Raw genomic sequence first — 55849 nt, 5'->3', positions numbered from 1 at the left:
ACGTCGGGCTTGGGGTCCGGCGTCTCAAAGGTATCCCGGAGCACTACCTGGGTGCTGTCCTCGCCCACCACATGATCAATCTTAAGCCTGGCCATGGTGGCCTCAACGCCGCTGATCCCTGTAATAACGTTAATCTGCTTTGGTTCGGTAACATAGGCCGTCAGCATCAGAACCACGTCAGCCCGCAGGCGTTCGCCGTCCAGGATATCCACATCGGCATTTTCCACCTTAACATCTACCCGGACATCCATGTCCTGTTCGGCCCCATCTACCTCCACAAAATCGCTGAAGCGGAAAGACCTGTGGAGCTGGTGAACGGGCTGGTCGGGCTCTGCGGCAACGTATAACACCTGGATGGTTACCCTGCCCTCAATGATGACCTTGTTTTTAATAAGCTTTTTATCGGTAACTTCAGCGGTGGCGTCCACCTCCAGGATTTTTTCCACCGGCGGTTTATCGCCCGGCACGCGAAAGTCCTCGCTGACAATAACCTGCCTGGTTCCGCTGCCCACCACATTGGCCACCTTAATGGTTTCCATCTCGCAGGTGGCCCCGGAAGGACATTCGGTTACAACATCCACATCCTGCATTTCAGTAACTTTGACAAAAACACTCAGGATGGCGGTTACATCAAACCGGCGGGGGTCATTCGGGTCAGGTTCAATGCTGACATCTTCCACCGTTACCCTGGCCGTAGCATCCATACCCGGCATAGCCCCGGGAAGATCTACATAGGTGGTAAAGGGAAGCTGCTGGTGCATGTGGTGCACTGACTGGGAGGGCTCAAAGGCCACATAAACAATCTGCAGGGTCAGGGTCCCTTCCACGATGGCCTTATCCGGAACCAGCTCAACTTTCTTAATCCTGGCCGATTTGTCCGTGGACAGGATTTTTTGCACGTCTGGTTTGGGGTCGGGTACGGTGATCTTGCCGCGAACCACGACCTGGTGCGTGTCTTCGCTAACCACCTGGTTGACCCGCAACCGTTCCGTGGCCGGTGCGGCGTTTCCAACCATGGATATATCCTCCTTTCAAGAGTGGTCTATAATATATATATGAGCCGTGTCAATTAATGTGCGGATTTTTGGTAATCTCCCAGAAAAAGAAAAAATCTCCCGGCTTAATCGGGAGATTCAGGCAATTGACAAACTCTTTATGTGCCCTGGTTTTAAAGGAGGAGCGACCTGGAGCCACGGCGACGGGATTAAGTGAACATTTAACCGGTAAACATCTGCACAAAAATTTTACCGTAAAGGGGGCTGGAAACCACCCCGATGCCGATTTCTTTATAATTGGCGTTCAAGATATTGGCCCGGTGCCCCGGCGAATTCATCAGATTATTATGGGCCATTTCCACCGTCGGTGCTCCCGCCAGGTTCTCACCGGCATAGCGGTAGGTAATGCCGAACTGGCTCATCATTTCAAAGGGGCTGCCGTAGGTAGGCGAATTATGGCTGAAGTAACCCTTTTCCACCATATCCCGGGCTTTAAGCCGGGCCACCTTCACCAGCTCCATATTTACTTTCAACGGCGCCAGCCCGTAGCGTGCCCGTTCCTGGTTGATAAGCTGGATCATCTGCTGCTCGTCCACCGTAAGGCCACTTACTGACCCGGCCGGTGGTTCCGGCTGGGGAGCGGGCTGGGGTGCCGGCGGATTGGGCACAGGTTGAGGCGCAGGCTGAGGCGCAGGCTGCCCGCTGAGGGACTTGCCCTCTCCACCCACCAGAAGCTGTACAATGTACAACCAGCTGCCACTTCTGGCCACGCCCACGCCTATGCGATCGTACCTGGTACCCAGCACATCTTTTTGATAGGCCGGGGACTTCAGCAAGGCCTGGCAGGCACTGTCCACGGAGGTGGCCCGAACCAGGGTCTGGGCCGCGTAGGTGTAGCTGATACCTTTATCTTTTAACAGCTGGGACAGGGAGCCCTGGTAGCCGCTCAATCCCCTGTCCACTATCTGGCCAGCCCTCTTCCGGGCCAGCTCAACCAGCCGGGGATCAATTTTTAAAGGAGGTAAGCCCTTACTGCTCCTCTGCTGGTTGATCAGGGACATCATGCGTTGTTCTTCAGCTGTGGGGTTTAACACATAAGCGGGAACTTTTTGCCCGCTGCCGCTGTCTAAATAACTGGAATAAGATGATGCAGCGGCCAGGGCAGGAAAGGTAAACAGCCCGCCTAACAGCACTACACTTACAACCACAGCAACCAGGGATTTGAGTTTTTTGTTCATAATCACACTCCTTTTTCTTTTTTTGCCCGTTATCGCGGGCTTTTTCTCTAACTTATCAAAAATCACCACTAAAAGGCAAAAGCGCTATTTCGACGTAATATGCCATAAAATTAGCAATAGATCCAGGCAACTCCCTGTGCTGGCTGATTATACTACCTGGGTATCTAATGGATATATTTGTTATTTCCTTAACCGGGGGTGAAGATAATTGCTCCCAGCCCCTCGGTAACGGCCAGGCATTCCATCCCCTCTTCCCCCTTAAAAAACACGGTAAGGATAAACAATCCCCGGCGGAAGGCCTTGCGGAAGCGCCGGAACAGCAATTCATCCACGTTACACAGCACCTTCATAACCGTCCCTCCCCCCTGCAGAAAAATGGAATAACGGCCGTCACCCTGCCGTGCAGTCACCATTTGAAACGACTGGGAGCGGCCGGACAGATCATCAATTATTTTCATATAATGGCGGGCCAGGCTTAACGCCTCCCGCCGGCTGTCTATTAACGGCCCGATGGCCGGAATTTTTCCGCCCAGCATCACCAGGGCAACTTCCGTACCTTCAGGCAGGAAATCCTCAATCACTGCCACCTCACCTCTACCGCACCCATTGCCCGGCACCACGATGTTTAAAACTCCACCTCCAGCCGGGAGAGCACCCGGTCAATACGGTTGAAGATGGTGTACCTGTCAGAACCGGCAAACAAAAGGCCTACGGCCCGTTTCTCGCGATCCAAAACCAGGGAGCCGCTGTCCCCGGGCCGGGAGCTCATATCGGTAACTACCTGGTCGATAAACCAGCCCTTTTCATCATTACCCAGCTCCACTTCCAGGGACACCCCGATGGCGGTAACGATTCCCCGGGAAACTCCAGTGGTACGTCCGCTTTTCATTACCTCCTGACCGGGGGCCACCCCGGTCACACCTTCCACTTTCCCGATTTCCAGGATTTCATCGCTGATTAAGTCAGGACGGTCCGGACGGGCTACGGCAGCATCGATAACGTTGCCCCCCTGGTAAAGCCGGTACATTTTCAAGCGGTACTGGGGTCTGACCATCCTGACCAGCAGGTTACCCGCCCTGACCATGGCCCCGGCCACCGGGCAATCGGCCTCCTGAAGGCTCCGCAGCAGCGGAGAAAAACGCAGCAGTGTGCCGATACGGTCCTTCTCCAGACCACCGTCATAGGGACCGGGCTGCAGGATGGGGTCCCCGACGGCCGCCCGCCCATCCCTCCCGTCCGTAGCATTGGCCAGGATATGATTGTTGCTCAAAATCAGCGGCTCTCCGGTAACCCGGTCTTTCACCACGGCACCAAAGGTACCGGCGCTGATCTTGTAGTGCCCGATGCTCATCCCCGGCTGAGCCGGGCGCTCCTTCCCTGTGCGCAGGGAAAGCAACCTGACTTCACCAATTTCTATAACATCGGTGGGCAGCCCGTCAATGAAGGTCGGCACCTGCTGTACGCGGGCCAGGCTGCCAGCTGGAACTTTTTTCTTCACAAAGATAATGAGGGCGGGGCGTCCGGTAAGTTCACCGGATACCTGTTTATGACCGACCCCAACGCCGATAACGTTGGGCAGTTGCAGGAGCTGTGCCCGGGATTTTTTGAGGACGCGAAAAAACCTATCCATAAAAATACCCCTCCTCAAGGTCCTTGTGCATCATATGCATAAAGACTGGAAGGGGTGACGGGAGACACCGGACACCGGCAACGGAACGGATGCAGTTTTAAAACCTTAATAGGGGGACTTGGGCAGCCCCAGGCGGTATTTCCCCCTGGTTTCTATCCCACCAATTCCCGGAAAACCGGTAATGGTACCGGCAATGATTTCCTTCAGGGAAATGTAATCGTAAATGGAAGTATAGGCAATCTTCTCCACCACAAAAACGGGGTCAAAGGTGTGAATGAGGACCCTGTGGGGGGAGCTGGCAAAATTGGCGCCCGCCTCCAGGATGGCTTCATAGTGGGACTGGCAGGCCCCGGCAAAGATAACCAGATCATCCCGGCTTTTTTCATATAAACGGGCCTTCTTAACCGCTTCCACAAAAAACCGGGAATGGTGGTAATTATTTAAATCGGCAAAGTTGCTCGTATTCTTTTCAATACCATCGTGACCGGTGAGCACAAGGATATCGGGACGATGTTTCTGCAGCAATTCGGTAATCACCCCGGGCTGCTTCTCTTCATCGATATGGTAACCAAAAGCCGGTATACCCAGCTGGCGATAGGTGGTGAGGCACAGATCCAGGTAGTCACCATCGCCATCTATATGCAGTACCGAACCCGGAACGTCAAAAGTACCCAGCCGGGAAACTTCGTCGTTACCCCGAACCAGGCGCTGCCGGTCCAGTTCCCGGCGTTTGAAAATGCGCTTCATGTGCTCGTGATTTCTGGTCATGAAAGAATGCCAGAAGGCAGCTACCTCGGCGGGTTGAAACTTGCGCAGATCCTCCACCGGTGCGGTCGCGCATAACCGTTTATCCAGTCCTTTCAGGCGGGCATTTTTTCTGCCATCTTTACTTACCGTCAATTCCACCACTTTAAAGAAAATATCACACCCGTATGAAATCCGCCCCACTATATCCCCGACCTTGATTCCCTCCACAGCGGCCTTCCTCCTTATCCTTTTTCCTATTTTATGTAGATGTACCATTTAGAGGTGATCTAACTGGTAACGCTCACCAGCAGGATGACATAAATTTAAAACCAGCTAGAAAATTAAGGGGGATCGCTATGCTGGTAGCTGTGGTTCCGGCAAAAAATGAAGCCCCGCGCCTGGAAAAGGTATTGAGGAACTTGCTGGCCGTACCCGTGGATATGGTGTTAACCGTGCTCAATGGATGCCGTGATTGTTCGGAACAAATTGTCCGGAGCTTCCCTTCCCGAAGGGTAAAAGCGCTGGTTTTTCCCGAACCTCTGGGCATCGACGTACCCCGGGCGGTGGGAGCGCTCCAGGTCAGAAAGCTGGGTGCCCGGGCCGTATTATTTGTGGACGGGGATATGGACGGGGACATCGTTGATGTACTGCGGGATCTGGCCGGGGCGGTTACCGCCGGGGGAATGGACCTGGCCCTGACCAACTGCTATCCCGTCGATGAACTGGCCCGGCTTTCCGACCTGGCCAGCTACCTGCTGGCCATACGCCTGGCTTTAAACCGGGAACTGGGCCTGGCCCAAACCATAGGGCCGGCCTCCCCATCCCACGGACCCCATGCTGTTTCCCGCAGGTTTCTCTGCAGCATACCCGTAAGGGAGATAGCCGTACCCCCGGTGGCCCTGGCCCTGGCAGCCCGCCAGGGTTTGAAGATTGGTGTGGGAGCCACCATTGCCCACCGGCACCTGGGTTCCCCGTTCCGCAGCCCCGTGCACGCCAGGTGCATTGCCGAAACCATCATTGGTGACAGCCTGGAGGCCATCAATATGGCCCGCGGCTTGCCCCGGAAACGCAGCCTCAACGGTGTCACCTACCTGGGCTACCACCCGGAGCGGAGGTTTGATCTGCTGGAAGCTTTCAGCTTGCGGGAAGGCCTGACATAATTAAGGGCGCGCTCAAAAAAAAGCCTTCCGGGTGATCACTGCCCCGGAAGGCCCTCTTTTAGAATATCTACTTAGTAATTTTCACACGCCACCTCGAAAAAGGCCTGGGGATGGTTACATACCGGGCATACCTTCGGCGCCTCATCGCCCTCATGGATGTGCCCGCAGTTGCGGCACCGCCAGCGCACCGGCCCTTCCTTCTTAAACACCTTTCCTTCTTTCAAATTCTGCAAAAGGGCCCGGAAACGCTTTTCATGCTCCTCTTCCACCCGGGCCACCCCTTCAAAAAAGGCCGCAATTTCGTCAAAGCCCTCCTCCCTGGCCACGGCGGCAAATTCCCTGTACATGCTGGTCCATTCATAATTCTCCCCTTGAGCGGCAGCCTCCAGGTTGGCCTCCGTATCGCCAATGCCGCCCAGGAACTTCAGGATGCGCTTGGCGTGCTCCTTTTCATTGTCAGCCGTTTCCAGAAAAATGGCCGCGATCTGTTCGTAACCGGCCTTTTTGGCCACGGACGCAAAATAGGTATACTTGTTGCGGGCCTGGGATTCCCCCGCAAAGGCAGCCCATAAATTCTTTTCCGTACGGGTACCGGCAAGTGATTTCATACAATCATCCTCCTGTTTTTTCTATTTTTGGAGCCAGGTATAAATTAACCCCATTTACCTTTGGAAATGTGCGTCTGAATTTCAGCCCTGGCCATCCGGGCCAGAATACGGGCCTGGTTTTTGGCCGCCCGGAACACGGTGAGACAGCCGGGATCCAGGTTATCCTTAATACCTTCATCGGCCAGGAGCTCCACCTTCTGCATAAGGGCTATCAGTCTGGCGTGGAGATCATTGGAAAAACGGGAACGCTCGATAAGCCCGGCTTCTTCTTCCGTCAACTGGATAAACTTTTCCCGCGGAGCACCGCATTTGGGACATTTTTCCGGCGGCTGGTCCCCGTCGTGGATGTAACCGCAAACACCGCAACGCCATTTCATGCTTCTTTCACCTCCAGAGATTACGGAAAAAACCTGCCTGTTCTTTCCTGATAATATTATAATAGTAGTTACTGCTATTATCAAGAGTTAATTTTACTCTTAACATAATTTTTTTCAGGACACGGTAAAACCCTTGATGTGCCCTGTTTTACCGCAGGAGCAACCTGCAGGAATTTATTTAGTATGCTTGTCAGCCACGCTGAAGGCCCCGTAAGCTTCAGGCTTGATTTTGGCCTGGAAACCGCTGCCCGTTACCATCCCCACCACTTCACGGATCAGCTCCCTGGTCTCACCGTGGGTGCCCACATCGATATGAATTTCCACCTGCAGATCATCCAGGCCGCATTCGGCCAGGTGCCTGGCCACCAGGCCGCCCAGTTCCAGGCTTAAAGCCGTTTCGTAGAAAATTTTCTGACGCAGACTTTTAATTTTGCGCTGAATCTTTTTACGGTAGTAATAACGGGCTCCCTTGCCCAAGCGATGCACGATGACAGCCGTGATGAAACAGGTTTCCTGTTTCACCTGGGAGTCGGAGCCAATAATAATCTTGTAGTTCGAACTGGGCAGGCCGGTGATAAAACCCATGATATCGGCCATCATTTGTTCAAAAGTCAGCCTTCCTTTAGTGGGACTGGTAAAATACATCTTAACCTCCCTGACTTTCCTTCAGCATTCCCCCGGGAACTGACGGCAGGCCCGGACCAGGGCGGCAAACTCTTCCAGGCCCAGGATTTCACCCCGGCAGCGGGGATCGATACCGGCCCGTTTTAAAACCTCTTCCCACGTTGACCGGGTCCAGCCGGGAAAAATTTTTGCCCCGGCCAGGGCGTTGGCCAGCGTTTTACGCCTCTGACCAAAAGCCCCGCGCACCAGGGTAAAAAAAAGCTCCTCATCATCAACCCTTACCTCCGGTTCCTGACGTTTAACCAGCCGTACCACCGCCGAATCCACATCGGGCTGCGGGAAAAAAACCGTCCGGGGCACACGAAATAAAACCTCCGGGCGGCAGTAATACTGTACCGCTACAGAAAAGGCCCCGTAATCCCTGCTTCCCGGGCGGGCAACAAGCCGGCTGGCGACCTCCAGCTGAACCATGAGCACCATTCCGGTAACACCCGACTGGCGCAAGAGGTGCATGATCAGGGGCGAGGTTATGTAATAGGGCAGGTTGGCCACCACTTTATAGTCTTTTGCTCCGGTAATTTCCTCCACCAGCCCGTCAAAGTTAACTTTCAGCGCATCCTTAAACACCAGGGTAATATTTTGCAGGCCTGCCAGAACCTCTTCCAGCACGGGCAAAAGCCTTCTGTCCAGCTCCACAGCCACCACATGATTACAGGCGGCAGCCAGGGCCGCCGTGAGAATACCGGCGCCGGGACCTATTTCCACCGCGGTATCTCCCGGCAGTGACCGGCTGGCCGCTATTATTTTGCGGACTATATTCCCATCCATCAAAAAATTTTGACCGAGCGATTTACGCAAGCGCAAGGAGTGTTTTTCCAGGATGCCCTTTATCTTACCGGGAGAAAGCTGCTCGGACACGCACCAACCCTCACTCACCAGTTATTAACATACATATTATACCCCATTTAATTTCCCCAATAAAACAGGGAAAGGGGAATTTTCCCTCTTTCCCTGCAAAGTTTTTCCCTGCCCCGGAAGCCCAGCCATTTGGGAAATCAGCCGGCCAGCACATTACCCCAGAACATAAACCATTACCCGGCGGACACCCCAGCGCCTGGCCTCGGCAGCACTTTCCATGAATAGATCGATCCGGTTACCCCTAATGCTGGAGCCCATATCCAGGGCAGTGGCGTAACCATAACCCTCCACATAAAGGCGGGTACCCAGGGGAATAACCCGGGGGTCCACGGCCACCACGCCGTAACGGGGGTATACGCCGGAGGCAGTGTTGTTTCCGGTATGAGTGTATGCCGTGGCCACCATTTCAATCGCCCGGCTGTAAGTGATATTCCGGCCGCCCCGGGAAACCTGCTGCAGTGTGCCCACCCGGACAACCCGGTCCACGGGCCGGAGAACCAGGTGGCTGGCTTCCAGAACCCTTTTAACTTCCCGCCCATCATGATAGATCAGCACCCAGCGTTGCTCTTCCTTGCCCTGCCGGCCGGCCTGGACTATTTTCACCTGCCCGGACGGCAGGCGGGGGTCAGCTTCCCGGCGAACCCTGTACGGAACGGGAACCATTATCTCTCTGGTTACCTGCTCTACGTTCGTTACACGGATGGACATGGAAGAATGGACTTTTTCTTCCCGGCCGGGCTTCACAATATCATCCTTATCAGTTGTAATCCCTGCTTCCTTAAGCGCTTCTCCCACGGTGTCCGCTGTGGTAAGCAATTCTACGGTTTTTCCACCGGCTGTTATCGAAACCGGCACTGCCCGCTTAATTACCACTCTCGCACCTTCAGTTAAAGGTTCAGCCAGACCCGGTTCCACCCGGTCCCGGGGGCCAAGCTGGATCCCCTGCATCTTTAAAAGATCTTCCACCCGGTCAGCCCGGGTTTCCAGGGCAATTTCCTTCCCGTCCACCACCAGGGTAACATCTTTTTTCGCCCAGGCATATCCGGCAAAGACCAGGCTCCCTACTACCACCGCAAGCAAAAGGCACAGGGACAGCAAAATGAAACGGAAATTACGGGGATGGGTGCCTCCGCAAAAGGACTTATGCGGGCGACCCAGGGTAGACCATTCCACATTACCCCTCCTTTTACATTTGCTGTTACCTGACCGGCTAAATGCTGGGTATAATTCTCGAACCAGGAACCATTTTCCTGCTGTGGAGAAGGAAAAGTTATGTCGATATACAGGACCAGGTTGTTGGCATATTATATACTTCTACAAGGTTGCCGGTTTTACCTTTTTCTTGATAGTTTATGAACGATGATTTTAAAAATAGAACTGTCCCGGCGCAAATGGTAAGAACGGCATGTATAACGCCCCGCAAAGGGCATAAAAAAGTCCTGCCCGGATGGGCAGGACCCGTTTTAGCCGGGGAGCCCGGCACCTTATCTTGTTTTTTAACCGTAGGCGTCAATTTTTATAACCACATCCCGGGGAACGGCACCCCCCAGTTCCACCTGAATGGTCTTGAGGATGGCGCATGGTACCGGGCAATCGGGATGCTTGAGCCTTTTGCTGGCCGTTTGATAGATAATCGAATCAACCATCTTGCCGAAAACATTGCGGCTGCAATCCACCTCGGCCAGGTCCTCATTCATGCTGCGCAGATCCTGGCAGGCGCTGATAATCTGCACACGCACCTTCATCTTGCCTATCTTTGTAACTTTTATCACACTGGTAAACCCACAGGCGCCAGCCATAACTTTGGCTTTGGCCATGTTGCCTACCCCTTTTCCCGAAAAGAGCGGAATTTGCTAATTTATTATAAAATAATTACCCTGGTATGGCAACGGGTGAGAACTCTAAGTTATCCCCACTTTCCAACTACCCTGTTTTGGCTCTCGCTCGCTCCGGTGAGTCTCGCGGGCCAAATTATTGCTCGGTTCAAGTCGCTCGCTACCGGGCCAAACAGGGGCTTTAAAAAACCGGGGATACTTCAGGTAAGAAGTTTTGCAGGCGATTTGACCGGCGCCCGGGCAAATATTTCAACCGGTTACCCTGATGAACCCGTCCCGGGGAAGGGCAAGCCCGGCGGCCACCTCAACGGCCTTCATAATCCCGGCCGGTACCAGGCAGGCCGGGTGAGGGATAAAAGGAGAACTGAGACGGTACACCTCGCCCTCATGCAACTTACCGAACAATTCCTTATATGCATCGACCCGTTTCAATTGCCCCTGCACCTTCTGCCAGTTGGGGCACTCACTTTCCACCTCCAGCTGCACCATCCGCTTTTGTTCCAGCGACGCCCGGATAATGGTTGTGAAACCGCATACACCGCCAAATATTTCTACCCTGGCCACCGGACATCCCCCTTCCTTTTAATCGTACCTGCCTGATCGTACATGCCCCGGGGGCAGGCCAGGATGCAGAGACCGCAGATATCTTCCCCCACCAGCAGCCGGTTCCTTTCCAGCTGGCGGCGGCAGGCCTCCACATCGATATGGGGCACCAGCCCTTCATCCTGCACCCACTCCCGGTCGGCAATGGCTCCGGCCGGGCAGGCCTCCACACAACGGCGGCACCTGCCGCAGCGCCCGGAGACATAAGGTGTGGTACAAACCTCCAGGGGAGCATTGGTCAGCACCGTGGCCCAGCTCAAACGGGGACCCCAGGTTTCGTTTACCAGAAGACCGTTCTTGCCGATCCAGCCCAGGCCGGCGCAGGTGGCCGCCGTTTTGTGCGGAAAGAGAGGATAGAGGCGGGCCACAAACCTGGTGTCGTGCCGGTGAGAATCGGGAGGGATGGCCAGGCACCTATATCCCCGGCTTTTCAGCAGGGACACCAGGCGCTTCTGCATTTGTTCCAGCTTTGAATCGACCTGCTGGTAGCGGTTGGAATAAACGGGGCCCCGGGGGGTATGGATCAGGTTTCGCCCGGGAGAAGGGTGGCGAATGGCCAGGGAAATGGCCACCGGCAGGTGCCGCAATTCCCCGGCCAGGCCCTGGCTGACATCCCCAAAGCCCACCAGGGTGGCCCCCCATTCCAGTAAAAATTTTTTTATTTCCCGGGAATTCAAGGCATATTTAAGGGCTCCTTCCATGGCCATCCCGCTATCCCCCTTCCAAATTTCGCCGCACCAATGCCTGTTTACAAAAAGCGGGGGAACCCTCAGGTTTCCCCCGCCGGGATAGGAGGTGCGCTTTTACCTGTTTTTGCGGGCCCATTTTTCCGCCCCGTATTTCCTGACGGTTTCCACCATGGCGCGCAGGTTTTCCAGGGGAGCCGTGGGCCAGATATCGCAGGAGGGCCAGACGGCGTCCACTCCTCCTTCCATGCTGGCCAGGACAGCCTTTTCCACGTCCTCCGGGGTCCCATTGCAGAGCACATTGTAGCCGTCCACATGGCCGAAGAGCAGGGGTTCCGTCCCTATGGTTTCCCGGCTCTTAACCAGGTCGTTTTTCGTTTCCACACTGATGGCATCGGCACCGCACTCATTCATGAGGCCAATAATCATATTGGTATCCCCGCAGATGTGCAGGATTTTAGGCGACGGGATATTTTTAAAAATCTTTTCCAGGTGTGGTTTGATGACCTGGCGGAAGCTGCGCGGGCTGAGAACATCGGTGGGAGCCCCCATTTCCCGGATGGTAATGTAGTCCGCCCCGGCCTCCCGGTATTTGGCGGCCATGGTGATGATCAGGTCGGCCAGCCTGTCCAGGAGAATGTTTACTTCATTGGGCTTTTTGAAGACCAGCTTGAACAGGTCGTTCAGGTCCATCAGCTGACCGGCCAGGGTAAATGGACCCAGAAACCAGGAACCGATGGCTACCTCATCGCCTATGTCTTTTTTGAGCAGGGAAATGGCCTCCATCACCAGGGGAAACCGGCCCCGCTCAGCTATATCATCCGGTATGGTCACCCCGGTCATTTCATCGGGGGAATGGATCAGCTTTTCCTTGATGGTCGGGTACAAAAGATGCGCCACATCCTCATAGGCATTCATGACGCAGCCCAGGGCCTCGGCTTCCACGCACATATCATAGGGAACGACAGCGCACTCATAACCAAACAGTTTATAGGATGTGGCCGCCGAATTGGCCATCTTTACCGGATCCGTATGCACTTCGGCAAATTTATAGCCCAGCTGTTCCAGGCCCGCCGTGGTCACATTGCCCATTCCACTGTAACAAGCCATGCGGTCCACTTTTTTCCCCTCAAAAAGACCCAGAACCCTATCCCGCGGTTTCATGGACATGGGGCAACCTCCTTAACCAATTTTTTCACCCGGGTTACGTACAGATAAATCGTAAATTTCTTCCACGGTAATTCTGACCGCTGCCTTCGGCCGGGGCAGGCCCATTTGAGCAAACCTTTCGGCAAAACAGTCATAAAGCGGCCCCTCGGTGAGCAGCTCGGCCCGGCCCGTGAACCGGTAGCCTTTGAGCGCCTGGCGGTCGGTAACCACCACCGCCACCCTGGGATTTTCCAGCAGGTTCTGGTAGGTCTTTTTACCCACCAGTTCCCCGTAAGCCAGGGTTTGCTCGTCGAGCACCAGCATGGAGCCCTTGGGGGCAGCGGAAGGCTGTCCCGTTTTATCGGCCGTAACGACAAAACATTGCTCCCTATCTACCATTTTCTTCATTTCTTCACTAATCTGGGGCATACCGGCAACCTCCCTTGTAAACCCCGGACTCACTGCAGCTGCTTCGCAAAGTCGGCAAAGAATTTGTACAGGGGGTGTTCCTGGTTGGACGGCAGTTTACCTGTTTCATCGTAAACCAGTGTTGACAGCATCAGGCTGGCAGTGGTGACTGCGGGGATGATCTTCGGAATGTTGACAATAGGTCCGCTGAACAGCAGGTCGCTCCACAGCAGGGCAGCTATAGCCTGCCCGGCGGCGTTCATGGCGTTGAAGCCATCGCTGCCCCACATTTCCCGGGCCGCCTTCCACATGTAGGTGCCGTTGGAGGAGGCTACCCCGGCGGGCCAGCCAAACTCCTCCTTGACCAGCCGGCAGGCAATACAGGAAAAAGAGGTGGAGGGCAGGTTCATTACGGCAGTATCCACCAGGATGGTTTCAAAAGTGTCCTCGCCAATTATGTCCAGCATCTTCTTCAGCCCGGTTACCCGCCCCCTGGGGGTCTGGTCTTCCTGGTTAAAGGCCTGGACCACCACGTGCTTGATGCCCAGTTCCTTCAAGCGGGCCACCTGGCCGGGTATGTCCTTATCCCAGGGAGTGATGCTGTTGTACAGCACCCGGTCCTGGATGCCCAGCCGGGCAATGTATTCGGCCACTTCCAGGCGGGTTTTTTCCACCCACATGTCAATACCAAAGGGCTGATCGCTGATGCTCAGGAAAAAGTCAATGTAGGTCTTCATCTCGTCCAGCGAAGTGGCCACCATGGCCACCAGGGCCGGCACGCCCGTCTGGGCGGAAAGTTCCTCCTGCCTCTTAACGTATTCCCTGGCCTTTTCCCGGTCAAATTTCCTTTCCTTTCGCGATTCGAGGATTTTATCGCCATTGTGGAACATGGAGGAAATCAACAGGGGCGGGTTTTCCCCGGGCTGCCCGCCGATGTTCCACCGTCCGATGCGGCACACCCGCTGGGGACGGCTCAGTTTAAACATGCAAAACTCCTCCTTTTACTTTCTTTTAGGAATGGCATCCAGGATGTGCTGAATATGCGGGAATTTATCCGTTGAGTGCGGCAGGGCCATAGCGGCGGCAAAACGGTTCTGGAAGTCCGGCTCAATGGCCGTTTCCACAAATTCCACCTGCCGGGCAACCCGGGCTGCTTCTTCTCGCTTGCCCACGTCCAGCAGGGCCAGCCTGGCGCCGTCCCCGGCAGCGTTACCCACGGCCTGCACGTTTTCCAGGGCACAGTCCGGGAACATACCGATGACCATGGCACTTTCCCGGTCGATGTAGCTGCCGAAGGCGCCGGCCAGGGTAACGCTGTCCACCTTATCCACGCCCAGCTTCTCCATCAAATACCTGGCCCCCACGTACAGCGCCGCCTTGGCCAGCTGTACGGCCCGCACGTCGGCCTGGGTGAAGGTAATATCCTTGCCGATAGCCGTTTCTTCAGCCCAGGCCACCACAAACTCCGGTTTACCGTCGGCACCGCGGCGGACCCGGGGATGATTGATCTTCATGTTAAACCGCCCGCTGCGGTCGATGACACCGGAACGGAACAACTGCGCCACCATGTCGATAATCCCGGAACCGCAGATACCTTTGGCATCTGTTTTCTGGATTTCCGGATACCACTTTTCCTGTCCGATAACCTTGTAGGAAACTTCCAGGGTTTCCGGGTTGATGCGGATCTTTTCAATGGCCCCCGGAGCGGCACGCATGCCGAACTTGATCTGGGCCCCTTCCAGAGCCGGACCGGTGGCACAGGATGTACAGAGCAGGCGCTTTTCATTGCCCAGATCGATTTCCCCGTTGGTACCGATGTCGATGATCAGCCGGATTTTTTCCGGCTCCCGGTAGGGTTCCTCGGCAATGAGTACGGCCACGTTATCCGGCCCCACAAAACCCGATTCCACGGGAAGGGTATGGATGATGGCGCCGCGGCAGATATTCACGCCCAGATCCCGGGCCTTGATGTTCCTCGATTGTTTGGTCCCCGGGGCAAAGGGCGAGCGGCCGAGGAATTTGGGATCAATACAGAGGGCAATATGCTGCATGGCGGTATTGAAGACCAGGGTCATATCCACGATGTCGGCGGGCAAAAGGCCAATTTTTTCGGTCATGCGCCGGGCCAGGGTGTTCAGCCCTTCGATAATGGCCTGGTGCATCTTTTCCAGACCGTCTTCATTCATCATGGAGTAGGTAATCCGGGAGAGCACATCCTCGCCGTAGCGCACCTGGGGGTTCATCATGGAGTCCACCACCAGCACCTGGCCGGTGCGCAGGTCGCAGAGGTAGGCGGCCACCGTGGTGGTGCCGATGTCCACCGCCAGGCCCACCAGGGTATCCTTTAAGCCCGGTTCCACCCGGATGATTTCCCGGTCACACCAGACGGTCGCCGTGACCTTCCACTGCCCCTCCCGGACCGCATTGGGCAGGTCCCGCAGGACAAAATAGTCGATTTCCAGGTCTAGTGGCAGGCCGTGCTGCTCGTGGAGGGCTTCCCGCAGGCGCTCAAAATCCCCCCGGTGATCTTCCAGGGTGGCCGGCGGCATTTCCACATAATACTTGCGCACGGCGGGGTTCAAATTGAACTTCCGTTCCTTACCGGTTTCCAGCACCACCTGCTTGGCTCCCCGGCTCTCCTCAGGCACGAAGACCAGCACATCCCCCAGCACTTCGCAGCAGCAGGCCAGACGGTAGTTATCCGCCATTTCCGCTTCGGTAAGGCAATCCCTTTCTTCCTCCTGGAGCGGGGAAAGATGTTCCATCCGGGATTCAATGCCAAATTTCTCAAAAAAGCCCTCTTCGATTTTCACCTTGCATTTGCCGCAGACCTTGGCGCCACCGCAGAGGTTTTCTATGTCCACACCCAGCTCCCTGGCCGCTTCCAGCAGGGTAATGCCGTGCTCCACCATCCCCCGCCGGCCGGAAGGCTGAAAGATTACCTGGTGTTGCACTTTGACTTCATCCTCCCTTTATAACTCTCTCAAAGAAGCGATCATGTTGATGGCTTCCTTCAGGGCGTTGCTGGCATCCTTGGCATAGCCGTCCGCGCCAAAACGATCGGCAATCTCATCGGTAACCGGGGCGCCGCCGATCATAATCTTGGCTTTGGGGTTTTTCTCCTTAATGGCTTTAATAATATCCTTCATGCCTACCATGGTGGTGGTCATCATGGCCGAGAGGGCCACAATCTCCGAGTCGGTCCTCAACTGCTCCTCCACAAACTTTTCCAGGGGCACGTCTTTGCCCAGGTCGTGCACCTCGAAGCCGGCTGCTTCGAACATGATCTTCACCAGGTTTTTGCCGATGTCGTGCACATCCCCCTGCACTACTCCCATGACCACCTGGCCTTTGACCCCGCCGTCTTCCTTCGTTGACTTCATATGCGGACGGAGTATTTCCAGGCCGGCGTATAAAGCATCGGCGCACATTAAAAGCTCCGGGACAAAGTATTCCTGCTGCTCATACAGGTCGCCGGCTTTTTTCATTCCTTCCACCAGTCCTTCGAAGACCGCCTTGTTGGCATCTATACCTTCATCCAGCGCCTCCTGAGCCGCCTGGCGCACCATTTCTTCATCATAATTGAGAACACCATCGGCCAGCCTTCCCAGAATGTCCTTTTCCCTTTCAGGTGTCATTACCCATTCCCCTTTCCAATCATTTACATTTTAATCAGATGGCTAAAAAATACATTCGGGTTGCACGTTTTTAACATATCGAAGATCTTGAAGTACAATGGGCAATTTCTCCTATTGGTCTGACTACCCCCCTTTCCACGGTGATTATCATGTTGATATACATTGCACTACTACTAAACTCCGGACCACAAACACCTTCTAAATCTTTTGAAAAATTGTAAAATACCAACCGCTTCAGCACAAGATTCTTTTCTTTAACGGGCAAAACAATCCTGTGAACGGTTATTTTTGGCTTTTTAGTGGTTGTAAAATACTATTTAACAATTTACTCCGGCAAGCTTTATGCAACTACTTTTTTTGGAATAATTCCTGCCGGTTGATTTCCCCCGTCTTTACAAAATTGAAGTCGCCCATGATTTTTTCCACTGCCGACATGACTTGCGGCGGAGCAATAAAAACCAGCACATTCACCTGATTTTCCTTCACCGGCACGTCCTGTACCTCAAGGCTGTACTGGCCCATCACATAGTTGTAGAGGTGCAGCCGCCCCTCCACCTGCACAAATCCCTTTGCCCGGAGCACCTCCCGGGGCAGCCGGGCCGTCATTTCCCAGAGATCGGATGGCGAGCCGCCTTTCCAGAAGAAGGATGCTGACATAAGCAGGTCGGGGGGCGTAAGGGACTCATGCAAATCGGAAAGCAAATCCTCCACGTACCGCTCCAGTTCCTCTGCGCTCATTGGCTGGCCCGGTTCATATCCCGCCCCTGCGGGCGTTTGCCCCAGAGATAAAAGCCCGGCCACGTTTATATCGGCATATGTCGTCTCATAAAAGCGGGGATCGGGGTGATACCTTTTGACAAGGCTTTTTATTTCTTCAACCTGATCCCGGGTAGCCAGATCGATCTTGTTGATAATAAATGTCGAGGAGGAAGAGATTTGCTTTTCCACCGAGGCATAGACCTGGAAAGCATCCAGAAAGTTGGCCGCATCAATAATGCAAAACTGTTCTCTAAACCGAAAACGGCCCTTGAATATGGGCAGATTCAGGTCTTTCTTGAGGTCAGCGGGATTGGCCACACCGGTAGATTCAATTAAGAGAACATCCGGCCTGATCTTTTGGGCTATTTCGTAAAGGCCCTTGATAAAGTCCGTCTTTACGCAGACGCAAAAAATGGACCCCTTGCTGATTTCCAGGATATCCAGGTCTTCTCCGCTTACCAGCGTGCCGTCAACGCCGATTTCTCCAAACTCATTCATCAAGATCATCAATTTCCGGTCGGCGGGAAACTGGCGGATAAGACGGTTCAAAAAAGTGGTTTTGCCGCTGCCCAAAAAGCCGGTAATGAGATAAACGTCCGTGAAGCCGGCCATAGTCCTCACCCCCTGCTACCATTCGCCTAAAGGTTCCGCTCTTCTCGCCCCGGCCTGAACCTGTAAAATGTTACGGCAGAACCTGCAAACAGCCAGGCTATTATCCGGATGTAATTCACGCCACACCCTTGCGTAAAGAGCCATCTCCTGCTGTCCCAGCTCCTCACTTAATTCCTCCGGAGGCTCCAGCGGCCTGATGCGATCATTCTTGCCGCAGTAGGGACAAGTGACCCCGAACAGCACCACATCCGTTCCGGGCAACTCCTTATCCAGAACCAGCTTCCTGAATTGTTCCACAAGCTCCAGCTCCACGCCAATCGCCTCCTCAACAGCAGCACTGGTAAGCTCTTAAAATCCGCTCGTCCATATCAAAATAAAACTTGGCGTAGGAGGTGCCGTCCCTGCGGGCACGAATCCCGTGCAGGGTATCCGCCAGCTCGATGGTACTGCGCAGGTGGGTGATCATGATCAGCTGCCTGTGTTGGGCCAGCCTTCTGAACAGCTGCTGCATATGGTGGTGATATATCCAGTCCAGAGCCGGTTCCACTTCATCCAGCAGGTAAATGGGGCTGTGCAATTCTTCAAAAAGGGCCAGGCTGGCGGCCAGCGAACAGATGGCTTTTTCGCCGCCGGAAAAAAGGAGCGGGTTCTTTTTTCCTTTTCCAGGTAAAAAGACTTCTATGGCCAGGCCGGGCTCACCACCGGCATCCACCGGGAACAGCTCGCCCCCGCCCTCCGGGACAAGTATGCCCAGGAAACTTTGAAAATGGGCGTTGATCCTACCGATAAGATCGCCATCCACCTTTTCGTTAAACAGTGCTTTTACATACTTGAACCGCTCTGCGGGCCCCATTTGCAGAAAACTATCCACCTGGCCCTGCCGGATTACTGTTTTTGTAACATTTTCCAGGCCCATTGTGATTAATTTTTGAAAATAGCCGGCAGCTGTCAGCTTAACACCATCACAGAAGAACTCTTCCGTTCCCCGGCCAAGGCTCTGGCGGGTTAACTTCACCTGCGGAGCCTTTTTCCCCTCACCCAGCTTAATGGTCAGCGTCACCCGGGCTGATTCCGCCGGAGGGTATTCCTGCGACCCGCTGAAGAACAGCTCCCCGTAGTGCTGGCAGCGCAGGCGCTGCAGATCGCTCTCCCCCAGAGCCCAGGCAATGGCGTCCAGGATATTGGTTTTGCCCACACCATTATTGCCAATGATCACTCCAATGCCGGACTTAAAATTAACCACCGTCTCCGTGGCGTAGGATTTAAAACCGCTCAGGACAACTTCCTGCAGATACACCGGGCCTCTCCCCCTTGCATCTTTGCCTTTGCTTTTAAAATGGCGGCAATCAATTCATCCCGGGGAGGAATGGTAGACTCAAAAACCATTTCCCCGTTCAGCGCAAGGGCAGGTATAACCCTGGCTCCCAGTTCCTGCTTGCGCATGATTCCCTCCAGGGTTTTCACATTCCAGATAAACAGCTCGATTCCGTCCAGTATTTCCCGTGGTAAGGACCTTACCGCTTCGGCCATATACGGCCCGGACGCTCACTGGTCGGTGAGCAATAGTTCCACTGTAACCTTTGACATGATCCTCCCACACCCCCACGCCAGAACTAACCGGTATATCTTGCTTTAATGGCCGCGATCAGATCTTCCTGCGGCGGGATAACGGCTTCAAAGACCAGTTCGTTGTCCAGGGCAATGCTGGGCAGGGATTTCGCCTTTAACTCCAGAAAACGTTTTATTCCCTCCCGCGTCCTCATGTCCCACTCGTGAACCTCGATTATGTCCCTGATTTCCTGCGGTAAAGCCTTTACCGCTTCCGCCATGTAGACGCAGGCCGCTCATTGCCGGAAATCGGTGAGAAGCACATCCACCAGCACCCGGCGCATGTCCCTTCCCTCCCCTATGCTTTCACCACTTCAAATGAAACGCATAATTCTTCCCCCGCCCACTCTATCAAGGCGTACTTAAAGTAGCTTTCCGCTTTAAGAGGGCCCACGTTAATGAAGTCCACTTTACCCAGGCGCACATGTTTCCACTCATTAGTGGAAGCAAAAAGGACTACATCGACGGAAAACTGCCCGGTCATGGCTTCCAGGGCGGGATAAACGCTTTCATTGCGCAGGTAGTCGGATAAATTGCTCACCATGAGCAATTCCAGGGAATAGGGGGCATAATCGGAAAAGCCGTCTAATTCCTGGATAAAACCGCCGTAAAAACCCAGAACGCGGCACCGCCCCAGTTGAAACCGCAGATAGAGGGGTGCCCGCCGGAGAAATTCCCGATTCTCCGGTCTGGTACAGGGAAGGGTACGGTCAAACGGTCCCTGGACAAAAATCAACTTCTTCCTCCGCGCCAGTTCAACCACCCCGTCGTTATCCCCTGCCGGACCGGTAAGGTTACCCAGGCAGAAAACGGCTTCCACAGGCTGACGTAACGCTAACCGCAATGCTTCAGCATTTCCGTTTACCTCGGCTAATACCGCTACCCTCCGGTAGGGTACCGGAACCTCATAAACAGCGATGGGTTCCTCTTCCCTGAGCTTTCCCTCCCGGGCTAACTGAATGGCTTGAAATAGCTGGTCGGGGCAGGAGGTGTTGTTCCGGCACTGGATGCCCTTCAGGAGGGGGAGAACTTCATCTATCTCCCGGCCTTCCAGCAGGCGGCTGATGAGCTGGGCATTACCCCGGCAGCCCCCACCTACAAACCGTACTCCGGTTAGAGTATTTCCCGTCAGTTGAAAGTGGATTTCGGGCGGACAAATCCCCCTGGTCTTGTATATATACATGGCCTATTCACCCGCCTGTAAAAGCCCCTGCAGGGTCTGTCTCAGTTCTTCCACTGACGGCGTGGTGCTGAAATACAATTTTCCGTTAATGAAAATGGACGGAATGGGAGCCGGCCCACCCAGCCCTTCCGACAGCTCCCTGTAACGGCGGCCGCCCGTTTCCTGCCGGAGGTAGACCAGTTCCAGCTTCACCCTGTCCCCCATGTCGCCTATGGCCTCTTCCACGGTTTCAAGCATGTAAACGCAGGGAATACAGTGGTCGCCTTCATAGATGATCTCGATAATGATGGACATCAATTTTCCCAACTCCCCCGATCCCCTATTTGCGTTACAGGCAACAAGCCACTACAGGGATACAATAACCCCGCATTTCCGTAAAGCCAGGGCCAGGGTTTCCCGGTCCGGCACCACACCTATAAAACGGATCAGTCCACCAATAACCAAGGCGGGCATAGCGGAAAACTGCTGCTCTTCCAATGCCGGTGTCACACCTCTATGAATAACTACCTCCACCCTGTCGGGGTATCTTTCGTTGATCTCATCCAACATGCGGTTTAAAAAAACCATACCGGTACAGGGTGGAACAGAAACATATGCCTCGATTCTTACTTTAGACATAACCCACCCACCCCCAGAGCGCTGAGCAGGGTATACCGGCTGGGCGTAACCCCTTCAATTTTAACCATACCGTTAATCACTACTGCCGGTACACAAACCAGATGATATTCGTTAAACCTTTCTAACCCCGCTTCACCAGAGTATCTAATTAGTTCTATTTCACCTTTATACTCTTCCGCTACTGACAGACACAAATCAATAGTTTCCAGACAACTGGGACATGGGGGCTCTCCAGTAAAAACCTCCAATTTTACCGTCATGGCGATACCCCCATTTCTTTACGGATAGCCTCCACCAGTTCCTGCTGGCTGAGCAGTTTGCCAGCCGCCACCTTCCGCCCGTTAATTACAATAGTGGGTGTGATGTTTACACCGTAACGCTGTCCATATTCTGAGAGGGCATCGTGTTTTTCCACGACTACCACGCCAGCGGGGAACTGCTCCGCCGCCTGCCGGGCTTCCCTTTCGGCCTGCATACATTTCCGGCACGGCGGCGTAGTGCCAAAGACCAGCACCTTCATGATGCTTCCCATCTATAACTCCCTCCTCGAAAAGTCAACCTTCCAAAGGCACCTTCATAAAAGCAGAAAAAGCGGTAAAAAGGTACCGGTAATTCGCCGCCGCAACTGTGCCCGTAACCCCCCGTCATCTTCCGTTCCCCCCGCGGTAAATGAATTCTTCGATTACCTGCGCCAGCTCCTCTACCGACGGTATACGGTCAAAAACCATCTTACCGTTAACAAAAATCGACGGGATGGGTGCATACATGTGCAATTTTTTTACTTTATCCTCTCCATAAAGGGAAATGGAAAGTTCGTAAAAACGCCGGGCGCCGTCCTTATGCAGTATATAAACCTTTTCCCATTCCACCTGATGGGGGAAAAGGGGGACCACAGCCTCCACCACCTTTGCGGCATAGTAGCAGGAAAGGTTGTGATCCCCCGCGTAAATCAGCTCCAGGCGCAACGACTTCATTCTACTGTAGAATCCCTTCTGGTATGCTGACCGGCACCCGCTTTCTCCAGGTTCTCTTTAATCCGGTCGAAATCAAAGCCTTTATCGCGCAAAGACAGTATCCGCTCGCGCATCCCGGGGGTGGGAGCCCTTTTGGCCAGTTCATCAATCAGTTCTTCATACTGGGGGATAACGCTCTCGAAAACCAGGTCGCCTTCAATGCAGATAGTGGGCAGAACGCGGCCATTGAGCTCCAGAAACTTCTGAATGCCGGACTGGTTTTTAATGGACCATTCCTTGTATTCGATCATCTCCTGTACATCGGGGGGCATGGCCGCAATGGACTCCATCATATAGCCACAGGCGGCGCACTGCACGCTGTCCAGCGTAAGTACATCAATCTTAATTTTGGGCTCGGACACGTTTTACCCCCCCTTTTACCAGGACTCGGGATACTTGGCATAGTACTTTTCAAACCATTCCCTGGCCTCCAGAACCTGCTCCATGTGTTCCAACGGAACATCGTAGGGCATATCTCACCCGGGGGCAAAAACGTAACCGTGCGTACCACCGGCAGCCAGGCTGACAATGGCGTCCTCCCGGGGCGAAATAATCCCCAGCGAAAGGGCCAGGGTGAGTTTCAGGTTGCCGCCAAAACCAACCCCGTATTTCCTGGCCAGGTCCCGCACAAAAGTCAGGTTCAACTGCTCGTCAATGGCAAATCCGTGGGTACCAATCTGACATACGGACTCCAGCACCTTTGTGGCGTCGCCGCAGATAAAGAAGCTGGATGTCTTTCCCCTTTCGTGAATGACGGCGATGGCATCCTGGCAATAGGGGTGAACAAACTCCTTGAATGTGGCATCCCGAATCTGGGAGGCCACCGGGTCCACGATGGCAATAATGTCGCAATCCATGTCACAGTACATTTCGACCGATTTTTTTACCACCTGAGCACAGAACTTTAACACATCATGCGCCTTTTCCTTGTTCTTAACCACATCGGTAAAAATACGCACGCCGGCCAGGTGGCTGGCCAGGGTGAGCGGCCCGCAGGCAAGTCCCATCAAGGCACAATCCAGTTCGTCCAGCTGGGGTTTGGCAATCTTGGCGGCCTCAAAAAGCACCGGCCAGCGGCCGTCGTTGGGACCGGGAACCTTCAGACCGGCCTCTTCCACGGTCTTATCGGACAAGGGGTGGGACTGAACCGATGGAACGTTATCCTTCCAGTACTTGATTTCCAAACCCATGGATTCCGATTCCACGGAAAGATCGAAAACCAGGGGGATACCGTCGGCCTTGTACTTCCTGGCCGTTTCCACAACGCCTTTGGCAAGCAGTTGCGGATCCTTTAGAAATTTGTCCGCCGGTTCACCAATAACAAAGGCACAGTGAACGCCGGCATAAGGAACCCACGGCGCCCTCGGGGTTCTCTTTCCCCGGATGGCATCAATTAGCATCTGCTTCGCCATAACCTACCCCCCATACTAAAAATTAAGCTCGAGAAACGTTTGTTAGGTTTTAAATTTTAAAACAATTCACCCCCTGTTTTAAAACTGCCCGAATAAAACACTTCACCTCCTTTATTCAAGGGGCTCGTGGAACAGGAGTTTAATCGTGTAAAATTTAAATGCACTTTGGCTAAACATAAGGCTAAAAAAGCTTTGTTTCATTCTACCAGGATCACCGCTCCATGTAAATTTCTGTGCCATTAACGGCAATTAATGCCCGGCCAAAGGTTAATATTCAAACCCCAATGGTTTTCACCATGCAAAGAACTCTTTGCCATTCTCAAGCTCACCCCGCGCTACACCCCGCCAGATGGTTCCTCACCGCCACCAGCAGGTCGATGGCCGCCTTCAATGCCCGGGAAGCATTGGGAGCATAACCGTCGGCTCCCCAGCGGGCGGCCACGTGTTCCGTAACCGGCGCTCCGCCCACCATAATCCGCACCTGCGGGTTTACTTCCTTCAGCCTGGCAATAATGGGTTTCATCCTGAGCATGGTGGTGGTCATCATGGCCGACAGGCAAACCAGATCCGGTTTTAGCCTTATATATTCTCTGACAAAGGTTTCCAGGGGAACATCCCTCCCCAGGTCGTAAACCTCGAAGGAGGAAGCTTCAAACATCATTTTCACGATGTTCTTTCCAATATCATGGATGTCACCTTCCACCACCCCGATGAGTACCCTTCCCCTGACGCCCACGTCTTTTTTAACCACGTGCTCCCGGAGCAGCGCCAGGCCCCGGTAAAGGGCGTCAGCGCACAAAAGCATTTCGGGAATGAAATATACCTCTTCTTCATAAAGTCGGCCCACTTCTTCAATTCCCGGCACCAGCCCGTCAAAAATGGCCCTGGTGGCATCCATGCCCAGCTCTATACATTCCCTGGCCGCCTCCACCACCGCTTCCTCATCAAAATTAATTACCCCCTCCCGCAGGCGCCTCAGCAGCTCCCTCTCCTTCTGCAGGCCAAGCACGCTTGATCTACCTCCATCCCATAAGTCTTTATACCAGGACCCCGGGCAACGCTACGGTTGAATATTTTGAATCTACCGACTCTTCTCCTCATTTTTCTACTCCCCGGGGAAATTATTCATCACAGTTTTCACAGTTTTCCTTCACCGATTGCATGATTTCTACTGCCTTCTTTAAAGCCAGGTGGGCATCGGGAGCGTAACCGCTAACCCCCCAGCGTCTGGCTATGCAATCGCTCAACGGGGCACCTCCGACCATGATTTTTACCCGGGGGTTGCGTTTCCGCAGTTCCTTAACCACTTTCTTCATTTCGGCCAGGGTGGTGGTCATCATGGTAGAAAGACAGACGATATCGGGACGTACTTTGCGGTGTTCGGCAAGAAAGCTGTGCAGGGGCACATCCCGTCCCAGGTCAATTACTTCAAAACCGGCTCCCTCCAGCATCATTTTGACCAGGTTTTTGCCGATATCGTGAATATCACCTTCCACCACCCCGATTATTACCGTACCTTTTATCCCCAGATCCTTCTTTTCCACATGCTCTTTCAAAACGGACAGGCCCCGGTACAATACCTCGGCACAAAGGAGCAATTCGGGAATGTAGTAGACCTCTTCCTCATAGAGGCGGCTGACTTCCTCCATGCCGGGTACCAGCCCCTCGAAGATGGCCCTGCGGGCATCCAGGCCTTCACGGAAGGCATCTTCAATGGCGGCCAGGAGGTCTCCCTCGTTATACTCCACCACCGCTTTTTTCAGCCGGGCCAGCAGTTCCCGTTCCCGCTCTGCCTCCAGCACCCGCCCCCACCTCCGGACCCTCTAAAGGTGCCTGCTTACTTAATATCCTAAAGGGAAAACCAGAAATAGACAACAGGTAATCCATAAACCGTCCATTTTTGTCCCCGAAAGGACCGGCAGCCGGTATCAGAGCAGGTGGCGGTTTTGCTTGAAAAACTGGATAAAGTTCAGGATATATTTGATTTCACTGGCGTTGAAATCCCGTACCGCCCGCAAAACCGCCTGCACGTTGGGATCTCCCAGAGTTTCAAGAATATCGGAATTCAATGTGGCCAGGAGATCCTCTACATCTTCCTGTTTCATCAGAAAGTAACTAACTGAAGTATTGAGCACCCTGGCAATTTTTTCAAGGGTGTCTAACAGGGGAGTGGTCTGCCCGTTTTCTATCTGGCTCAACAGGCCCGGGGAAACCCCGGCCTTTTCCGCCAGGGCGGCCACAGTCAGCCCCTGTTTCTGCCGCAATTTGCGCAGGCGGTAGCCCAGGCTGTCAGGGCGGTCCGTCTGGTCGAGAAAGTAACGCAGGGTCACATTCAGGGCTTCGGATAATTTCTTCAAATCTTCCAGGTCCGGGGTGGCCTGGCCGTTCTCAAACTTCTCCAGCAAGGATACGGGCAGTTCGCTGATTTCGGCCAGGTCCTGGAGGGAAAGGCCGCGGCTTTCCCGCATAAAGCGCAGCTTTTCCCCGGTAACCGTATCATCGGTATCACCCACCAGGTAGCTCACCGAAACATTGAGCGCCTCGCTGATCCTCTTTAACATGGGGATGGAAGGCTTGCGGATTTCCCTTTCCACCGCGCTGAGATAGGAAGGGGATATTTTCAACTGGCCGGCCAGTTCGGTCAGCGTAATACCCCTTTCCTTGCGGAAGTCCCTTATTTTCTGCCCCAAACTCATACCGTCATCCCTTTCTGCCCACAACTTTTACGAAATCATAGCACAGGGGCAGCAGGAGGTTCAAGCAGCTTTCATAATAAAAAACCCCCTGCGGGGGATTTCTTACGAACCCAGTTCCTTTTTATTCTGGCCAAAACGGTAGGCAGAACTGCCACAACCATCCGGTGCGGTGCAGGCCGAAACGCGCCTGGGGGCCAGTTCCGCCGGCCGGCAGGTTCTGCGCCGGTTGCCGTTGCCTTCGCAGTGGGCCGGAAATTCTTCATTCAGGCAATCCAGCAGGGCAGCGGTAAGCTTACCGGCAGCCAGGGTGGAACCGATAACCAGTATCCTGCTTTCGTGAAAACGGCCCTTTAACGGTTCAAGGGTAGTGCAGGAGGGAAGATAATCCAGCCGCATCCACCCCTCTTCGCACTTAAAAATGCCCTTGGCCCGCACGATCTCACCAAGGCTGGTCGTGGACAGGTTTTCAAACAGGGCGGTAAGCCGCGTCCTGGAAAATACGCCCTGAAACCGGCGCGAAAAACCATAATAATTGGGAATGTCAGCGGCACTTTGAGGTCTCCGGCATACCTTCCTCTCCCGGGGAGAAGAAAACCCGGTTTGCGAAACAACTTCCAGCTCCGCCGGGTCTACCTGCCCGTGATGGGCAGTAATAAAATGGGCCCGGTTATTGAGTTCCTTGATTTTCCTGGCCAGTGCCCGCACCTTATTTTCCGGAATCAGGTCGCACTTATTCAGCACCAGCACATTGGCCCGGCAAATTTGAGATTCGGTAAAAAAAGGCGAGCGGCTATACAACTCCTCAAAGTTGCAGGCATCAATAACATGAACAATGCTAAAACAATGTTCCGTTAAATGCAGGCCCATTACCTTTGCCGCCGCCAGCAGCCCCTGAACCGCTGCCACCCCGGGATATTCTATGATCAGCCTGTCCGGTGCAAGGGAGCTGGCCACATAGGGGATCTGCCTGGCCAGGTCAGCACTCAAGGTGCAGTATATGCATTCACAACCCAGCTCCAGTACATCCGGAGCATCCTGGGCCAGCAGAGCCCCGTCAATGCCCACCTCTCCAAATTCCCCCACCAGAACGGCCACCCGCTCACGGGAGGACAGCTGGCTGACCAGGTGGTGAATAAGGGTGGTTTTCCCGCTCCCCAGATAACCCGTTATTATATTAATAATCATGGTCACTACACCCTGTTTTTTAATTAAATAAAAATTTGTCTTTTATTTTACTTTTAATCCCTTAATCTGTAAAGCCGTTTTCCGAAAATAATAGCCGGTGCCGCAAATCGGTTAACATAAAACCCACCCTGCCAATAAGGGTGGGTCAGACTGTTAACAAACTCCCCATGTGCCCTGGTTTTAAAGGAGGAGCGACCTGGAGTGAGCGCTGCCGGGCCAGGCCAGGGCGACGGGATGAGGCGGGGCCGCGGACAGGATGTCCGCGGAGGCCACCTGAACACAGGATGTGTGAATGTGGCCGGTCCCCGCCGAAGACCGGAGCCGGGGCCTTTTGGCCCGGCCAGCGATACGACCGGGAGCGACGACTAAAACCAGGGCACATCCCGGAAGTACTTTGACTACAAGCTGACCCATCCTGCAAAATGGGTGGGCGCGGGGTATTTTCAAGTTCAGTTCTTTAAAATTCAACCCCCCGCTGGGCTTTGATTCCCTTTCGGTAGTGGTGTTTGACTTCCCTCATTTCAGTGACCAGATCCGCCCGGTCGATAATCTCCGGCGGGGCATCCCGGCCGGTCAGCACCAGGTGCAGGTGGGACGGCTTTTTGTCCAGCAGGGCCATAACCTCTTCCAGGGTTATCAGGCCGAACTTCAGGGCGTAGAGGATTTCATCCAGGATGATCAGGTCGAAATTGCCGGCGGTGATTTCTTTACCTGCTTCCTCCAGAGCATGCCGGGCCGCCTCCCGGTGATCTTCCATGGTTTTACCGTTACCCGCCCGGGTGAACCCTTCCCCCAGCTGGCGAATTTCAAAACGTTCACCCAGCCGGGGAGGAACGTTCAGCTCACCATAGCGCCAGCCTCCCTTGATAAACTGCAGAACCAGCACCCTCATCCCCTGCCCCCAGGCCCGCAGGCCCATCCCCAGGGCGGCGGTAGTTTTACCCTTACCGTTGCCGGTAAAAACCAGAATCAGCCCTCTGGTCTCGCTCATTTACCTCTCCCCCCGGATTAATTGTTCACCAGCAATAATATCAAATATCCCCTACTGCAGGCAGCCCGAACAGCCGCCGGGCATTCTCCGTCGTCACCCGGGCCAGTTCCTCCAGGGACATATCTCTTATGGCGGCTATTTCTTCAGCCACGTAGCGAACATAGGCCGGCTCGTTGCGCTTCCCCCTCCTGACCTGGGGAGTGAGGTAAGGAGCGTCGGTTTCCACCAGCAGGCGCGACAGGTCCACCCGGGCGGCCACCTCCCTGGGCCGGCGGGCATTGGGATAGGTCACCGGCCCGGCAAAGGAAATGTACAGCCCCATGGCCATACATTCCCTGGCCATTTCCCAGCTGCCGGAAAAACAATGCATTACTCCCCCCGCCGGTCCAACACCGTCCCTGCGCAGAATTTCCAGGATATCGCCGTGGGCTTCCCGGTCGTGAATGATTACCGGCAGATCCAGTTCCCGGGCCAGGGCCAGCTGCTCCCGAAAAACCCTCTGCTGTACGTCCCGCGGGCTCAGGTCCCGGTAATAGTCCAGGCCAATCTCCCCGATGGCCACCACTCCCTGCTGGCGGGCCATTTCCCGCAGCCGGTCGAGGTAATCCACCGGCAGGCCGGCAGCATCATGGGGATGGATACCCACGGCGGCAAATACACAGGGGTATTTTGCAGCCAGGCCTGCAGAACGGGCGGAAGAAGGGAGATCATAACCGGCATTAATAATTTGTACCACTCCCTCCCTCCGGGCCCGGTCCAGCACTTCTTCCCGGTCGTCTTCAAATTTGGGGTCATCCAGGTGAGCGTGGCTGTCAATCAGATGAAACATGCTACATCCCCTGTCCTGAAAATATTACTTGCCTGCCGTTTGCACTCCGTTCGCCTCGCAGGCCAAATTTGCGCTCGACCCCGGGGTAAGTTTGGCGCCTGCCCGGCTCAAAGTCGCTCGCTTCGTACAAAACGGCGGCCATTTTCATCCCCTAGTTGGTGGGGTTGAATGCGTCATGGTTGCCTAATTATCCTTCTCCAGGGTCTTCAGGTCAATGCGCGGGAAGAGGGCTTCCCCCCGCTGCACCCGGATCCCCGCCGGCAGGCGACCCCAGCTCAGGGATTCCCAGGTATGGAGCTCCGGCCGGTCGGCAATGCCCAGCTGGGACCAGATCCGGCCGGGGGTACGGGGCATAAAGGCAGTGACCAGCACGCCGATAAAGCGCACGCTTTCCGCCAGGTTGTAGAGCACGGTATGCAAACGCTCCCGGCGGGCGGGATCCCGGTTTAAATTCCAGGGCTCCGTCTCATCGACGTACTTATTGGCCCTGTTGACCAGCTTCCAGATAGCGCCCAGGGCGCTGGAAAGCTCCCGGCGGTCGATCAACTCTTCCACTGCCGCCGGTGTCTGTTCAGCTACCTCAACCAGATCCCTGTCCACTTCTTCTGCCGGGCCGGGTTGCGGCAGCACCCCCCGGGAGTACTTTTCAATCATCCCCAGGGTCCGGCTGACCAGGTTGCCCAGATCATTGGCCAGATCCGTATTAATGCGCAGGACCAGCGCCTCCTCGGAATAGTAGGCATCGGCACCAAAGGGCATTTCCCGGAGCAGGTAGTAGCGAATGGCATCTGACCCGTATTTATCAATTAAAACCAGGGGATCCACCACGTTGCCCTTGGATTTGCTCATTTTCCCGCTCTCCAGCAGGAGCCAGCCGTGGCCCACCACCTGCCGGGGCAGCTCAATGCCCGCGGCCATGAGGATGATGGGCCAGATGATACTGTGGAAACGGACGATATCCTTCCCCACCAGGTGGACATCGGCCGGCCAGAATTTGCGGAACAGGCTGTCATCCTCGCTGCCGTAGCCGAGAGCCGAAATATAATTGGTAAGGGCATCCACCCAGACATAGATCACGTGTTTGGGATCGAAGGGTACCGGAATACCCCAATCGAAGGTGGTGCGGGAAACACATAAATCTTCCAGGCCGCTTTTGATAAAGCTGATCATTTCGTTGCGCCGGGAAACGGGCTGGATGAAATGGGGATTTTCCTCGATGTACTGCAGCAGCCGGTCGGCATAACGGGAGAGGCGGAAGAAATAACTTTCCTCCTGTACCAGTTCCACCGGGCGGCCGCAGTCCGGGCAGTTGCCCTCCTCCAGCCGGCTTTCCGTCCAGAATGTTTCGCAGGGCGTGCAGTACCAGCCCTCATAAGTGGCCTTGTATATGTCACCCTGGTCGTAAAGCTTCTGAAAAACGGCCTGAACCACCCGCTTGTGCCTTTCCTCGGTGGTACGGATAAAATCGTTATAACTTATATCCAGCTGTTTCCATAAGTGCTTAAAACCGGCCACAATCCCGTCCACATATTCCTGAGGAGACATTCCTCTGGCCCGGGCAGTACGTTCAATTTTCTGGCCGTGCTCGTCTGATCCGGTTAAAAACCAGACATCATAACCGGTAAGGCGCTTGAACCGGGCCATGGTATCGGCGGCCACGGTGGTATAGGCATGGCCGATATGCAGGTTGTCGCTGGGATAATAAATGGGTGTGGTGATGTAAAACGTCTTCCGCAAAAACAGATCCCTCCTGTATGCCGGATATTCAAGTTTGATTGCAGGCTGAAACAAGCGCCGGTCCGGCCTGTGAGGCAAACGGAGCGCGCCCGTGCAAACGGCAATATTTCGCCCGGCCCGGAGCGCTGGAGCGAGCGGGAATCAGGGCACCATTGCCCGCCCCCGCTATAAAAAAACTCCGTCCCCTTCACCGGGACGGAGGTCTTTCCGTGGTACCACCCAGATTCACCCCGGCCTCACGGCCCGGGGCCTCGGCCAGTACGGCTGCAAAGGCACAAAAGCCCCTGCTGCGATACTGCAGGCATGGATAACGGGTGCCTGAACCCGGCCCCACCTACTGACCCCTTTCCCAACCCTTCAGGGCGTTCAGCGGGCAGCTCCAGGGCCATGTTCAAACTGTCTTCCCCGGCAGGGCTTTCACCTTACCCCCGCTCTCTGTACGGGTACTGGCAGCTCTACTCTTCCCCTTCATCACCTTTTCCCAATAACTTGATTGTATTGAAATAGACCTTACTTGTCAAGTTTTCCCTGGAGATAAAAATTTTATACAAAAAAACCCAAAGGCTATTGACTTTAACTGGGTATCTTGGTACCATTTACTTGTATAATAAAATAATTTCTTGTCGATTAATGCAATATATAAGGGGAGGGAAAGTCTTTGAAATCGACAGGTGTTGTCAGAAAGGTGGACGAGCTGGGAAGGGTGGTCATACCTATTGAACTGCGGCGGACGCTGGGTATTGATGAAAAGGACGCCCTGGAAATCTACGTAGACAACGAGAAAATCATCCTCAAAAAATATGAACCGGGCTGCGTTTTCTGCGGCAACGCATCGGACGTGCAGCTCTACCGCGGTAAGCTCGTGTGCCGGAACTGCGCCATGGAAATGTTTGAAAACGCCAAGGCCATGTAAAAAACGTAACATGTAAGGAATCATAAATACTTTATTCCTTATATTACCTGTATGAAGGACCATGGCGGAGGGCCGGGAGGAATTCAATCACCCACCGGCCCTTTTAAATTTTCTCCAGCGTTCCGGACCACCAGATTGTAAACTTCCCGCCTGGGCATTCCCCGCAGCCGGGCCACTTCCCGGATGGCCTCCTTTTTATCCATCCCCCGGGACTGGAGAAGGTAAACATGTTCCACCGGGGTAAGCTGCCGCCAGGGCTCGTCTTCTGCACCTGCTGTTTTTCCCTCCCCGGCGCCGGCTACCACCAGGGTAAACTCACCCCGGGGAGCGTTAAGGCGAAAGTATTCCACCGCCCGGGGCAGCGTTCCCCGCCATATTTCCTCAAACTTTTTGGTGAGTTCACGGGCCACAGCTATTTTTCTCTCTCCGAAAATTTCCGCCATATCGGACAGGCTTTCCACCAGGCGGTGGGGAGCTTCGTAAAAAATTATGGTTCGCTTTTCCCCCTTTAATTCCTGGAGCTTGCGGCGGCGGGCACCGGCAGCCGCCGGAAGAAAGCCCTCAAAACAAAAGGATGAAGCAGGTAAACCGGATGCTACCAGGGCGGCAAGGGCTGCATTGGGACCGGGCAGGGGTACCACCGGAATGCCCTGGCTCACCACCAGGGCCACCAGCTCTTCCCCGGGATCGGAAATACCCGGCATACCGGCATCGGAAACCAGGGCAATTTTTTGCCCTTCGGCCAGCAGGTTTAAAAGATAACGGGCCATTTGCCTGTGGTTATGTTCGCGGTAGCTGATCACCGGGGTGTGGATATCATAATGGGCCAGGAGCTTCCTGGTCCGGCGGGTATCCTCCGCGGCAATTAAATCCACCTCCCGGAGCACCCGCAGGACACGCAGGGTAATATCCTCCAGGTTGCCGATGGGGGTGGCGCAGAGAAAGAGAGTTCCCTGCTGGCTCACCTTCCCCCCTCCCGCTCCCTGTCCCAAAACGCCTCACAAAACAGGCATTCAGTAGTCCGGATGCGGCCAAAGTGAACGTTGCAAATATGGAAACCCTGCTGGTAGAGGTCCCACAGGTTTTTCAGCCCTTCCCGGGCAGGAATGTTCTCGCTTGCCTGCCCGTAGGCCCTGGCCAACTCCTCCCGCAATTTATCATTTTCCTCCATCAGCAGGCGGATCTGCTTTTTCAGCTTCTGCATATCGTTCCCCAGCGTCTGGATCCTGGCTTCCATTTCCTTGATCATTGCGGTCAGAGCCTGCACACTGGTCACCCCTCGTCCTGGTGATTACCTCGTTAAAAGAATACTCCCTGTTGAGCCTGGTTTCCTTTAATTCCACCATTACGGTTTTACGAAAAATATTTACCGCCGTAACCCGGCCCTCTCCCTGGGGCGTCAGCACCCGGGCACCAATTTCTGGATGTTCATTCCGGGCCTCTTCATAAATTTCATTTTCATATTTTAAACAGCACATCAACCGGCCACAGATACCGGAAATCTTGGTGGGGTTCAGGGAAAGGTTCTGCTCCTTGGCCATGCGTATGGAAACGGAGGCAAAATCGCATAACCAGGTACTGCAGCATAACTCCCGGCCACAGCAGCCCAGGCCCCCCATCATTTTGGCCTCATCCCGGACCCCGATTTGCCGCAGTTCAATGCGGGTACGGAAAACCGCAGCCAGATCTCTCACCAGTTCCCGGAAGTCAACCCGCCCTTCAGCGGTGAAATAGAAAATGATCTTGTTCCCATCAAAGGTCTGTTCCACATCAACAAGTTTCATGGGCAGGCCGTGTGCAGCAATCTTCTCCAGGCAAATATGGAAAGCCTTTTTTTCCTTCTGTTTGTTTGCGGCTATTTTTTCCAGATCTTCATCCGTAGCCCGGCGGATCACTTTTTTTAAAGGGGTGACCACCTCTTCATCCGGTACAATGGTAGGGCCGATTACCACCTGCCCGTTTTCTATACCCCGGGCCGTTTCCACGATCACCGTGTCGCCGGGCTTGAGCTGGTGTTCTCCCGGATCAAAATAGTAGATTTTGCCCGCTCTTTTAAATCTAACCCCTACAACCCGGTAGGGCATATCTTTCCCTCCATTCCAGCCTGCACAACCAGGCACCGCCGTTCATTAACCGGCGCCAGCCAGGCGCATAAATAGCATTTCCATTGCCAGCCTGGTATTAACATTTGCCAGAAGGGAATCCCTGGTCTTTTCAATTTCTTTAATTACCCTCAACAGCTGGCCGCGGCTATAAATGCGAGCTTCCCTGTCGATCAGAGGAAAAAGGTCCCGGTTGAAAAGCAGTTCCGGCGTCCCGGTTTCCTTACAGACCAGCAAATCCCGGTACCATAACAGGAAAAGTTCCAGGCAGGTCAAAGCGTCTTCCTTATCCCCGGCCACGGCAGCTGCCCGCTGTAAAGCCTCCGCCAGGGACGCCCGGTTTAAACCTGCCGCCAGTTCCAGCATTCTCTGCCGCAGGCCAAAATAACCGCCTTCTGTACCGGCCAGCCGTACGGCCCGGCCGGGGCAGCCCCCGGAGAGCCGGGAGAGCAGTTCCACTTCTTCATCGGGAGCATCCGTCACCCTCTTCAGGATCACGGACACCTGTTCGGGAAGCAGCGGCTGGAAAGTAAGAACCTGGCAGCGGGAAATAATTGTGGGCAGCAAAGCATGCGGACGGTCGGAAATTAAAATGAGCACCGTACCGGCGGGCGGCTCTTCCAGGGTCTTTAAAAGGCAGTTGGCCGCTTCCTGGGTCATCAGATCCGACTGTTCCACCACAAATACCTGCCGCTGCCCCTGGAAAGGAGAAAGGGTAATAAGGCGCAATACTTCCCGTACCTGTCCAATCTTGATGGACGCCCCCTCGGGGACAAGCCGGTGCAGGTCGGGGTGGTTCCGGGCGGCCACCTGCCGGCAATCCCGGCACCGGCCGCAGGCATCCCCCTGTTCGGGGTTCCGGCACAGCAGGGCAGCCCCAAAAGCCAGGGCCGTGGTGGTTTTACCCACACCTTCCGGTCCGGCAAATAAATAGGCATGGCTGGCCCGGTTTTGCTCCACTGCCCGGCGCAGGGCCCGAATTATCTCTTCATGTCCTGTCAGGTCCGCCAGTTTCATTTAAATTCTCTCCTCTACCGCCTTCAAGATCCGCCGGTGGAGTTCGCTGCAGTCCAGGCACCCGTCCAGCACCAGGTAGCGCCCGGGCTCCTGCCGGACAAGCTGCAGGTAGCCCCGGCGTACCCGGTCGAAAAAACCCGGTTCTTCCCTTTCTATGCGGTCCCTGCCCGCCAGCCGGGCCAGGGCCGCGGCAGGCGGCATGTCAAGCAGCACCGTCAGGTCCGCCGTCAACCCTCCCGTGGCCAGAGCGTTAATTTTTTTCAGCTCGCTTAAATCAAGATGGCGCCCGTAGCCCTGGTAGGCCAGGCTGGAATCCACATAACGATCGCTGATTACCACCCGGCCCCGGGCCAGAGCAGGCCGGATGATGCTGGCCACCAGCTCGGCCCGGGCACCGGCGTAAAACAGGGCTTCGGCCAGGGGGCTCAAGCCAGACAGTGCCGGGTCGAGCAAAAGGTTGCGCATTTTCTCCCCCAGCGGGGTACCCCCGGGTTCCCGGGTAAGTACCACCGGGTAACCCCGCCGGATCAGGGCTTCCGCCAGCAGCCGGGCCTGGGTTGTCTTCCCGGCACCATCAATACCTTCAAAAACGATGAAAAAGCCCTTCAACAAACCACCACCCGCAACCTGGCCAGCCCGGGATCTTCAGGGCCATGCACAGGAAACGATAGTTTTCTCACCCATTGCAAATAGTCCACCATTTCCGGACCAATCTCCTCCCCGGGGTAAAGCAGCGGTATGCCCGGCGGCGAAACGCTTACCAGTTCGGCACAAATGTGACCGGCACACTCTTTGAGGGGCAAAGAGCGGCTGGAAGCCAGCCAGGCCTCCCGGGGCGTAAGCTGGACCCGGGGAAGCGGCGGCCGCTCCGGATAAATTTCCGGGGCCCGCCTTCCCCGCTCCCGGCAGGCAATTTCCTGCAGGCCGCGGACAAGAAGGCGGCAGTCCCGGGGAGTGGTGCCTATGCCGATAACAACTACCAGGTTATAATAATCGGCCATTTCCACCTGCACCCGGTAATCCCGGGCCAGAATGCGGGCTGCCTGCAGACCCGTCAGGCCCAGGTCCCGCACACAAATTACCAGCCGGGTGGGATCCAGGCGGGAGGCCCCCGGACGGCCCAGGTGTTCTTCCCCCAGCACGGTTATGCCCGGTAAACGGGAGAGGGCCCGCCTGGTTTCCCGGGCCAGGTCCAGCGCCCTTTCCAGCATATCCCTGCCCCGCACGGCCAGCTGCCGGCGGGCTCCGTCCAGGGAAGCCAGGAGGAGATACGAAGGGCTGCTGCTCTGCAGGAGACTCAAGGCCCGGGCTGTTTTCCAGGCATCTATCCTCTTCCCTTTAAGATGCAGGAATGAAGACTGCGTTAGGGAACCGCCCATTTTATGCATGCTCTGCACGGTGGCATCCACACCGCAGAGCAGTGCTGCCGGCGGGAATTCCTCGTGAAAATGAAAATGTACCCCGTGAGCTTCGTCGGTTACCACAGGCCTGTCCAGCCCGTGGCCCAGTTCCACCAGCCGGGGCAGGTCAGCCGTAATTCCATAATATGTGGGATGGATCACCAGGAGCCCCCTGGCCTGCGGGTGTTCACGCAGGGCCCTGGCAACACTTGCGGGAGCAGGCCCGGCAGCTATACCAAACTCGTCCAGGATTACAGGTTCAAGAAAAACAGGCCTGGCCCCGGAAAATATCAGCCCTCCCAGCACGGACCTGTGGGCGTTGCGGGGAAGCAGAATCTCCTCCCCGGGGCTGCACAGGGCCAGCAACAGCGCCATTATGCCCACCGTGCTGCCGTTAATCAGGAAAAAAGTCTGCCCGGCACCGAAAAGTTCTGCCGCCAGGGCCTGGGCCCGGGCAATAACACCACCTGGCCGGTGCAGATCATCCAGGCCGGGCAACTCGGTGAGATCCAGCTGAAGGATCTCCTTATTTCCCTGCCATTCGGGGAAAATGGCCTGGCCCTGGCGGTGCGCGGGCACGTGCAGGTGGGCGTAATTCCGGGCACAATGGGCATAAAGGGCTGCCAACAGGGGCGCATCCTGCTGGTTCATAAAGTTTTCACCTGTTAATAAGTCAAATTTTTGGTTTGGCAGCTTTATTTTAACATAGCTGCCCTGCGTCATAAAGCATTGCCATTACTTTAATCTTATATCCGGGTAAGGTGGCGGTCAAAATAACTTTAAAGAAAAAAGAAAGGAGAGGCTTTTAAGATGAGAGGTGAAGAAATTGATGTAAAAAGCATTTCCCGTAAGTACAGGACCAACGTCTCCCGCCTGATCCGGGCCTGGAAAAAGGGCCTTTCGGACATGGAAATTGCCAGCACCACCGGTATTGATCCCGCCACCCTGAACAGAATCCGCAGCGATATTGAAATGGCCCACCGGCGCCTGCGCCTGGCCCGGAGAAAGGATTTAAGCCACCTGCTTTATCTCTAGAACCATTGCCTGCATTGCTTCATAGTCTTATAGTAGCTATCATTTCTTTTTAAATTTATGATGCCCGGGCATCGTAATAATTTTGCAACCAGCCCCGCCGTATGGCGGTGCTGTTAAGATAAAGGCCCTTTCCCCGCGGGGAAAGGGCCCTTGATTATCAGCCGGCTTTTTTCTCTTCTTTCTTTTTGCTGACGCTAATGGCACAATCAGGGCAAACTATCTGGCAGATGCCGCAGGCAATGCACTCGTCATTGGGTTCCACCGAAGGAGTGCCGTATACCCCCAGGACATCTGACCAGGAGAGGCATTTTTTGGGGCATTTCTGCATGCATAACCCGCAGCCCTTGCAAAGGCCGGGGAAAATCGTCCAGAAGCCCTTGGCAACTTCTATGGTCCGGGCTTTAAAGTGCTGTGTCATTTACTCACGCCCCCTTCCTAAATAAGTTGAGCCACAAGCTCCATACCCCGCTCCAGGGCCCGGAAATTCAATTCCCGCAATTGGGGGTTCTTTTCAAATTTATATCCCAGTTTTTTCTCAATGGCATTCCGTGCATCTTCCACGGAGATTACCCCTGTAGCCTTGATTACCGCACCCATAATGACGATGTTGAATACCCGGGGGTGCAGTTCCTTTTTGGAAACCTCAATGGCGGGAATGGGCAGGATTTTTTTAGCCTGGGTGGGCAGGGCATCATCGATGCCCTCAATGCTGGAATCATATACAAACAGGGTTTGCGGCCCCACATACTGCCGGGTCCGGTGGACCGCCCGGTCGCTCAAAGCAATTACAATGTCCCCGGTTTGAAATTTGGGCGCCCCAATGGGTTCATCACCGATCTGCAGGTAGGCAATGGAAACGCCCCCGCGCTGCTCCACGCCAAAGTTGGGAATGTACAGGGCTTCGCGGCCTTCCTCATTGGCCGCCTCGGCGATGATCTCCGCCACCGATTGTACCCCCTGGCCGCCTTCCCCGGCCAGAAGGATCTTCACCGCTTTAGCCATTTGCTTCGCCCTCCTTCTGGCCGCCGGGCACTTTTATTTCTCCCACCTTGAAGTACTTGGGCATCTCTTCTTCCACCATCTTCCAGGTTTCTTCGGCGTTGGTGCGCCAGTTCGTCGGACAGGCGGAGAGAACCTCTACAAAGGAAAAACCATTACCGGCCATCTGGTTCTCCAGGGCCTTCTTCAGGTAATTTTTCAGCTGCCGCAGGTTGGCCACCGTACCCCGGGCCACATATGCCCCTTCGCGGGTAATGGCGGCGACCATCTCCGGACCCTGGGTGGGATAGCCGGTTTTTTCCGGATCCCGGCCGTAGGGTGAAGTTTCCGTTTTCTGCCCGGGCAGCGTCGTCGGCGCCATCTGGCCTCCCGTCATACCGTACTGGGTATTATTGACCAGGATTACCGTAATCTTTTCATTCCGGGCCGCAGCGTTTACCAGGTGCTGCGAACCAATGGCGTAACCGCCCCCATCGCCCATATAGGCAATTCCGATAAGGTTGGGATTGGCCCGCTTTAAACCGGTTATAACAGGTGTGGTCCGGCCGTGGTGGGTCTGGATGGTATCCACGTTAAAGAAATCCCAGGCCAGCAGGGAACAACCGATATCACAGCCAAAAACCGCACGATCCTGTATGCCCAGTTCATCAATGGCCTGTCCCAGCGCCTTCAATACCAGGCCGTGGCCGCAGCCGGGGCAAAATTTATGGGGTTTGGTATCTACACGCCAGCTCTTGGGCATGGCAGGTTGTACAGACATCCTAAAGGCCTCCTTTCTCAATTCCTTTAACCGGTAATCTCCTTCACGCGGCTGACCACATCTTCAGCAGTGATGCCCACACCGGGCTTGAAAAGCTCCAGCATTTCCACGGGGCATCCAAAGGCCGCTTCCTTCAGAAGCCGGGCCAGCTGTCCCTGGGCTGATTCCACTACCAGGAATTTCCCGACCTTTTCCGCAGTTTCCCGCAGGGCTTTTACCGGAAGGGGCCGCAGGGTGATGGGGCGGAAATAACCAACCCTGACACCTTCTTCCCGCAGCTCTTTTACAGCAGCTTTACAGGCCCGGGATACTACACCATGGGATACCACCACCAGCTCGGCATCCTCCAGGCCAAAGGCTTCATGCTCGGCTACTTCGGGGGCAATTTTTTCATAGTCCTTGAAGTATCCTTCCAGCACCTCGTATAATTCTTCTTCCACGTTGTAGGTATTGCGCAGTTGCGTGGGAGGCCTGTCCACTCCGGGAACACCGGGTTTGCCTAAAAATGGCTCCGCCTGAACCAGTTCAATACCTCTAATGTCGGGGTCGTAAATGGTGAGGGACTCCCTCATTTTTGCCTGGTAGCCGTCACCCAGGATAAAAGTGGGGAAACGATATTTCCAGGCTGTGTTAAAGGCTTTGATGGTGTAATCAAAAAGCTCCTGGTGATTGGCCGTGGAGTAAACAATGCGCAGGCCCTCGCCGTTGCCCCCCAGCGTGGTCATGGTTACCTCTTGCTGGGAGTAAATTACAGTAGCTGTGGAAGGACCACCCCGCTGCTGGATTACCACCACGGTAGGCAGGCGCATGGCTTCAGCCATGGACATGGGTTCCTGCATCAGGGTGTTACCCGGCCCTGCCGTTGCCGTGAAAGCCTTCCGTCCCGCCAGTACCCCGCCGCAGGTGGTAAAACCGGCGGAAAGTTCATCTTCCGTCTGCAGGAACTCCCGGCCGTACCTGGGTGCCAGGCGGGTCCAGTAGTGCATGATTTCGTTTTGAGGGGTAATGGGATAGCCGTACATAATTTCAGCACCCGCTGCCAGCGCAGCCCAGGCTACCACCTCATTGCCGGTCATAAAGACCCGCTTTTCACCCTCAATTGGTTTGTCAGGCATAAAGACCTACACCTCCTGAAAATCTTATCCTGAAAATGTTCAGTGCGGTTCTCCTGAACATTCCTCTGGCCATTATAAATAAAAGTTACCACAGGGCATGGGGCATGAATCGCTTAATGGGCCAGACCGGGTGACCTGCCGCATCACGGGTGCCGATAACCCGGGCCAGTTCCTCCAGAACAGTGGTGGCCACCACCGGAACGCCCAGTTGCCTGGCGGCTTCGTCCACCATCCTGGCCCCATCCTGAACAAATTCCACGGTGGTTTCATCCCCCAGGTGGCTGTTGTTGATCAGCCCATCCACTCTGCCCAGGGACCGCACATATTCCACAATTTCCTGAACCGAGCCGGTCATGGGCCGGCCTATGTTTACCACCGCAAAAATTTTTAAATCAGGATCGGTAGCTGCACCTTCCACCAGGTTCAGGGTTTTGGCTCCCTCTACGCCATAACCTATATCGAGAATTACATCCCCGGGAAACCTCAGGGCCCAGCGGTTGGCAGGATAAAAAATGCTCCCGGTTTCCCCCAAACCCATCATCTCCCTGGTTTCCCAGGCCACGACATTGATCCCCATTTCCGCCAGCTTTTTTTTGAGCGGCCGCAAAGTATAACATGGCTCTACAATATCCAGATCAACCAGGTTAACCCGCCGGCCGCGGGCAGCCAGCAATAAAGCCCGGTTAACCGCCACTTCGCTCTTCCCGCTGGCATATTCTCCAATATAGGCTTCTACTATCCGGCCGGAAATACACCTCACCCCCGTAAAAAATTGAAGTCAAAAATTTAAAAACTTATATTTACTTTCTAAAAAGACTATAAAGATCACAAGAATGAAAACCGGGACAGCGGGGGGTTACTGTCCCTGACTAACTTATGTTCAATTTAAGGTTTTTTTTATTACATTTGCCATTTCCCAATCCTTACTTAGTATATTGCAAAATGGATTCTACGTCAACACAAGTTAATAATTGCATAATTTTATATATCATAGCAAAAAATCACACAAAAAAGTAATGCAATAAAATTAACAGAAGCACACCGGGTACCTGAAGCAATCCAGCAGTGAGGAGGGTCACCGGGTTAACTGCAATTTTTAGACCCAACTGGCCCAAAATGGTATTGAACAGTAACAATAAAATTCCCCCCACAAGAATACACAATACCAGCTTCAAGCTTAATTTAAAAAACCGGTACAAAACACCGCCCATGAGAAATAAACCTAAAAGCCCCAGACATATTAAAAATATCAGCTTTAATTCCATTATCCCCACTCCTCCCGCCAGCAATCCTGTCCCACGGCATGTATATGGAGCGGGGTGGTAAAATATGCCTTATTTATGTTATTTCCCGGCGGCCCTCCAGGGCCATGGCCAGGGTCATCTCATCGGCATATTCCAGGTGGGCGCCCACGGGCAAACCGTGGGCAATACGCGTTACCTTTAAGCCCAGGGGTTTAATTAACCGGGCCAGGTAAAGGGCGGTGGCATCACCCTCTACATCCGGATTGGTGGCCAGAATTACCTCCCTGATCACTCCCTTATTCAGGCGGGCCAGGAGCTGCTTGATGGTAAGGTCCTCCGGGCCTACCCCCGCCAGGGGGGAAATAGCCCCCCTTAGAACGTGGTAAAGACCCCGGTAACCCCGGGTTTTTTCCATGGCCACCACATCCCGCGGTTCCTGAACCACACAGACCAGCGTGGGATCCCGTTCCGGGTCGGAACAAATCTGGCAAATTTCCCGGTCAGTGAGATTGGCACAAATTGAACAGTAACGCACACTGTCACGGGCGGAAACCAGGGCCCTGGCCAGGTTATGGGCTACTTCCGGCGGGGCGTTCAAAAGATAAAAGGCCAGGCGCTGGGCCGTTTTGGGCCCGATACCGGGAAGCCTGGCGAGTTCTTCAATCAGACGGTTTACGGGGCCGGAAAGGTACCTCACCGTTTTCACCCCTAAAAGAGGCCGGGCAGGTTTAACCCACCGGTCAGCTTGCCCATCTCCCTGGTCACCATTTCCCGGGACTGGTTGAGCGCGCTGTTAACGGCTGTCAGGACCAGTTCCGTCAACATCTCCACATCTTCCGGGTCCACTGCTTCCGGCTTTATTTCCAGGGCCACCAGCTCCTGCTTACCATTTACCACGGCCCTGACAACCCCTCCCCCGGCCGTGGCTTCCACGGTCCGGTTGCCCAGCTCCTCCTGCAGGCGCATCATTTCCGCCTGCATCTTCTGAACCTGCTTGAGCATTTTGTTCATATTACCCATCATAATTTGCTCTCTCCTTTACATTACATTTTTCGCAATTCAACCGGCCTGCTTACCTTTCGTTTATTTCCTCTCCCCCGAACAGCTGGATGGCCGCCGCCGCATCAAGCCGTTCCTCTACCTCCAGCACCTGCTTCTTCTCCGGTGAAGCCTTGCCGTACACTATATTCACCCGCCAGGTCCCCGGGAACAGAGCAGCCAGAACCTCTTCCAGCACCCGGCGGTTTGCCGCTGCCTCCAGCAACTCCTTAAACATATCGTCGGGTTCAAAGGCTACAGTCAGGCAGTTTTCCTCGAGCTGTTCCGGCCAGCCATGGGAAAGGTAATTGTATACAGGAACACTTTTGCTGCGCACCAGGTCGAGGAACTGCGGCCAGCACTGCCTGATCCTGTCCAGGGAAACCCCCTCGCCGTCGTTTCCCGGTGCAGGTTTTCCCGGGGGATTTTCTTTTACTTCCCGCACCCTGTCCCTTCCTACCGCGGCATCCTTTTCACCGGCCTGTGAACGCCCGGCGTTTTTATCCATTATTTCCCGCCGGAGCTGGATCCTTTCCTTCTTTTCCTTTTTTTCTGCCGGGTTCTGCAGCCCACCAGCCTCCAGCTGTTCCAGCCGGGATTCCAGCTGTTCCAGCCTCAAGGCTAAAGCGCTCAGGGAATCAGCCCCGCCGGGGCGGGTGGCTTCCACCAGGGCCACCTCCAGCAGGATACGGGGCTGGCTGGCCCACTTCATTTCCTGTTCCACCCGGGTGAGCAGCTGGAGGACATACAGCAAATGTTCCCGGCTGAATTCATGGCTCCGTTCAAGCAAGCGCTCCTTTTCTCCGGGTAACAGGGCCAGTTCCCGGGAAGGTGAAATCTGGACCAGCATGAGGCGGCGTAAATATGCCGCCAGCTCCTGGACAAAAAGGCGCAGGTCCTTTCCTTCCGCCGCCACGTCCGCTACCAGGTGCAGCAGGCGGTCTGCCCGGCAGGCTGCCAGCGCGCGGGCGGTTTCATCCAGCAGATCGTCCCGGACGGTGCCCATGATCCGGTGAACATTTTCTGCCGTAACAACCATATTACCATAAGCTGCTGCCTGATCCAGGATGCCCAGGGCGTCCCGCAGGCTGCCGCCGGCAGCCCGGGCAATCAGATATAAGGCTTCTTCTTCCACCTGAAAACCTGACCCGTCAGCCACCTTCCGGAGGCGAGCCAGCATATCTTCAAGGGCAATGGGACGGAAGTCAAAGCGCTGGCAGCGGGAAAGAATGGTCAGAGGAACCTTATGCGGTTCAGTGGTGGCCAGCACAAAAACCACATGAGCAGGTGGCTCTTCCAGAGTTTTCAGGAGGGCATTAAAAGCTTCACTGGTGAGCATATGCACTTCGTCAATAATATAAACCCGGTAACCGGATTGGACAGGTGAATATCTTACTTTTTCCCGCAGGTCCCGGATCTCATCTATCCCCCGGTGGGAGGCAGCATCTATCTCCACCACGTCCATGGAGATGCCCGCGCTGATCTCCCGGCACACCGCACACTCATTGCAGGGTTCGGGACCCTGGCGGGTAGAACAGTTCAAGGCTCTGGCCAGGATTTTAGCCGTGGTTGTTTTGCCCGTACCCCGGGGACCGCAGAAGAGGTAGGCATGGGCAACTCTCCCGGAAAGCAGGGCGTTTTGCAGCGTTGTGGTGACGTGTTTTTGCCCAACAACTTCCTCAAAGCGGCCGGGGCGCCACCTGCGGTACAGGGCCTGGTATGACATGGCATCTCAACTCCGCGGATTTGTTGGTGCACCATTATTTAAACTGCAGGATAATTTGCTTTACTCCAGATGCCTTAGCACAAATTCGTCACCGGTGAGTAATTTCCTCTTTAAATTTCCCGGCAATAAAAAATAAAGAACTGCCTTTAAAGCAGTTCGTAACGAAACTTTATTGGCCGTGCACCTGCCGTTGAATGATGACTTCCGGGCGTTACCCCTGCAGGTAGCTCGGGTCAGGCACCCTTGCGGCACCCGGAGGTGCTTCCTTAGTGCTGCTTCCGCCAGGACCTGACACGGTTCAGAAGTCTCCGTCGCGCAAGACCCAACCGTCGTCACCCCTTACAGGGGCCAGACCCCACAAGTCACACCCGCGGGCAGGAATTCGACCCCGCTACAGCGGCTTGCGGGTTCAGGGCACCGCTACCTCCCCGTCTAGCACGGCCAATGCCTCCACCGGTCGCAGGCCACTCGGAACAAATCCTGGACCGTATGTTACAATGGCGGAGAGAGTGGGATTCGAACCCACGAGACAGGCTTTGCACCCGTCTACTCGCTCTCCAGGCGAGCGCCTTCAACCACTCAGCCATCTCTCCACACCATGGCCGTGGCCTACAATAACCGGTATATTGTTTCTCCCAGGAAATATTATAACCATCTTGCTTCAAAAACTCAAGAGGGAGGTATACGGTAAATGCCCACAAGGAAGCATTTACTTTTCTCCCTTTAAATATATTTTATAAAGGCGGGCGACATCTGGCAAGCACCATCGTTATCCAGCCTGAGCGGGCGCCAGATGCAAAAACCCGGGCATTATGCCCGGGGTTATCAGTTTAAGCACCCCTATTTATCCCTGTCTACCAGCAGGACTCCCCCCACGCCCACGTTTTCACGTTCCGTTTCCTGAATAAGAATTGTAAACGCCTGGGTGGGGATATTCATGATTTTGCTGGCCGCCTCGGTAAAGGACTTAACCAGTTCCGCTTTCTGCTCCTTGTTCATCTTCGGGCCGTGAACCATAATTACAGGCATCCTGACACCCCCTTTTCACAGGACTTTTCCGACAGCGTAATTTCCGGTGTGGCGCATTTCCCGCCTATTTAGACCGCTTTCAAGCTTTCCGTCCGGATGAGATCCAGCAAATACTTTTTCAGACGCCAGAATTCGGGATCGTCCTTCATCTCGTAAGTACGGGGCCGGGGCAGGGGAATCTGCACCGTTTCTTTAATTTGCCCGGGGCGTGCAGTCATTATGTGCACCGTATCGCTCAAAAAAACCGCTTCTTCCACATCATGGGTTACAAACAGGATGGTCTTCCGGGATTCCTCCCACACTTTCAGCAGGATCTCCTGCATGATTAACCTGGTCTGGGCATCCAGGGCGCCAAAGGGCTCGTCCATAAGCAATATCTCGGGATCGTTGGCCAGGGCCCGGGCGATAGCCACCCGCTGCTTCATCCCCCCGGAAAGGCTTACCGGGTAGGCTTCTTCAAACCCCTTCAACCCGATCAGTTCTGTGTAATGCTCGGAAATGGCATGGCGTTCTGCCGCCGGTACACCACGCAGCTCCAGGCCGAATTCGATATTGCGCCGCACCGTCAACCAGGGAAAAAGGGTATAGGATTGAAAAACCATCCCCCGGTCCGGCCCGGCTCCCTTAATTTCCCGGCCGTCCAGCAGCACCTTCCCGGCAGTGGGCTCGGTCAACCCGGCTACAATTCGCAGGATGGTGGATTTACCGCATCCCGATGGACCGAGAATGGTCACAAATTCCCCTTCCCGTACATCAAAGCTGGTGGCCTTAAGGGCCTCCACACTGCTGCGGCCGCCGTTAAAAGTTTTGGATACTCCCTGAATACTTAACTTCACGTCTTTAGGCCACACTTCTACGTCCCCCGCCGCTGGTAGGCAAACAAAGTATTGTAGATAAACTTAAAGATTAAGTCGGTAATCATGCCCAGGAGCCCGATGGTCAGGATGCAGACAAATATCTTTCCCGTATGGCCGAACCTGGCTGCATGCATAATGGCATACCCCAGGCCGGAACTTGCCCCCACAATTTCAGCCACCACCAGGTAGGTCCAGGCCCAGCCGAAGGTAATGCGCAGGGTATCTACAATTCCCGGCAGGGAAGCGGGAATAATTACCCGGCTGAAAACGGAAAGCCCCCTGGCCCCCAGGGTATAGCTCACTTCAATGAGCTCAAGGGGCACGTTTTTGGTCACATCCATGATCATGAGCACCTGCTGAAAAAAGGTCCCCCAGAAAATAACCATGATCTTTTCCGGCTCACCAAGGCCCAACCACAGGATAAACAGGGGGATAAAAGCCGAAGCAGGCATATAGCGGATAAAGCCAAACATGGGCTCAAAAAATCCCAGGGCCCACTTCCAGGTGCCCATGAGCATACCCAGGGGAACCGCAATCACGGCTGAGAGCAGGAAGCCGGAGGTAACGCGAAAGGTGCTGACCAGGGCATGTTCGAAGAGTGAGCCATCCCGGATCATCTCTACCGCCGTCCGGGCCACTTCACCGGGGGTCGGCAGTAAAGATGCCGGCACCAGTTGCCCGTAGGCCAGCAGGGACCAGATAGCAAACAGAAGGGCAAAATGTGCGGCCCCCAGGGTGCCGTATAAAGATTTGTTAATTTCCTGCCGCAATAACATTGTCCAACCTCGTTATACTGGCGCAAAAAGGCGCCGGATATTAAGCTGATCAGTTATTTAGTAACATTTTTTAAGTAGCTGCCGTCAATCATTTTATTGACATCGGGTTTGTTGTTGATCACCTTCTTATCATAATAGAAGTCCACTGCTTTCTGCAAGGTATTCTGGATTCCGCCATCGAAAAACTTGAGGTTATCCTCCAGGCTGTACAGGCGGATGCCATCCATAAAAGTCTCCGGGTCCATATCCATCGCCCTGGCCATGATTTCTACGGCTTCTTTCTGGTTCTGGGCAAAGAATTCCATAGCCTTGGCCAGGCCATTCACCAGGGCCTGCATCTCCCGGGGGTGGCTTTCGGCAAAATCCCTGCGGAATGCTACCGCGTCAACAATCAAACCCGGCGTTTCCTTGGAGGTTATGATCAGATTGCCCTTGCCATCTTCAATTCCCCTGGACAGCCAGGGTTCCCAGGTCACCGCCGCATCCACTTTCCCGGCAACGAAGGCCTGCCCGGCATCCCCGGCACTGCCGGACTGCACCATTACAATGTCGTCCTCGCTCAAGCCGGCTTTTTCCAGGCAGTTCAGCAGGAAGAAGTGACTGGTGGTACCCACATCCAGGGCCACGGTTTTACCTTTCAGGTCGGCCACCGACTTTATATCCTTCCTGGCTACTATACCGTCGCCGCCATAGGAGTCGTCCAGTGCCCAGACAATTGTCAGCGGTACTCCTTCCGCTTCCAGGGTGGACTCAATATCCAGGGTGGTCGCAACTCCATCCACCTTGTTGCCCTTCAGGGCTGCCTTTCGCTCGGCCAGGCCCTGAATAACGGAAATCTCCACCTCCAGACCTTCCTCCTTGAAAAAGCCCTTGTCACGGGCTAAAAACAACGGGCCGTACCCCGGCCAGGTAGGCAGGGTCAGGCGTACTTTCTCCAGCTTTTGCTCCTGACCGGTACCCGCCTGTTGTTGACCGGTTTCCTGTCCCCCACAGCCGGCTGCAATGAGGGTCAGAATAAGGATCAGGGATAAAACCGCCAGCTTGCCCAGTTTGTTCACCTTAATTCTCCCTCCCATATAAAGTTTTAATATTTTAGCGCAATAAACTGTTCGACAAAAAAAACTTTTTTCCTTTAAACAGGTAATTAACTTCTCCTGGAATTTTTAGCCATCAGGGCTTCCACCAGAGCCCTGTTTTCTTCCGGCCGGCCCACAGTAATGCGCAAACAGGTGGGCAGGTTAAATCCATGGCCGGGACGGACTATAATTCCCCGTTCCACCAGGTAATCAAATACGCCCCTGCCATCCTCCCCCGTATCCACCAGCAGGAAGTTGGACTGGCTGGGAACAACCTTCCAGCCGCAGGCTGACAACTGTTCAGTTAGCCACTGCCGCTGTTCCCTGTTGTACCTGCGCATGGTTTCTACATACGTACGGTCGCGAAAAGCAGCCAGGGCGGCCGCCTGCCCCAGAACACCTGCATTAAAGGGTGGACGGACCCGATGTACCCGGGCCACGAGGCCGGCATGGGCAAGCAAATAACCCACCCGGGCCGCTGCCAGGCCGTATATTTTGGAAAAGGTGCGCATCACCAGCAGGCGGGGCTCAGCACCAAGGAAAGGTATGGCGGTATAACCCGCCGGGTCGTCGGTATACTCATTATAGGCCTCATCCACCGTCACCAGCACCCGCTCCGGCAGCCGCCGCATAAACGGTAAAAGCTCGGACGCGGGAAAAGCCGTACCGGTAGGGTTGTTGGGGTTGCAGATAAAAATCAGTTTCGTTTTTTCTGTAACAGCCGCCGCTACCTTTTCCAGGTCAATGCGATAGTCGTTTAAGGGAACGGTAACCGGTACAGCGCCGGCCAGGTGAGCAGCCGCAGCGTAGGAGCCAAAAGTGGGAGAAGGAATTATTACTTCATCCCCCGGATCAAGGAAGGCCAGGGCTACCAGGTTGATTATTTCATCGGCACCGTTGGCCAGGAGAATCTGCTCCGGTGACAGGCGGTAAAAATCTGCCAGTTCCTGGCATAGAGCGCGGCCGTAAGAATCGGGATAACGGTGCATGGACGCAGCCGCCTCCTGCACGGCCCTTACTGCCGCGGGAGAGGGGCCATAAGGGTTTTCATTGAAAGAAAGCTTGTACACCCGCTCCCGGCCCAGGCGAGCCCGGAGCTCTTCCAGGGGGAGATCCGGGATTTCCTCTGGAAAGGCCTGCACGGCGGCGGTCCGCCGGGCGGCCAGCAGCTCGGGTTTCATATGCTTGTCCCACCACTCTTTCGTCCCAACTCATCAGCAGACAGCAGGGCCTGTACCAGCATATTTTCATCAACGGTAAAGGGCAGGTTTTGAATATCTTCCGTAGCCAGGGCGCCGGCCGCTACCGTATGCAGTTGCTGAGATGTAACATGTTCAAGCCCCAGATCGGCAAAGGTTACAGGTAAACCCAGCTTCCGGTAATAACCGATCAGTTTCTCTGCTTCAGCATAATTATTTTCCAGCATCAACTGAACCAGAATGCCAAAGGCCACGGTTTCCCCATGGCAGCGCCCGTGGGTTTCCGGGAGGCAGGTAAGGCCGGAGTAAACCGCGTGGGCGCCCGCCGTGCGGCACTCATCGCCCCCCAAACCGCTGACCAGGCCGCTGACCATGATTATGGCATCAACCACTTCGGCCAGGGGTACGTTAACCTCCTGGAGCCTGGCCGCCTCCAGGGCGGCTTCACCATGCAGGACCAGTATTTCCCGGGCCACCGCCGCCAGCTGCAGGGCACTGCGAATTACGGCGGAATCACCACGGTTCCGGGCGGTTGCTTCAAGCTCATACCATTTGGCCAGGGTATCCCCGATGCCGGCAATCAAAAATACGGCCGGGGCCCGGGCAATGGTAGCCAGATCCACCAGTACCATCTCCGGTACGCGGGCCTGCCGGGATATCTCCTGAAAAACACCCTGCTCGTTATAGACAATAGAAATACCGGTAAAAGCCGCGCAGGTGGCAGCTATAGTGGGAACGGTCACCACCGGTACACCGGCGACCCAGGCTGCACTCTTGGCCGTATCCAGGGCTTTACCCCCGCCCACGCCAATGAGCATCTCCGCCCCGGCATCCCGCACGGCGGCAGCCAGCTTTTCAATATTAACCGGGGAGCATTCTCCTCCATACCATACCAGGCCGGCTACCTCCCTGCCTGCTTTCCTTAACCCTGCCGTCAGGCGCTCCCCGGTAACCTGGAGGGCGGTTTCCCCACCGGCAATCAAGACCCGCCGTAATGACGGGGGCAACAACTCCCCCAACCTCTCCAGCACCAGTTCATCCCGTACATATTTAGTTGGCGCAAGGCAGCGTTGCATAAATATTAATCACCCCAAATCATAATTCGGGGTGCTTCGACAAATACCTTCTTCGATATGGGCAATTTATTCCCTAAAATCCCCTTCCCAGCTTTCTATAAATTTTTTCCCTGTAATATCTTACAGCGGCATTCGTGCCCCTTCTTTCCATGAGCAGGTTGAACCGCAATATTTTTTCGTTTAATTTTCTGGTCAGTTGCTGTTTTTCTTCTTCCTGGTAACAAAGATCAACCAGCTGTTTCAGGGACATGATCTCCCTGTGCAGCTCGAGTTCCGGGGGCAGTACACCGGCATTTTTTAAAATAAGGTAGGAGGCCCGGAGCTCCTCGGGAACCCCGGACAGATCGTCCAGCTGCAGGGGCCTGCCCCTGCCGGGCAGGTTGTCAAACTCTCCCCTTTCCATGGCTTCCCGGATCTTATTTTCGGCAATTATCGCCACAATATCCATTCTTCCACCTCCACCGGCCGCTGGCCAATCACCCGCTGCCTGCTTTATCCTCCCGGGAAGTTCGTAAGCGGGGTCGGGACACCCCGTCTATCTAAAAAAACGCCTCCCTTTAACAGGGAGGCAGCAGCGAAACCAGGTCAAATCACTTGGTCCGACACATCAGGACGAAAAAATGGCGGAGAGAGTGGAATTCGAACCCACGAGGCAGGTTTTGGCCCGCCTACTCGATTTCGAGTCGAGCAAACAGATTCAAATCCCTCAAACCCGCACTATGTCTGAACTTCTCGTTTACTGCCTCCCACTAGTTTAGCTCGATTCGGTTTTTCAAAAAATTTCACTTCGCGGAATCGAGTTAAGTATCTTTCTTCACTATGTCTTTCTTCTCTATGCTTTCGCAAAATACTGTTCAAGCAAGAAGGTTTTTAAACTCGTCAACGGTTAGTCCAGCCTGCCTTAAGATAGACCTCAAAACTCCCTGCTTTATGTCCCTGTTACCGTGAAAAGGGACGATAGCCCTTCTGCCGTCTGGGTGGCGGAGAATATAATGGCTCCCGGTCACATGGTCAACTTCAAAGCCAACTTTCTGCAGGGCAGCAATGACTTCCCTCGCTTTAAGAACAGGTAACTTCCTCATATTTAATTTAGGCCACGTCCACTGTAATAGTCTCTACTTCCGCTTTCTCAAAGCCAAAGGGTAGCGGCTCTCCATGTTTTTTCAGGCTCTCGATGTACCCTCTTATGGCGTCCTCAGCCATTGCCAGGGCTTCTTCCCTCGTTTCCCCCTGGGTGACGCAACCCGGCAGTGCCGGTACAGAAGCAATATAGCCTCCTTCTTCGGCGGGTTCGAGGTAAACAATAAAGCGGGCCATGTTCTTCCCTCCCAAGACGTATTTCAGCCCTTACATAGTATGCCTTGGCGAAGCAAGATTTAGCTTTTCTATGGCTAAAACCCTGCTCAAGTAGAGGCGTTTCTCAAAAGCTTCAGCTTTTGCCTCACCCGGTAGCGGTGGCTTTTGGCCGAGTGCTTGCAAGTAGGAGAGCAATATTCTTTGCTTCTCTCCCAAGTGGCAGGCACCTCCCCAAGGAACTTCACTACTTTTCTCTCTGCCATAAAAAGCATGCCTCCCTTCAACTGGGGAGGCAGTAGCGAGTCGAGTTAACTCATTGGGCTTCGCTAGCTTAACTCGATTCGTGCATTTCTAGCAGTTCCCATGGCATAAAATGGCGGAGAGAGTGGGATTCGAACCCACGAGGCCGCTTTTGGCAGCCTACTCGATTTCGAGTCGAGCGCCTTAAACCACTCGGCCATCTCTCCGTTATAATCCTTCCTTTTACCTGTCTTTTTGCCTTAACTCACGAAAGAACCTCTGGATAATGGCCGCACATTCATCGGCCAGTACACCGGAAACAACTTCCAACCGGTGGTTGAACCGGGGCTCCCTCACTATATCCATAACGGAATCCACCGCTCCTGCCTTCGGGTCCCTGGCCCCGTAAACCAGCATTCGCACCCGGAACTGCACCATGGCACCGGCACACATGGGACAGGGCTCAATGGTACTGTACAGGACGGTATCCACCAGGCGCCAGTCCCCCAGACAACGGGCTGCTTCCCGCATGGCCAGAATCTCCGCATGAGCGGTACTGTCTTTAAGGGTCTCCCGGAGGTTGTGTCCCCGGCCTATGATTTTATCTCCCAGCACCACTACCGCCCCGATGGGCACTTCGCCCATTTCATAGGCTTTTTGCGCCTCGGCCAGAGCCTCCAGCATGTAGCGGCGATGATCCGTCAACCATCCCCCCCACCGGAATACCCGGAATGCTTCTTACCGGCAGAGTTATTTTAACATAGCAGCCCTACCCTTGACAACCCGCGTTTCCGCTAAACCCCGCTCAAACGCAGCCAATCCGTCCCGCACGGGCGCGGAAGTCCCCGAAAGCGGCAAACGGAAACCCGCCCGGTGAAACCGGATGACAAACCAGATTAGGAAAAGCAGACAATGTGGTATAATTTTAAGGGTCCTGTAACGGAGCAAATGTCCGATGGCGGAGGGAACGTCATTGTCCTATACCTTCAAGGTTAAAACCCTTGGCTGCCCGGTCAACCAGCAGGAAGGGCGGGCTCTGGAGCTGGCCATGCAGGAAGCAGGTTTTTCCCCGGCGCAAAAAGCAGCCGATGTTTATATTATCAACAGCTGCGTGGTAACCCGGTCCGCGGCAGCCGAAGCCCGACGGCTGGCCAGCCAGGCTAAAAAAGAGAATCCCCGGGCTCTGGTGGTTCTGGCCGGATGCTACCCGCAGGTGTACTGGGAGGAAATAAAGGAAAAACTTCCTTTTGTGGATATTATCATCGGCACCACCGGTAGAACCCGGCTGCCGGCCATTATAGCCCGTGAGCTTGCCCGGTGCCAGCGGGAGCAAAAGATAATCATTACGGAACATGAGCCGGGTGAAAGTTTTGAGGATTTCCCCCTGACCGGCAACTACGGCCGCACCCGCCCCGTCATTAAAATCCAGGAGGGTTGCGACGAGGCCTGCACCTATTGTATTGTCCGGAAAGCCCGCGGGTTACCCAGAAGCCTGGCACCGGAAAAGGTAATTGCCCGGTTGGAACATTTTGCAAACATGGGTTACCGGGAGATAGTCCTGGCCGGCACCCACCTGGGGGCGTATGGTAAGGATCTGCCCGGATGGAACCTGGCCCGCCTCATAAGGGAACTGGACGCTCTCCCCTATCCGTTCCGCCTGCGCCTGAGCTATATCGAACCTATGGATTTGCACCCGGAGTTTTTACAAACCATAGCCCGTTCCCGCAAAGTCTGCCCGTTTTTGTACCTGCCCCTCCAGAGCGGTTCAGACCGTATCCTCCAGAAAATGGGGCGCAGGTACAGGAGCGGGGACTTTGCCCGTCTGGTGCAAAAGGCAAGGGAATTAATCCCGGACCTTTCCATCTGGACGGATTTAATCGTGGGCTTTCCCGGGGAAACGGAAGATGATCACCGGCAGACCATGGACCTGGTTGAGGAGCTGGCTTTAAGCCACCTGCATGTGTTTCCCTACTCACCACGACCGGGAACGGAGGCCTTCAGTTTCCCCGAACAGGTAGCCCCTGATATTAAAAAAAGAAGGGTCCGGGAACTGCGTGCCCTTGACGAAAAACTTTCCCTGCGCTTTCACCGGCAGCTGGTGGGCAAACAGGTGCAGGTGCTGGTGGAAAAGGTGGAAAACCCGGGGGAAGGATTATCGGAACATTACGTGAGGGTACGGTTCCCGGCTGCCGCTGCGGAACTGAAGGGCTCCCTGGTGCAGGTTCAGGTTACGGCTGCGGCACCCTGGGGAGTGGAAGGGCACCTGGTAAAAAAACAGTAAAATTCCCCAAAGCACGCAGGACAGAAAGCCATAAATAGCAGGCCCCGCAAATCCTTGCGGGGCTTCAGGCTGTCGATAAAGTGCCCCCGGAGATTGCCCTGGTTTTAGTCGTCGCTCCCGGGTCGTATCGCTTGCCGGGCCAAAAGGCCCCGGCTCCGGTCTTCGGCGGGTACCGGCCACACTCACACATCCTGTGTTCAGGTAGCCTCCGCGGACATCCGGTCCGCGGCACGTGACCTGGCCCGGCAGCGCTCACTCCAGGTCCTCATCCTTTAAAACCAGGGCACATAAAGTTTGTCTACAAGCGGAAGCCCCGCAAATTATTGCGGGGCTTATCTTTTTCTGGTGCGCCCGGAGGGACTCGAACCCCCGACACGCGGTTTAGGAAACCGCTAAAAGCCCTTTGTATAGTTTAGCGAAGTTTGTAAAGGCTTGATTTGACTGGTGTTGTTAGAAGCTACCAGGGAATAAATGGGTGTGTTTTGGCCTCGTTTTAGGGTGTTTGCTCCCAATCTGCTCCCAAATTGCTCCCAAAGCGAAAAACCGGTTTCGCTTACAGCCATGCGGCCTCCGGGGCTTGCTGCTCCCAAAATGAATGATGGGAGCACGCACCAGCAGAAAGGGCTTCGTAATTTCTTGGCCGGCCGCCCTCCCGGAAGGACCCAGCCGAAACACTAGTATTCAACACTAGTGCCCGCACCCCTATTGCTACGTTTGGTTTTAAGGGGTATTTGTCGCGGGCAAAGGTTTTATACTTACCCCTGGGGAATCCCCCCTGAAATGCGCTTCTACGCGGTCTGGAGGGGCATTTTACCGGGGTGGATGTGGCCGGGCAGGAAGGGGCCTTTTCACCGGGGCGGGCAGGGGACCATCGTTACGGTGATACCCGTCATAACCTGAAAACCTTTCCTGTACGTGTTACCTTCTTCGTGGCTGTGTGCATTACCCTGCCGGACCATTGCCAGGAAGTGTCCCAAAAGAGGGCCTTTTCCCCTGGAGGCCGCATTTCATCCGGGGTTGGCGGGCCTTTTGCCTCCCGCCTGCTTCGGTGTGGCTTGTTCGAGAGAAATAGCCATGCCAGCGTAGCAGAAAAAGGGGTAGGGAACGGCAGTCCAGGGAAACAGCAGTTAAAACTTACCTGTGACCGGTCAGGGTATGCTTCCTGTTTCCACCCTGGCTGTTGGTGCGAACATTGCTTCGCAAACTTCGCACCCAAAAGCCAGTATTGGTTATGGCGGAAATGGGGCGGGCCGGAAACTGCCCGCCGAAACGCCGTAAAATGGCCTACAAAGGCACGAAAAAGGCCGGGCAGGTATGATTACCTTTCCCGGTCAACACCCCGCCTCTCAGGGCCATTTCTGCGTTATTCCAGCGGCCAGCGGTAGACCAGCACCCGGCCGGTGAGGATGTT

General features: G+C 54.8%; 68 protein-coding genes, 2 tRNA genes, 1 other RNA gene and 1 other annotated feature (1 of these 72 cut by a window edge). Of the genes, 4 read left to right on the top strand and 67 right to left on the bottom strand.

Annotated elements, in window-relative coordinates; translation table 11 throughout:
- From BUB44_RS07830 to yabG, 5 genes are all read right to left on the bottom strand, one after another.
- Window positions 1–1016, bottom strand: partial view of a DUF3794 and LysM peptidoglycan-binding domain-containing protein gene (locus BUB44_RS07830; RefSeq protein WP_073164859.1) — the 5' portion only. It extends 529 nt beyond the left edge of the window; only the first 1016 of its 1545 coding nucleotides appear in the window; it begins with the start codon at window positions 1014–1016; the stop codon falls past the left edge of the window.
- 200 nt (window positions 1017–1216) lie between these two features.
- Window positions 1217–2233 (bottom strand): CAP domain-containing protein, encoded by a 1017-nt coding sequence (locus tag BUB44_RS15970; RefSeq protein WP_073164856.1) that lies wholly within the window; start codon window positions 2231–2233, stop codon window positions 1217–1219.
- A gap of 188 nt (window positions 2234–2421) precedes the next feature.
- Window positions 2422–2814 (bottom strand): hypothetical protein, encoded by a 393-nt coding sequence (locus BUB44_RS07820; protein ID WP_073164853.1) that lies wholly within the window; start codon window positions 2812–2814, stop codon window positions 2422–2424.
- Between the two features lie 44 nt (window positions 2815–2858).
- A complete protein-coding gene (locus BUB44_RS07815) occupies window positions 2859–3863 on the bottom strand; it encodes a chymotrypsin family serine protease (RefSeq protein WP_073164851.1) in 1005 nt (334 codons plus the stop codon).
- A gap of 105 nt (window positions 3864–3968) precedes the next feature.
- Window positions 3969–4838: a sporulation peptidase YabG gene (gene yabG, locus BUB44_RS07810; protein ID WP_114362120.1), complete on the bottom strand. Its 870-nt coding sequence runs from the start codon at window positions 4836–4838 to the stop codon at window positions 3969–3971.
- Window positions 4839–4966: 128 nt separating this feature from the next.
- Between yabG and BUB44_RS07805 the strand changes: the two genes are divergently transcribed.
- The gene (locus BUB44_RS07805) at window positions 4967–5770 is read left to right on the top strand and encodes a glycosyltransferase family protein (RefSeq protein WP_027356158.1); all 804 of its coding nucleotides are present in this window, start codon (window positions 4967–4969) and stop codon (window positions 5768–5770) included.
- A 71-nt stretch (window positions 5771–5841) separates the two neighbouring features.
- On the opposite strand, the gene rbr is transcribed toward BUB44_RS07805, so the two are convergent.
- The 34 genes from rbr to metG all read right to left on the bottom strand — a co-directional run bounded on the left by rbr (window position 5842) and on the right by metG (window position 31259).
- Window positions 5842–6378 (bottom strand): rubrerythrin, encoded by a 537-nt coding sequence (gene rbr, locus BUB44_RS07800; RefSeq protein ID WP_027356157.1) that lies wholly within the window; start codon window positions 6376–6378, stop codon window positions 5842–5844.
- Between the two features lie 44 nt (window positions 6379–6422).
- Entirely contained in the window at window positions 6423–6839 is a 417-nt protein-coding gene (locus tag BUB44_RS07795; RefSeq protein ID WP_423219781.1) for a DUF7130 family rubredoxin-like protein, read from the bottom strand.
- A 90-nt stretch (window positions 6840–6929) separates the two neighbouring features.
- The gene (locus BUB44_RS07790) at window positions 6930–7400 is read right to left on the bottom strand and encodes a ribonuclease H-like YkuK family protein (protein WP_073164845.1); all 471 of its coding nucleotides are present in this window, start codon (window positions 7398–7400) and stop codon (window positions 6930–6932) included.
- Window positions 7401–7421: 21 nt separating this feature from the next.
- A complete protein-coding gene (gene rsmA, locus BUB44_RS07785) occupies window positions 7422–8297 on the bottom strand; it encodes a 16S rRNA (adenine(1518)-N(6)/adenine(1519)-N(6))-dimethyltransferase RsmA (protein WP_073164843.1) in 876 nt (291 codons plus the stop codon).
- 153 nt (window positions 8298–8450) lie between these two features.
- Window positions 8451–9470, bottom strand: coding sequence for a ubiquitin-like domain-containing protein (locus BUB44_RS07780; protein ID WP_083543154.1), 1020 nt, complete (start codon window positions 9468–9470; stop codon window positions 8451–8453).
- A 323-nt stretch (window positions 9471–9793) separates the two neighbouring features.
- Entirely contained in the window at window positions 9794–10114 is a 321-nt protein-coding gene (locus BUB44_RS07775) for a DUF6951 family protein (protein WP_073164840.1), read from the bottom strand.
- Window positions 10115–10381: 267 nt separating this feature from the next.
- On the bottom strand, window positions 10382–10696 hold the full coding sequence (locus tag BUB44_RS07770; protein WP_073164837.1) for a DUF6951 family protein: 315 nt from the start codon (window positions 10694–10696) through the stop codon (window positions 10382–10384).
- Complete coding sequence (locus BUB44_RS07765; RefSeq protein ID WP_073164834.1) at window positions 10684–11442, bottom strand: 4Fe-4S dicluster domain-containing protein; 759 nt, start codon at window positions 11440–11442, stop codon at window positions 10684–10686. The genes BUB44_RS07770 and BUB44_RS07765 overlap by 13 nt, the downstream gene beginning before the upstream one ends.
- Before the next feature lie 96 nt (window positions 11443–11538).
- Complete coding sequence (locus BUB44_RS07760; protein WP_073164831.1) at window positions 11539–12591, bottom strand: MtaA/CmuA family methyltransferase; 1053 nt, start codon at window positions 12589–12591, stop codon at window positions 11539–11541.
- Window positions 12592–12603: 12 nt separating this feature from the next.
- Window positions 12604–12999 carry a pyridoxamine 5'-phosphate oxidase family protein gene (locus BUB44_RS07755; RefSeq protein ID WP_073164828.1) on the bottom strand — a complete coding sequence of 132 codons (396 nt, stop codon included), beginning with the start codon at window positions 12997–12999 and terminating at the stop codon, window positions 12604–12606.
- 29 nt (window positions 13000–13028) lie between these two features.
- The gene (locus tag BUB44_RS07750) at window positions 13029–13964 is read right to left on the bottom strand and encodes a tetrahydromethanopterin S-methyltransferase subunit H family protein (RefSeq protein WP_073164825.1); all 936 of its coding nucleotides are present in this window, start codon (window positions 13962–13964) and stop codon (window positions 13029–13031) included.
- Between the two features lie 15 nt (window positions 13965–13979).
- Window positions 13980–15932, bottom strand: a complete 1953-nt coding sequence (locus tag BUB44_RS07745; protein WP_073164823.1) for an ASKHA domain-containing protein — start codon at window positions 15930–15932, stop codon at window positions 13980–13982.
- An 18-nt stretch (window positions 15933–15950) separates the two neighbouring features.
- On the bottom strand, window positions 15951–16616 hold the full coding sequence (locus BUB44_RS07740) for a corrinoid protein (protein WP_073164820.1): 666 nt from the start codon (window positions 16614–16616) through the stop codon (window positions 15951–15953).
- Between the two features lie 348 nt (window positions 16617–16964).
- Window positions 16965–17987 (bottom strand): CobW family GTP-binding protein, encoded by a 1023-nt coding sequence (locus tag BUB44_RS07735; RefSeq protein ID WP_073164817.1) that lies wholly within the window; start codon window positions 17985–17987, stop codon window positions 16965–16967.
- Window positions 17988–18002: 15 nt separating this feature from the next.
- Window positions 18003–18299 carry a hypothetical protein gene (locus tag BUB44_RS07730; protein WP_073164814.1) on the bottom strand — a complete coding sequence of 99 codons (297 nt, stop codon included), beginning with the start codon at window positions 18297–18299 and terminating at the stop codon, window positions 18003–18005.
- Between the two features lie 13 nt (window positions 18300–18312).
- Window positions 18313–19284: an AAA family ATPase gene (locus tag BUB44_RS07725; protein ID WP_073164811.1), complete on the bottom strand. Its 972-nt coding sequence runs from the start codon at window positions 19282–19284 to the stop codon at window positions 18313–18315.
- The gene (locus BUB44_RS07720) at window positions 19260–19517 is read right to left on the bottom strand and encodes a thioredoxin domain-containing protein (protein ID WP_073164809.1); all 258 of its coding nucleotides are present in this window, start codon (window positions 19515–19517) and stop codon (window positions 19260–19262) included. Before BUB44_RS07720 ends, BUB44_RS07725 begins: the two co-directional genes overlap by 25 nt.
- Window positions 19518–19600: 83 nt before the next feature.
- Entirely contained in the window at window positions 19601–19816 is a 216-nt protein-coding gene (locus BUB44_RS07715; RefSeq protein WP_027357110.1) for a thioredoxin domain-containing protein, read from the bottom strand.
- Between the two features lie 77 nt (window positions 19817–19893).
- The gene (locus tag BUB44_RS16045; RefSeq protein WP_073164807.1) at window positions 19894–20778 is read right to left on the bottom strand and encodes a TIGR03905 family TSCPD domain-containing protein; all 885 of its coding nucleotides are present in this window, start codon (window positions 20776–20778) and stop codon (window positions 19894–19896) included.
- Window positions 20779–20781: 3 nt separating this feature from the next.
- Complete coding sequence (locus BUB44_RS07705; protein ID WP_423219782.1) at window positions 20782–21072, bottom strand: HUIPC motif thioredoxin-like (seleno)protein; 291 nt, start codon at window positions 21070–21072, stop codon at window positions 20782–20784.
- A 51-nt stretch (window positions 21073–21123) separates the two neighbouring features.
- Window positions 21124–21396, bottom strand: coding sequence for a hypothetical protein (locus BUB44_RS07700; protein WP_073164801.1), 273 nt, complete (start codon window positions 21394–21396; stop codon window positions 21124–21126).
- Complete coding sequence (locus tag BUB44_RS07695) at window positions 21384–21656, bottom strand: thioredoxin family protein (protein WP_073164799.1); 273 nt, start codon at window positions 21654–21656, stop codon at window positions 21384–21386. The genes BUB44_RS07700 and BUB44_RS07695 overlap by 13 nt, the downstream gene beginning before the upstream one ends.
- Window positions 21653–21928, bottom strand: coding sequence for a thioredoxin family protein (locus BUB44_RS07690; protein WP_073164796.1), 276 nt, complete (start codon window positions 21926–21928; stop codon window positions 21653–21655). The genes BUB44_RS07695 and BUB44_RS07690 overlap by 4 nt, the downstream gene beginning before the upstream one ends.
- Before the next feature lie 112 nt (window positions 21929–22040).
- Window positions 22041–22370 carry a hypothetical protein gene (locus BUB44_RS07685; RefSeq protein ID WP_073164793.1) on the bottom strand — a complete coding sequence of 110 codons (330 nt, stop codon included), beginning with the start codon at window positions 22368–22370 and terminating at the stop codon, window positions 22041–22043.
- Complete coding sequence (locus BUB44_RS07680) at window positions 22367–22771, bottom strand: hypothetical protein (RefSeq protein WP_073164790.1); 405 nt, start codon at window positions 22769–22771, stop codon at window positions 22367–22369. Before BUB44_RS07680 ends, BUB44_RS07685 begins: the two co-directional genes overlap by 4 nt.
- A gap of 114 nt (window positions 22772–22885) precedes the next feature.
- Window positions 22886–23821: a uroporphyrinogen decarboxylase family protein gene (locus BUB44_RS07675; RefSeq protein WP_073164787.1), complete on the bottom strand. Its 936-nt coding sequence runs from the start codon at window positions 23819–23821 to the stop codon at window positions 22886–22888.
- Between the two features lie 325 nt (window positions 23822–24146).
- The gene (locus tag BUB44_RS07670; RefSeq protein ID WP_073164785.1) at window positions 24147–24830 is read right to left on the bottom strand and encodes a corrinoid protein; all 684 of its coding nucleotides are present in this window, start codon (window positions 24828–24830) and stop codon (window positions 24147–24149) included.
- Window positions 24831–24942: 112 nt separating this feature from the next.
- Window positions 24943–25623, bottom strand: a complete 681-nt coding sequence (locus BUB44_RS07665) for a cobalamin B12-binding domain-containing protein (protein ID WP_073164782.1) — start codon at window positions 25621–25623, stop codon at window positions 24943–24945.
- 126 nt (window positions 25624–25749) lie between these two features.
- Window positions 25750–26517: a helix-turn-helix domain-containing protein gene (locus BUB44_RS07660; RefSeq protein WP_027357119.1), complete on the bottom strand. Its 768-nt coding sequence runs from the start codon at window positions 26515–26517 to the stop codon at window positions 25750–25752.
- Window positions 26518–26619: 102 nt separating this feature from the next.
- Window positions 26620–27702 (bottom strand): CobW family GTP-binding protein, encoded by a 1083-nt coding sequence (locus tag BUB44_RS07655; protein ID WP_073164779.1) that lies wholly within the window; start codon window positions 27700–27702, stop codon window positions 26620–26622.
- Between the two features lie 180 nt (window positions 27703–27882).
- Entirely contained in the window at window positions 27883–28170 is a 288-nt protein-coding gene (locus BUB44_RS15225) for a hypothetical protein (RefSeq protein ID WP_131821604.1), read from the bottom strand.
- Entirely contained in the window at window positions 28160–28693 is a 534-nt protein-coding gene (cobO, locus tag BUB44_RS07650; protein WP_073164776.1) for a cob(I)yrinic acid a,c-diamide adenosyltransferase, read from the bottom strand. Before cobO ends, BUB44_RS15225 begins: the two co-directional genes overlap by 11 nt.
- A 40-nt stretch (window positions 28694–28733) precedes the next feature.
- Entirely contained in the window at window positions 28734–29522 is a 789-nt protein-coding gene (locus tag BUB44_RS07645; RefSeq protein ID WP_073164774.1) for a TatD family hydrolase, read from the bottom strand.
- 183 nt (window positions 29523–29705) lie between these two features.
- Complete coding sequence (gene metG / locus BUB44_RS07640) at window positions 29706–31259, bottom strand: methionine--tRNA ligase (RefSeq protein WP_073164771.1); 1554 nt, start codon at window positions 31257–31259, stop codon at window positions 29706–29708.
- A gap of 188 nt (window positions 31260–31447) precedes the next feature.
- Window positions 31448–31740 (bottom strand) — a binding site (T-box leader).
- Between the two features lie 177 nt (window positions 31741–31917).
- On the opposite strand from metG, the gene BUB44_RS07635 reads away from it, so the two are divergent.
- On the top strand, window positions 31918–32172 hold the full coding sequence (locus tag BUB44_RS07635) for an AbrB/MazE/SpoVT family DNA-binding domain-containing protein (RefSeq protein WP_027357124.1): 255 nt from the start codon (window positions 31918–31920) through the stop codon (window positions 32170–32172).
- A gap of 83 nt (window positions 32173–32255) precedes the next feature.
- Here the strand turns inward: BUB44_RS07635 and rsmI are convergent, their stop codons facing one another.
- The 6 genes from rsmI to BUB44_RS07605 are packed head-to-tail and all read right to left on the bottom strand — an operon-like array spanning window position 32256 to window position 37342.
- Complete coding sequence (gene rsmI / locus BUB44_RS07630; RefSeq protein ID WP_073164768.1) at window positions 32256–33137, bottom strand: 16S rRNA (cytidine(1402)-2'-O)-methyltransferase; 882 nt, start codon at window positions 33135–33137, stop codon at window positions 32256–32258.
- Window positions 33134–33409: an initiation control protein YabA gene (locus BUB44_RS07625; RefSeq protein ID WP_242655893.1), complete on the bottom strand. Its 276-nt coding sequence runs from the start codon at window positions 33407–33409 to the stop codon at window positions 33134–33136. Before BUB44_RS07625 ends, rsmI begins: the two co-directional genes overlap by 4 nt.
- Window positions 33330–34256, bottom strand: a complete 927-nt coding sequence (locus tag BUB44_RS07620) for a PSP1 domain-containing protein (RefSeq protein ID WP_027357126.1) — start codon at window positions 34254–34256, stop codon at window positions 33330–33332. The genes BUB44_RS07625 and BUB44_RS07620 overlap by 80 nt, the downstream gene beginning before the upstream one ends.
- Before the next feature lie 45 nt (window positions 34257–34301).
- Window positions 34302–35291, bottom strand: a complete 990-nt coding sequence (gene holB, locus BUB44_RS07615; protein ID WP_073164765.1) for a DNA polymerase III subunit delta' — start codon at window positions 35289–35291, stop codon at window positions 34302–34304.
- Entirely contained in the window at window positions 35292–35900 is a 609-nt protein-coding gene (gene tmk, locus BUB44_RS07610) for a dTMP kinase (RefSeq protein ID WP_027357128.1), read from the bottom strand.
- A complete protein-coding gene (locus BUB44_RS07605; RefSeq protein WP_073164761.1) occupies window positions 35897–37342 on the bottom strand; it encodes an aminotransferase class I/II-fold pyridoxal phosphate-dependent enzyme in 1446 nt (481 codons plus the stop codon). The genes tmk and BUB44_RS07605 overlap by 4 nt, the downstream gene beginning before the upstream one ends.
- A 159-nt stretch (window positions 37343–37501) precedes the next feature.
- Between BUB44_RS07605 and BUB44_RS07600 the strand changes: the two genes are divergently transcribed.
- A complete protein-coding gene (locus BUB44_RS07600; protein WP_073164758.1) occupies window positions 37502–37726 on the top strand; it encodes a hypothetical protein in 225 nt (74 codons plus the stop codon).
- 157 nt (window positions 37727–37883) lie between these two features.
- Here BUB44_RS07600 and BUB44_RS07595 read toward each other — a convergent pair whose 3' ends face one another.
- From BUB44_RS07595 to tadA, 22 genes are all read right to left on the bottom strand, one after another.
- Window positions 37884–38144 (bottom strand): 4Fe-4S binding protein, encoded by a 261-nt coding sequence (locus BUB44_RS07595; protein ID WP_027357130.1) that lies wholly within the window; start codon window positions 38142–38144, stop codon window positions 37884–37886.
- 17 nt (window positions 38145–38161) lie between these two features.
- Window positions 38162–38728 (bottom strand): 2-oxoacid:acceptor oxidoreductase family protein, encoded by a 567-nt coding sequence (locus BUB44_RS07590; protein ID WP_073164755.1) that lies wholly within the window; start codon window positions 38726–38728, stop codon window positions 38162–38164.
- Entirely contained in the window at window positions 38721–39485 is a 765-nt protein-coding gene (locus BUB44_RS07585; RefSeq protein WP_027357132.1) for a thiamine pyrophosphate-dependent enzyme, read from the bottom strand. Before BUB44_RS07585 ends, BUB44_RS07590 begins: the two co-directional genes overlap by 8 nt.
- 26 nt (window positions 39486–39511) lie before the next feature.
- Window positions 39512–40600, bottom strand: a complete 1089-nt coding sequence (locus tag BUB44_RS07580) for a transketolase C-terminal domain-containing protein (protein ID WP_073164751.1) — start codon at window positions 40598–40600, stop codon at window positions 39512–39514.
- An 85-nt stretch (window positions 40601–40685) separates the two neighbouring features.
- A complete protein-coding gene (locus tag BUB44_RS07575) occupies window positions 40686–41360 on the bottom strand; it encodes a hypothetical protein (RefSeq protein WP_073164748.1) in 675 nt (224 codons plus the stop codon).
- 241 nt (window positions 41361–41601) lie between these two features.
- The gene (locus tag BUB44_RS07570; protein ID WP_073164744.1) at window positions 41602–41865 is read right to left on the bottom strand and encodes a pro-sigmaK processing inhibitor BofA family protein; all 264 of its coding nucleotides are present in this window, start codon (window positions 41863–41865) and stop codon (window positions 41602–41604) included.
- Between the two features lie 73 nt (window positions 41866–41938).
- Window positions 41939–42541: a recombination mediator RecR gene (gene recR, locus BUB44_RS07565; RefSeq protein ID WP_027357136.1), complete on the bottom strand. Its 603-nt coding sequence runs from the start codon at window positions 42539–42541 to the stop codon at window positions 41939–41941.
- An 11-nt stretch (window positions 42542–42552) separates the two neighbouring features.
- Window positions 42553–42867 (bottom strand): YbaB/EbfC family nucleoid-associated protein, encoded by a 315-nt coding sequence (locus tag BUB44_RS07560; protein ID WP_207545634.1) that lies wholly within the window; start codon window positions 42865–42867, stop codon window positions 42553–42555.
- A gap of 49 nt (window positions 42868–42916) precedes the next feature.
- Entirely contained in the window at window positions 42917–44608 is a 1692-nt protein-coding gene (dnaX, locus tag BUB44_RS07555; protein WP_073164741.1) for a DNA polymerase III subunit gamma/tau, read from the bottom strand.
- 176 nt (window positions 44609–44784) lie between these two features.
- Window positions 44785–45049: signal recognition particle sRNA large type (gene ffs / locus BUB44_RS07550), an RNA gene on the bottom strand.
- 57 nt (window positions 45050–45106) lie between these two features.
- Window positions 45107–45201 (bottom strand) — tRNA-Ser (locus BUB44_RS07545).
- Between the two features lie 247 nt (window positions 45202–45448).
- Window positions 45449–45637 carry a 4-oxalocrotonate tautomerase DmpI gene (dmpI, locus tag BUB44_RS07540; RefSeq protein ID WP_027357139.1) on the bottom strand — a complete coding sequence of 63 codons (189 nt, stop codon included), beginning with the start codon at window positions 45635–45637 and terminating at the stop codon, window positions 45449–45451.
- A gap of 68 nt (window positions 45638–45705) precedes the next feature.
- Window positions 45706–46488, bottom strand: a complete 783-nt coding sequence (locus BUB44_RS07535; protein WP_114362118.1) for an ABC transporter ATP-binding protein — start codon at window positions 46486–46488, stop codon at window positions 45706–45708.
- A 2-nt stretch (window positions 46489–46490) separates the two neighbouring features.
- The gene (locus BUB44_RS07530) at window positions 46491–47270 is read right to left on the bottom strand and encodes an ABC transporter permease (protein ID WP_027357141.1); all 780 of its coding nucleotides are present in this window, start codon (window positions 47268–47270) and stop codon (window positions 46491–46493) included.
- 53 nt (window positions 47271–47323) lie between these two features.
- Entirely contained in the window at window positions 47324–48328 is a 1005-nt protein-coding gene (locus tag BUB44_RS07525) for an ABC transporter substrate-binding protein (protein WP_207545633.1), read from the bottom strand.
- 86 nt (window positions 48329–48414) lie between these two features.
- Window positions 48415–49527: a histidinol-phosphate transaminase gene (hisC, locus tag BUB44_RS07520; RefSeq protein ID WP_073164736.1), complete on the bottom strand. Its 1113-nt coding sequence runs from the start codon at window positions 49525–49527 to the stop codon at window positions 48415–48417.
- Complete coding sequence (locus BUB44_RS07515; protein ID WP_073164733.1) at window positions 49524–50621, bottom strand: iron-containing alcohol dehydrogenase family protein; 1098 nt, start codon at window positions 50619–50621, stop codon at window positions 49524–49526. The genes hisC and BUB44_RS07515 overlap by 4 nt, the downstream gene beginning before the upstream one ends.
- 73 nt (window positions 50622–50694) lie before the next feature.
- Window positions 50695–51069 carry a DnaJ family domain-containing protein gene (locus BUB44_RS07510; RefSeq protein ID WP_027357145.1) on the bottom strand — a complete coding sequence of 125 codons (375 nt, stop codon included), beginning with the start codon at window positions 51067–51069 and terminating at the stop codon, window positions 50695–50697.
- Between the two features lie 406 nt (window positions 51070–51475).
- Window positions 51476–51703, bottom strand: coding sequence for a type II toxin-antitoxin system HicA family toxin (locus BUB44_RS07505; RefSeq protein ID WP_027357146.1), 228 nt, complete (start codon window positions 51701–51703; stop codon window positions 51476–51478).
- Between the two features lie 7 nt (window positions 51704–51710).
- The gene (locus BUB44_RS07500; protein ID WP_027357147.1) at window positions 51711–51938 is read right to left on the bottom strand and encodes a type II toxin-antitoxin system HicB family antitoxin; all 228 of its coding nucleotides are present in this window, start codon (window positions 51936–51938) and stop codon (window positions 51711–51713) included.
- A 353-nt stretch (window positions 51939–52291) separates the two neighbouring features.
- Window positions 52292–52384, bottom strand: a tRNA-Ser gene (locus BUB44_RS07495).
- A 16-nt stretch (window positions 52385–52400) separates the two neighbouring features.
- A complete protein-coding gene (tadA, locus tag BUB44_RS07490; RefSeq protein ID WP_034635248.1) occupies window positions 52401–52841 on the bottom strand; it encodes a tRNA adenosine(34) deaminase TadA in 441 nt (146 codons plus the stop codon).
- A gap of 289 nt (window positions 52842–53130) precedes the next feature.
- On the opposite strand from tadA, the gene mtaB reads away from it, so the two are divergent.
- Entirely contained in the window at window positions 53131–54438 is a 1308-nt protein-coding gene (gene mtaB, locus BUB44_RS07485) for a tRNA (N(6)-L-threonylcarbamoyladenosine(37)-C(2))-methylthiotransferase MtaB (protein WP_034635240.1), read from the top strand.
- The last annotated feature ends 1411 nt before the right edge of the window (window positions 54439–55849 follow it).

The organism is Desulfofundulus australicus DSM 11792 (genome assembly GCF_900129285.1).
Lineage (GTDB): Bacteria > Bacillota > Desulfotomaculia > Desulfotomaculales > Desulfovirgulaceae > Desulfofundulus > Desulfofundulus australicus.
The sequence above is the reverse complement of the archived record's forward strand: the minus strand, read 5'-3'. Positions and strand labels throughout refer to the sequence as shown.

Coding starts and splice junctions, on each gene's coding strand:
- BUB44_RS07655 (WP_073164779.1), bottom strand. CDS start 27,702: ATGATTATTAATATAATAACGGGTTATCTGGGGAGCGGGAAAACCACC.
- BUB44_RS07660 (WP_027357119.1), bottom strand. CDS start 26,517: ATGAGTTTGGGGCAGAAAATAAGGGACTTCCGCAAGGAAAGGGGTATT.
- BUB44_RS07675 (WP_073164787.1), bottom strand. CDS start 23,821: ATGGCGAAGCAGATGCTAATTGATGCCATCCGGGGAAAGAGAACCCCG.
- BUB44_RS07705 (WP_423219782.1), bottom strand. CDS start 21,072: ATGTCCATCATTATCGAGATCATCTATGAAGGCGACCACTGTATTCCC.
- BUB44_RS07620 (WP_027357126.1), bottom strand. CDS start 34,256: ATGCCCTACCGGGTTGTAGGGGTTAGATTTAAAAGAGCGGGCAAAATC.
- BUB44_RS07590 (WP_073164755.1), bottom strand. CDS start 38,728: ATGGCTAAAGCGGTGAAGATCCTTCTGGCCGGGGAAGGCGGCCAGGGG.
- BUB44_RS07695 (WP_073164799.1), bottom strand. CDS start 21,656: ATGACGGTAAAATTGGAGGTTTTTACTGGAGAGCCCCCATGTCCCAGT.
- BUB44_RS07720 (WP_073164809.1), bottom strand. CDS start 19,517: ATGGCCGAAGCGGTAAGGTCCTTACCACGGGAAATACTGGACGGAATC.
- BUB44_RS07510 (WP_027357145.1), bottom strand. CDS start 51,069: ATGGATATTGTGGCGATAATTGCCGAAAATAAGATCCGGGAAGCCATG.
- tadA (WP_034635248.1), bottom strand. CDS start 52,841: ATGCTGGAGGCTCTGGCCGAGGCGCAAAAAGCCTATGAAATGGGCGAA.
- BUB44_RS07815 (WP_073164851.1), bottom strand. CDS start 3,863: ATGGATAGGTTTTTTCGCGTCCTCAAAAAATCCCGGGCACAGCTCCTG.
- BUB44_RS07755 (WP_073164828.1), bottom strand. CDS start 12,999: ATGCCCCAGATTAGTGAAGAAATGAAGAAAATGGTAGATAGGGAGCAA.
- dmpI (WP_027357139.1), bottom strand. CDS start 45,637: ATGCCTGTAATTATGGTTCACGGCCCGAAGATGAACAAGGAGCAGAAA.
- BUB44_RS07685 (WP_073164793.1), bottom strand. CDS start 22,370: ATGAAGTCGTTGCGCCTGGAGCTGATTTACGCGGGGGATCACAACCTT.
- BUB44_RS15970 (WP_073164856.1), bottom strand. CDS start 2,233: ATGAACAAAAAACTCAAATCCCTGGTTGCTGTGGTTGTAAGTGTAGTG.
- BUB44_RS07790 (WP_073164845.1), bottom strand. CDS start 7,400: ATGTATTTTACCAGTCCCACTAAAGGAAGGCTGACTTTTGAACAAATG.
- BUB44_RS07585 (WP_027357132.1), bottom strand. CDS start 39,485: ATGTCTGTACAACCTGCCATGCCCAAGAGCTGGCGTGTAGATACCAAA.
- BUB44_RS07500 (WP_027357147.1), bottom strand. CDS start 51,938: ATGGCCCGCTTTATTGTTTACCTCGAACCCGCCGAAGAAGGAGGCTAT.
- holB (WP_073164765.1), bottom strand. CDS start 35,291: ATGAAACTGGCGGACCTGACAGGACATGAAGAGATAATTCGGGCCCTG.
- BUB44_RS07775 (WP_073164840.1), bottom strand. CDS start 10,114: ATGGCCAAAGCCAAAGTTATGGCTGGCGCCTGTGGGTTTACCAGTGTG.
- BUB44_RS07625 (WP_242655893.1), bottom strand. CDS start 33,409: ATGGAAGCCAGGATCCAGACGCTGGGGAACGATATGCAGAAGCTGAAA.
- BUB44_RS07690 (WP_073164796.1), bottom strand. CDS start 21,928: ATGGGAAGCATCATGAAGGTGCTGGTCTTTGGCACTACGCCGCCGTGC.
- BUB44_RS07605 (WP_073164761.1), bottom strand. CDS start 37,342: ATGAACCAGCAGGATGCGCCCCTGTTGGCAGCCCTTTATGCCCATTGT.
- rbr (WP_027356157.1), bottom strand. CDS start 6,378: ATGAAATCACTTGCCGGTACCCGTACGGAAAAGAATTTATGGGCTGCC.
- BUB44_RS07505 (WP_027357146.1), bottom strand. CDS start 51,703: ATGAGGAAGTTACCTGTTCTTAAAGCGAGGGAAGTCATTGCTGCCCTG.
- BUB44_RS07560 (WP_207545634.1), bottom strand. CDS start 42,867: ATGATGGGTAATATGAACAAAATGCTCAAGCAGGTTCAGAAGATGCAG.
- dnaX (WP_073164741.1), bottom strand. CDS start 44,608: ATGTCATACCAGGCCCTGTACCGCAGGTGGCGCCCCGGCCGCTTTGAG.
- BUB44_RS07700 (WP_073164801.1), bottom strand. CDS start 21,396: ATGTCTAAAGTAAGAATCGAGGCATATGTTTCTGTTCCACCCTGTACC.
- cobO (WP_073164776.1), bottom strand. CDS start 28,693: ATGAGCGAGACCAGAGGGCTGATTCTGGTTTTTACCGGCAACGGTAAG.
- BUB44_RS07595 (WP_027357130.1), bottom strand. CDS start 38,144: ATGACACAGCACTTTAAAGCCCGGACCATAGAAGTTGCCAAGGGCTTC.
- BUB44_RS07600 (WP_073164758.1), top strand. CDS start 37,502: ATGAGAGGTGAAGAAATTGATGTAAAAAGCATTTCCCGTAAGTACAGG.
- BUB44_RS07750 (WP_073164825.1), bottom strand. CDS start 13,964: ATGTTTAAACTGAGCCGTCCCCAGCGGGTGTGCCGCATCGGACGGTGG.
- BUB44_RS07530 (WP_027357141.1), bottom strand. CDS start 47,270: ATGTTATTGCGGCAGGAAATTAACAAATCTTTATACGGCACCCTGGGG.
- BUB44_RS16045 (WP_073164807.1), bottom strand. CDS start 20,778: ATGTATATATACAAGACCAGGGGGATTTGTCCGCCCGAAATCCACTTT.
- BUB44_RS07715 (WP_027357110.1), bottom strand. CDS start 19,816: ATGGCGGAAGCGGTAAAGGCTTTACCGCAGGAAATCAGGGACATAATC.
- BUB44_RS07570 (WP_073164744.1), bottom strand. CDS start 41,865: ATGGAATTAAAGCTGATATTTTTAATATGTCTGGGGCTTTTAGGTTTA.
- hisC (WP_073164736.1), bottom strand. CDS start 49,527: ATGAAACCCGAGCTGCTGGCCGCCCGGCGGACCGCCGCCGTGCAGGCC.
- BUB44_RS07765 (WP_073164834.1), bottom strand. CDS start 11,442: ATGGCCATGGAAGGAGCCCTTAAATATGCCTTGAATTCCCGGGAAATA.
- BUB44_RS07805 (WP_027356158.1), top strand. CDS start 4,967: ATGCTGGTAGCTGTGGTTCCGGCAAAAAATGAAGCCCCGCGCCTGGAA.
- BUB44_RS07580 (WP_073164751.1), bottom strand. CDS start 40,600: ATGCCTGACAAACCAATTGAGGGTGAAAAGCGGGTCTTTATGACCGGC.
- BUB44_RS07735 (WP_073164817.1), bottom strand. CDS start 17,987: ATGGCCGGCTTCACGGACGTTTATCTCATTACCGGCTTTTTGGGCAGC.
- BUB44_RS07645 (WP_073164774.1), bottom strand. CDS start 29,522: ATGTTTCATCTGATTGACAGCCACGCTCACCTGGATGACCCCAAATTT.
- BUB44_RS07515 (WP_073164733.1), bottom strand. CDS start 50,621: ATGCAACGCTGCCTTGCGCCAACTAAATATGTACGGGATGAACTGGTG.
- BUB44_RS07760 (WP_073164831.1), bottom strand. CDS start 12,591: ATGTCCATGAAACCGCGGGATAGGGTTCTGGGTCTTTTTGAGGGGAAA.
- BUB44_RS07740 (WP_073164820.1), bottom strand. CDS start 16,616: ATGACACCTGAAAGGGAAAAGGACATTCTGGGAAGGCTGGCCGATGGT.